The following is a 57671-nucleotide window of genomic DNA, read 5'->3' as shown; positions in this document are numbered from 1 at the left end:
GGGAAAAATGCGATTGAACAAGCCTATCAATATGGAGTGAAATGGACAGGAGTTACTGTTCATTTTGTGGATGATGGAATTGATACAGGGCCTATTTTGTTACAAGAAGTGGTTGAGATTCGCGATGATGATACTATTGAAACCTTGGAAGAACGAATTCATCAAGTGGAACATCAACTATTGGTAAAAGCTGTAAACCTTATTGTTGATCCATCGTTTCAGTGGGTTAAAAGAAAATAATGTAAAGGAAGGAGAAAAGAATGAGTAAGAAAAGAGCGTTAATCAGTGTTTCGGACAAAAGGGGAATTGTAGATTTTGCAAAGGAACTCGACACATTAGGCTTTGAGATTATCTCAACTGGCGGCACCAAGAGAACATTAGAAGAAGCTGGGATAGCTGTTCGCTCGATTTCGGAAATTACGGGATTTCCAGAAATTATGGATGGTCGGGTAAAAACATTACATCCCAATATATTTGCCGGCTTACTAGCAATCAGAGAAAATGAAAGTCATATGCAGCAAATCAAAGAGCAAAACATTCAACCTATTGATCTTGTTGTTGTCAATCTCTATCCATTTAAGGAAACCATTTCAAAACCGAATGTAACTTTTGCAGAAGCCATTGAAAATATTGATATTGGCGGTCCATCGATGTTACGTGCTGCAGCAAAAAATCATCAGGATGTGATCGTCATTGTCGACCCTAAAGACTATGAGCTTGTTATAAAAATGATCAGAGAAAATGGGAATGTAGATCTTAGCACGAGAAAACAACTCGCCTTAAAGGTATTTCAACATACTGCTGCTTATGATACGATTATTTCTCAGTACCTTGCCGAACAACTGGAAGTGGATGCACCTGAACAATTAACATTAACCTTTGAAAAAGTACAAGACCTTCGTTATGGTGAAAATCCTCATCAAAAGGCTAGCTTTTATCGCCAAAGTCTAGCTAAGGAAGGGCTCGCATTTGCCAAACAATTACATGGCAAAGAATTATCGTATAACAATATCCAAGACACCAATGCAGCATGGGAGATCGCTAAAGAATTCACAGAACCAGTGGTTGTTGCGGTGAAGCATATGAATCCCTGTGGAGTTGGAGTTGGCGATAATCTCCTTGAAGCCTTTACTAATGCTTATGAAGCAGATCCCGTATCCATTTTTGGTGGAATTATTGCTACCAATCAGATCATTGATGAAGAAACGGCAAAGAAATTAAAAGAGATTTTCCTAGAGGTAATTATTGCACCAGGTTTTGAAGAAAAAGCTTTAGAGATATTAACGACCAAGAAGAACCTTCGTCTGTTAGAGTTAAAAGAAGAAGAGCATAATCCGAAAGCGAAAAAGATGATATCTGTTTTGGGCGGTTTATTGGTTCAAGACCAAGATCAGCGGCCGTTATTGGATGAAGACTTGACTGTAGTCACGAAAAAGGCACCAACAAAAGAAGAAATGGAGCAATTACGTTTTGCTTGGAAAGTGGTCAAGCATGTCAAATCGAATGCGATTGTCTTGGTCAAAGGAAAACAAACGATTGGTGTTGGTGCTGGACAGATGAATCGTGTTGGAGCTGCAAAAATAGCAATTGAGCAAGCAGGTGAAAAGGCAAAAGGTTCAGTTATGGCTTCTGATGCATTCTTCCCGATGCCAGATACAGTACAAGAAGCAGCGAAAGCGGGAATTACCGCAATTATTCAACCAGGTGGATCGATTCGCGACCAAGATTCCATTGCTGAAGCAGATAAGCATGGGATTGCAATGGTGTTTACAGGAATTCGCCATTTTAAACATTAAAAGATTTCTACGGGGGAGTAGTGATTGCAACGTGACTTCGCTTTTCGTTCCTTTTTCCGCAACTCACAACTCCCTAAGATGAAGAATAATAAAACCCTTTATAGTGTAAGTAAAAGAGAGAAATGATGAAATGTTTATGTAGGATAAATAGTGGAATATGGAAGAAGAAAGAAGGTGGAGATGGAATGAAAGTATTAGTTGTTGGACAAGGCGGAAGGGAACACGCTTTAGTCAAGGCAATCAAACAGAGTAAAAAGGTAGAAAGGGTTTATTGTGCACCAGGGAATGGGGGTATTGAACAAGATGCCATTTGTTTACCCATTCAGGAAGATGATTTTCCAAGATTAGTTGAAGCTGTACAACAATATCAAATCGATCTCACGGTGGTAGGTCCAGAAAATCCCCTTTTTGCTGGAATTGTTGATTATTTTCGAGAACGAGGACTTGCAGTGATTGGGCCAACGAAAAAAGCGGCTCGAATTGAAGGAAGCAAGTCTTTTGCCAAAGAATTAATGGTGAAATATAACGTACCTACAGGAAATTATCAAGTGTTTGACGATGCAGAAACAGCTATACAATATGTAAAAGAAAAGGGTGCCCCCATAGTCGTAAAAGCGGATGGGTTAGCAGCAGGAAAAGGAGTCGTTGTAGCCCATTCTACGAATGAAGCTATAGCAGCGATTCAAAATATAATGGAACACAAAATCTTTGGTACAGCTGGGCAAAAAATTGTGATCGAAGAATATCTTGAAGGTGAAGAGTTAACGGTGATGGCTTTTGTCGACGGGGAAAATTTCCTAGTCATGGAGCCAGCTCAGGACCATAAACCTGTTTATGATGGTGATCAAGGTCCAAATACAGGAGGAATGGGAAGCTACTCACCTGTTCCACACATGAAAAAAGAGTGGTTAGAGCAAGTAAAAGGCAAAATTCTTGAACCAATGATTAAAGGAATGGCTCAAGAAGGATTTCCCTTTAAAGGAATCCTCTATGCTGGTTTAATGATGACGAAAAATGGACCCAAAGTAATTGAATTTAATGCCCGTTTTGGTGATCCAGAAACCCAAGTGATCCTTCCCCGATTAAAAACGGATATTCTTGATATTTTTAAAGCGATACAAAACGGTTCCTTGAATGAGATTCAATTAGAATGGGATACGCGTGCTGCCGTTTGTGTGATTATGGCTTCACATGGATATCCTAAAGATTATGAAAAAGGAAAACTAATCAAAATTAACGAACCCCTTCTTCCAAAGGAAACAGAAATCTATATGGCAGGTGTAAGAAGAGAGCAAGATCATTTACTTACTAACGGTGGCAGAGTTCTTGGGGTTACGGCACTAGGAGCAACAATACAAGAAGCTAAAGAGAGGGCATACCAAGGAGTTCATGCGATTTCTTTTGAAGGTGCCCATTACCGCACAGATATCGCACAAAAAGCGATAAAATAGCTCCCTTACAAAACCTGAAATGGCTTGTATGTTCTAATGCTACTCCTAACATTTCGGCTTTCCTTGAATAAACGGTTGGTAAGAAATCGCTTAACAAAGTCGTAGCTTATTGAATCATACAAGTCAGGGAGACGAAGATATGGGTTTGTATATTCCATAAGCAGCGACTTTTGAGAGTGCAGAAATACACGGACAACGGAGGGTTGGAATATACAAACCTATTTTTTATGCGGCTTCGATTCCTTATTTAAATTTATGTTTTCTAAACAAAATGTGAGGCTTATTGGCTAATTTGAGATGACGAATTTGCCGAATCTCACAGTTTATATCTGTATCAATTGAAGGAGTCTTTGGCAGAGTAAGAATTTGGCTAGGATAAACACTATGATGTCCAACAACTAAATAACTGATCACACTTGCGATCGAGGCATAGATGGCAACCTGAACTCCGAATAACTCCATTGCCATAATTATGGCCGCTAAAGGGGTATTTGCACTGGCAGCTAACAAAGCAACCATACCTATTGCCGAATACATTGCAAGATTCCCGTCAATCAATTGAGCCCATGCATTTCCTAAAGTAGAACCAACAAAGAAGATCGGTGTTAAGATTCCTCCGCTTCCGCCAGAGCTTAAGGTAACTGATGTCGTGAAAATTTTAACCAAGAAAGAAAGTTCTGTTACCTCTTTTCCTGCTAATGCACGATCGATTACATTCGTCCCTAAACCAATGAAGTCTGTGCTTTTGGTGACAATGACAATCAGAATTAAGAAAATCCCGCCGATGATTCCTTTTAAAGGTTTATAAATGGGGAGTTTTTCTTTAAACCATTTTTCAAAAAAGTCTAATGTCTTAATAAAAAGCAAAGCAACTAATCCAATGATAATTCCAAAGATGATCATATAAAAAAACATTTGAAAATCATTTTTATTGTCTATTTTAATCAAGTAATGGAAATGATTAGCTCCAAAGTATTTATTAATAAAAAAACTAATATATGAAGATATTAGGGCAGGTAAAAGGACGCGATAAGAAAAATTTCCAATATATAAAACTTCAGCTGCAAATATTGCTGCTGCAATCGGTGTGCCAAATACACCGGCAAATCCTGCGCTAATTCCACAAATGACAAAGCGACGGTAATCATCCTTATTCAGTTTCAATACATTTGCAAAAAAAGAAGCTGTTCCTGCTCCTATTTGAGCACTAGGACCTTCTTTACCTGCTGATCCCCCGAAGGTGAGAGTAATCAAAGTGGCTAAAGTTTTAATTGGCACCACTTTCAGATTAATTTTACCGTTTCTTTTATGCACCGCTTCAATAACCTTTTCTGTCCCATGACCTTCTGCTTCAGGAGCAAAGCGAGTCACAAACCAACTACTAAGAAAAAGTGCGAAAGGAATGAGGAGATAGTAATGATGCCAAGATGAAACTTCTTTCGTACTGTATGCAAGAAGATTCAAAAAAAGAGAAGTTGTTCCCCCTGCAGCCACACCCGCAAAAGTAGAAAAGATGATCCATTTTATTGTACTTGCCAGTAGGACCGATTCCTCTAATATACTTCTATTTAATTTTGACACTCCTACCGCCTCCATATTTTATGTTAACACTTTAACGTAACCCATTCAATGGAAATCCCCTTTTTTTGTTGTTCAGATCATTAGATCGATTTTATTTCTATTGTGACATTTTTCACAGAGTTTATATTGATAATTGAGTAAACTAAATGACGAAGTAAAGCAATCATAAAAATTTTGAGAAGGAGAGAAGAGCGGTATGAGTATGTTTTGTTATCAGTGTCAAGAAACAGCCAATAACCAAGGTTGTACAGTCGTTGGTGTTTGTGGAAAAACTGACGAAGTAGCAAACTTACAAGATTTACTGATCTATGTTTTAAAAGGGATCTCCATATATGGAGTAAAAGCAAAAGAACTTGGAATCTATGATGAAGAAACAGGAATCTTTATTGCCAAAAGTCTATTTTCAACAATTACGAACGTAAACTTCGATCCCGTTGTGTTTGAAAATAAAATTAAAGAAGCGTTAGAAGTTCGCGAAAAGATGAAGAATAAATTCATGGAAGCTTATAAAGCTAAATTTGGCAAGGATTTTGCCGAAGAACTTCCTGAAATGGCAACATGGTTTAGTGATGATGTGGCTGAATTCCGGAAAAAAGGAGAAAAAGTCGGAGTATTAGCGACAGAGGATGAAGATATTCGTTCCTTAAGAGAGCTTTTAACTTATGGTCTAAAAGGGATTGCAGCATATACTGAACATGCCAATATATTAAATGAGCGAGACCCAGAGATCTTTGCCTTCATTCAAGAAGGTTTAGCAGCGACTACCGATGATTCACTAAGTGCAGATGATTTAGTTTCGATTGTCTTGAAAGCAGGTTCTGTTGCCGTAAAAGCGATGGCTCTTCTAGATAAAGCCAATACAGAAACCTATGGTCATCCTGAACCAACGAAAGTCAATATCGGCGTTCGCAAACGTCCAGGAATTTTGGTTAGTGGTCATGATTTAAAAGATTTAGAGGAACTTCTTGAACAAACAAAAGGTACAGGTGTAGATGTATATACTCATGGTGAAATGTTACCTGCAAACTCCTATCCATTCTTTAAAAAGTATGATCATTTCGTAGGTAACTATGGTAACTCTTGGTGGGAGCAAACCCGTGAGTTTGAAGCCTTTAACGGCCCGATTCTTATGACCACAAACTGCTTAGTACCACCAAAGGGAAGTTATGCAGATCGAGTATATACAACAGGCGTTGTTGGCTTTCCAGGATTAAAACATATTCCCGATCGTAAACCTGGCGAACAAAAAGATTTCTCTGCAATCATCCAACATGCGTTGAAATGTGATCCACCTACCCCAATCGAACAAGGGAATATAATGGGTGGATTTGCAAGAAATGCGGTTCTAAGTATTGCAGATCAAGTGGTAGATGCGGTAAAATCAGGTGCCATAAAAAAATTTGTAGTTATGGCAGGTTGTGAAGGTAGACACAAAACAAGGGAATATTATCGTAATTTAGCAAAAGAACTACCTAATGATACAGTCATCTTAACAGCAGGTTGTGCGAAATATCGTTACAATAAGTTAAATCTTGGCGAAATCAAAGGAATTCCCCGTGTCCTAGACGCAGGACAATGTAATGACTCTTATTCATTAGTTGTTATTGCCCAAAAATTAGTAGAGGCTACTGGGGTAAAAGATATCAATGAACTTCCTCTTTCCTATGACATTGCATGGTATGAACAAAAAGCGGTTGCGGTATTGCTTGCACTTCTTTATCTTGGTGTTAAAGGAATTCGTTTAGGTCCAACACTCCCGGCATTTATTTCTCCAGGAGTATTAAAAGTATTAGTTGAAAAGTTTGATATCAAACCGATTAGTACAGTAGAAGAAGATCTAAAAGCGATTATGGCTGGTGTTTAATCGATCGATATGCCTCCCCTTTTATCTCCTCCTTATAGTCGAGTAGGCTTTCAAGCTTACTCGACTTTTTAACATATAGGATGTTGGCTTGTATGTTCTAACCCTACTCCAATCCCTTGCGGCTTAGAAGGAAATTTTTCCTTTAGGGCGAATTGTTTGATAGGGGATTGTTTAAAGAAAGGTGGAATTTTTAGTGAAGAAGAATATGATGATCATCCTTAGTTTTTTACTCATCATTTTTTTTGTCGGTTGTGCAAAATCATCACCACAAAAAACACCATTTTCTAAAAATAAGGAACCAATGGAACATCTCAATCCTGAACCAGAAAAACCCCTTTATTATGCTCCTTTAACTGGACTGCCTGTAGATCATGAAATCAATCAACGAATAATCGGCGTGATGATTAATAATCATTTTAAAGCAAGACCACAAAGCGGGCTGAATCAAGCGGATATGGTTTACGAAATCCTCGCAGAAGGAATGATTACCCGTTTTTTAGCGATTTATCACAGTCAAGAACCAGAAGTAATTGGGCCTGTTCGAAGCATTCGTCCATACTATCTTAAAATCATGAAGGAATTGGATTCTCTAGTTGTTCATGCGGGAGCAAGCACAGAAGCTTATGCTATGCTGAATAAAGGCGGTTACCCTGATGTTGATGGCCTCGTAGGGGAAGGGAGATATTTTTGGCGGGCAAAGTTTCGGGAAGCACCACACAATTTGTATACAAGTGCTGAGAAAATTAAACAGTATGCAAATGACCATCGATATCGTCTTGTTGGAGAGATTCCAACCGTTAAATTTTTAAAAGAAGAAGATACTGTTACAGGTCAAGTTGCAAAAAATATTACGATCCAATATTACTCCAAATATATCGTTGGCTATGAATATGATGAAACAACGAAATTATACAAACGGACGATCAATCAACAACCCCATATAGATCTTGAAACAAAAAAACAATTAACGGCTAGAAATGTGCTTGTGATCCGTGCAAAACATTGGTCCATCGGCAATACCAAAAGAGGAATTGACATTGATGGTCCTGGTAAAGGATATTTATTCCGAAACGGTGTTGGCCAAGCTATTGATTGGAAAATGGAAGATGGAATTATTCGCGCCTATGTCAATGGTATTGAACAAGGATTATATCCTGGGCAGACATGGATTATTGTGATAGAACCCCAGATGGTTGTCTCCTATCAGTAGACAATTTATTGTTTTAGTGTGCGAAAATATGATATAATAAAGCAAGGATGTAATCGTTTGCACTGTTGTAAGATCATTATAAAGCTGGCTTGTATGTTTCTATAAGCGCGACTTAAGCGAGCGAGCTTTCCAACCGACTGTTCATTCAGGGAAAGCCGTAAGGTTAGGAGCACGTTAGAACCATACAAAGCATTTAGCTCATACTATTCTTTTCCAAGGTAATGTGGTAATCTATTATCGTGAGGTGAGAGTACTTTGCCATATGAGAAATTGAAAGATAAAACGGTTGATCAATTATTTGCATCCATCTTGAAATTAGAAACACTAGAAGAGGCTTATCGTTTTTTTGATGATCTAATGACAGTGAATGAGATTCAATCGTTAGCCCAACGTCTTGAAGTGGCCCGAATGTTAATGAAAGGCTATACGTATAACCAAATTGAAACAGAGACAGGTGCAAGTACAGCAACAATATCCAGAGTGAAAAGATGCCTCAATTATGGAAATGATGGCTATAAAATGGTATTAGATCGGTTATACTTAGGTCAATCAGAAGCAAAACAAATAGACGAAGATGGGAGAGAGTAGTATATGTTTCTACTCTCTTTTTAATGTTATTGCCTTTGTAGGAGGAATCTATGAATCATCCATTTTTATCAGGTTTAAAACATATGTTTAAATTAGATCCCAATCGTTTCATTACAAAACAGCAAATTGAACAATTATGCCATACGGATACTGATGCTATTTTAGTGGGTGGTACTTTGGGGGTCACCTATGAAGATACCCATTTTCTTTTAAAACAGATTCGCAAGCATGGTAAAATCGCGATTCAAGAAATCTCCGATCTACAAGCCATCGTACCAGGATTTGATTATTATTTTATTCCCTTTGTAGTTAATGCTAAGGATCCGAAATGGATTTTAGATGTTCATCATGAAGCCTTAAAGCGTTATGGGGATTGGGTGAACTGGAATCAAGTTTTTGTCGAAGGGTATATCATTCTTAATGAAGATTCATCGGTTGCACAATTAACAAGAAGCAAAGTTCCAACGGATTTAGAAGATGTACTAGCTTATGCAAGGATCATTGATCAGCTCTTACATTTGCCCATTCTGTATGTGGAATATAGCGGGAGATATGGGAATCCTGAGTGGCTGAAAGAAATTCGGCAAATCGTAGGACATTCCCAAATCTTTTATGGTGGCGGGATTGATTCCTATGACAAAGCAATGGAGATGAGCCGATATGCGGACACCATTATTGTAGGCAATCTGATTTACGAAGATTTTTATACAGCTTTAAAGACTATCCCTACAAAAAATGTTTATCGTTCATAAATATAGTAATGAGGTGGAAAGATTGAAAAACTATACGAAAATATTTTTGCAGCGTAAACGAAAAAAACGATTAGAGCAAGGCCATCCATGGGTTTTTCAAAGTGAAGTGGAGCGAATTGAAGGAAAACTATCCCTAGGGGAACTGGTGCAGATTCTAAATCATCAGGGTGTATTTTTAGCGCTTGGTTATGCCAACCCAAAATCGCAAATTATCGCAAGGGTTTTAAGTTATGATCCCGCTGAAGAGATCGATGCTTCCTTCTTTATTAAACGAATTCAAAAAGCAAAAGAGTATCGGGAACGTTTTTTACCAGGAAGTCGCTCTTACAGGGCCGTATATGGCGAAGCAGACTTTTTGCCAGGTTTAATCGTCGATAAATATGAGGACTACCTTGTCGTTCAAATTCTTTCTTATGGTATGGAACGTTTAAAATCGCACATTTTAGAAGGTCTGTTAACGGTTTTCCAACCAAAAGGAATCTATCTTCGCAACGATGTTCCTGTTCGGGAATTAGAAGGATTGCAACAAGAGACAGGAGTTTGGTACGGAGAGGTTCCAAGATATATTGAGATCATGGAAAATGACTTACGCATCTTAGTTGACGTTTACGAGGGTCAAAAAACAGGTCATTTCTTTGATCAACGGGAAAACCGCGCTGCACTAAAGCTGTTAATGAATGGATGGAAAGAGAAAGGAAAAGAAGGAGCAGAAGTTCTTGATTGTTTTTCTCATACTGGGGGATTTGCGCTTCATGCGGCTTATTATGGGGCAAAAGAAATCACAGCTGTCGATATATCTGAATTAGCGATTGAAACCGCAAAACGAAATGCTCAGCTAAACGGTTTACAAGATCGGATCCGCTTTGAAGTGGCTAATGTCTTTGACTTTTTGCGGGAAAAGGAAAAAGAAGGAAGGAAATATGATGTGGTCATTCTTGATCCACCTGCCTTTGCCAAATCGAGATCCGCTGTGAAAGGAGCTTACCGAGGTTATAAAGAGATTAACCTACGGGGAATGAAACTTCTTCGCGAAGGAGGCTTTTTGGTCACAGCAAGCTGTTCCTATCACATGACCCCTGATTTATTTGTACAGATGATCCAAGATGCTGCTTTTGATGCTCATAAGATTCTGCGGCTCGTATACTTTGCAGGAGCAGGAAAAGATCATCCCGAAATCGCAGGTGTCGATGAAGGGCATTATCTTAAGTTTGCGATTTATGAAGTAAGAAGCAGAGGATAACTGATGTATAGGCTTGTATGTTCTAACGCTACTCCGATTCCTCGCGGTTTTCCATGAATAAACAGTTGGAGGGAAAACTCGCTCGCAAAAGTCGTAGCTTATAGAACATACAAGCCTGTGTTCGAAGATAGTATGTTTGTATATTCCATAAGCAGCGACTTTTGGTAGCCACTTTCTTACCTAAATCATCGTTAAAAGAAAGTGGCGGACAACTGAGATGCGTTGGAATATACAAAGATGATATAGGCTTGTATGTTCTAACGCTACTCCGATTTCTTGCGGTTTTTCTTGAATAAACGGACGGAGGGAAAACTCGCTCGCAAAAGTCGTAGCTTATAGAACATACAAGCCTTTTATTTAAGTATGCTTCGGCATTTATTCTACAAGAAAATAAACGGATTGATTGAACGAATAGGTGCGATTCGATATAATTTGAAAAGAGAAGGAAGAAACGAACAAATGTACTTATCGTTGATCTCTGATAGCGAAGATATGGAAGGTGAAACCATGACACAAGTTCAAGCGGCACAGATTTTTGCAGGCTTAAATCCCCAACAGAAAAAAGCGGTGGAAACGATCAATGGCCCGATTCTCGTATTAGCAGGAGCAGGTAGTGGGAAAACAAAAGTATTAACCCACCGAATCGCCAATCTCATCCATCAAGGAGTTCCCCCTTGGAATATATTAGCGATTACTTTTACCAATAAAGCAGCAAGAGAAATGAAAGAAAGAGTAGCCAAACTTGTTGGGCTTCAAGGAGAAGATATTTGGATTTCAACCTTTCACTCTATGTGTGTAAGAATCTTGCGTAAAGATATTCATCGCATCGATTATTCCAATAATTTCACGATTCTTGATTCTGATGACCAATTCACTGTCGTCAAACAGATCATGAAAGAACTCAATATGGATACGAAAAAACTTGAACCTAGAGCCGTTCTTGCAACCATCAGTCAAGCGAAGAATGAACTAAAAAACCCTGAACAATATGGCAAATCAGCGAGTGATTACTTTAGTCAACAAGTTTTCACCGTTTATCAAAAATATCAAGAACGTTTAAAAGCGAATCAATCTGTTGATTTCGATGATCTCATTATGTTAACCGTTCAATTGTTCCAAAAAAATCCAGATGTTCTAGAATACTATCAACGGAAGTTCCAATATATTCACATCGATGAATATCAAGATACCAACCGTGCTCAATATGTACTTGTTAGGATGCTGGCTGATTATTATCAAAATATCTTTGTCGTTGGTGATACCGATCAATCGATCTACAAATGGCGTGGTGCCGATATTCAAAACATCCTTAAGTTTGAAGAAGACTATCCTAAAGCTCAGCTTATCAAATTAGAACAAAACTATCGCTCCACCAAGAATATTCTAAAAGCGGCCAATGCTGTGATTGAGCATAATACAATGCGCAAACCAAAGAATCTTTGGACTGAAAACCCAGAAGGCAACAAATTAACACTTTATGAATCTATGAACGAGCATGATGAAGCTTACTTTATCGCCAAAGTTATCCAAAAAGGAATTGCCAAAGGGCGACATTATCAAGACTATGCCGTTTTATATCGAACCAATGCCCAGACTCGTGTGATTGAGGAAGTGTTTGTTAAGTCCAATATTCCCTATAAAATCGTTGGCGGAACTAAGTTCTACGATCGCAAAGAGATTAAGGATATCCTTGCTTATTTAAGACTGATCGTGAATCCTGATGACGATATCAGCTTACGAAGAATCATTAATGTACCAAAAAGAGGAATTGGTGCGGCGACAGTTGATAAAATTGCTGAATATGCTGCAAGTCAAGGGATTTCGATGTTTCGAGCGATTGAAGTGGTCGATTTCATTGGGATTGCAACAAAAACAGCGAATAAGATTAGCCAGTTTGCTGAAATGATTCGTGAGTTTAACCAAATGGCAGAATATCTTGGAGTGACAGAATTAACGGAAATGGTACTAGAACGTACCCAATATCGGGAAGAATTAAAGAAGGAGAATCCTTTAGAAGCACAAGCTCGGATTGAAAATATCGAAGAGTTTTTATCTGTTACGATGGAATTTGAGAAGCAAAACGAAGATCAATCACTCATCGCCTTTTTAACCGATCTTGCACTCATTTCTGATGTGGATCAGCTTGACGAGGAAGAAGAAAAGCAAACAGGAGTTACCTTAATGACCTTGCATAGCGCAAAAGGGTTAGAATTCCCTGTCGTTTTCTTAGCCGGATTAGAAGAAGGAATTTTTCCCCATAGTCGGGCGTTGTTTGATGAAGAGGAGATGGAAGAAGAACGACGTCTCGCCTATGTAGGAATCACAAGAGCCGAACAGGAATTATATCTCACTTATGCCCAGTCTCGGATTTTATTTGGAAAGACACAAGTAAATGCTCCATCTCGTTTTATCCAAGAGATTCCCGAAGAGCTGATTCATGACGTTCATAAAGAAGAAAAGAATCAGCTGAAACAAATGAGAAAGACAACCAGCTACGATCTACAAAAACGTCCCATAACGCGCGGTGATTGGCAAGTGGGTGATAAAGCGAAACATGGAAAATGGGGAATCGGTGTCGTTGTATCCATCAAAGGGAACGAGGATGACCTCGAATTACAAATCGCTTTCCCTAATCCGATCGGAATTAAAAAGCTTCTCGCTAGATTTGCTCCTATTGAAAAAGTGGAGTAAGAAAGGAAGATTTAAATGGATTTAAAAGAGATTGCGAAAAAAATTGAGGATTTGCGAAAGACGATTAATCAACATAATTACTCCTATTATGTATTGGATCAACCCACTATAACAGATCAAGAATATGACGAGTTAATGAGGGAATTGATTCAATTAGAAAAAGAATACCCCCAATTTCAAACACTCGATTCACCGACACAAAAAGTGGGCGGACAGCCTTTACCCTATTTTGAAAAAGTGGAGCACAAAGTCCCATTATTAAGTCTTGCCAATGCTTATAATGAACAGGACCTATATGAATTTGACCGTCGGGTAAGGCAAGTCGCAGGTAACCAAGAAGTTCGCTACATGGTGGAATTAAAAATTGATGGTCTAGCCGTATCCTTAACCTACGAAAATGGACTCTTTATCATGGGAGCTACTCGTGGAGATGGGACGACAGGAGAAGATATTACCCAAAATTTAAAAACGATTCGTTCTCTCCCATTACGATTAAACGAACCTGTTACAATTGAGGTAAGGGGAGAAGCATATCTCCCGAAAAAAGAGTTTGAACGAATCAATCAAAAACGAAAAGAGCAGGGAGAGCCGTTATTTGCCAATCCAAGGAATGCAGCGGCAGGGTCATTACGCCAATTAGATCCCAAAATCGCAGCAAAAAGAGGCCTAGATATTTTTCTTTATGGGATTGGATCCATCGAGGGGAAAGAATTGTCTTCCCATAGTGAAGGACTCAATTACCTTGAACAATTAGGATTTAAAGTGAATAAAGAACGGCGACTTTTCACCAATATGGATGATGTAATTGCTTTTGTAAAAGAATGGACGGTAAAACGACCCACGCTTCCTTATGAAATTGATGGTATGGTGATTAAAGTGGATTCCTATGCCTTGCAACGAGAACTAGGGACCACCGCCAAAAGTCCAAGATGGGCGATTGCCTATAAGTTTCCTGCTGAAGAGGCGGTTACGATTTTAGAAGATATTGAAGTGAATGTGGGAAGAACAGGAGTGGTTACTCCTACAGCAATATTAAAACCTGTTCACTTAGCGGGAACAACAGTCAAACGGGCATCGCTCCATAATGAAGATATGATTCGGGAAAAAGGATTAATGATCGGAGATCATGTCATTGTGAAAAAAGCAGGAGATATCATCCCAGAAGTTGTGGCTGTTTTACCAGAAAGACGGACAGGTGATGAGAAACCATATCATATGCCAACCCATTGTCCAGCGTGTCAAAGTGAGCTTGTTCGCTTGGATGGCGAAGTGGCCCTTCGTTGTATCAATCCTTCCTGCCCTGCACAAATCATAGAAGGGATGATTCATTTTGTATCCCGTGATGCGATGAATATAGAGGGGCTGGGTGAACGAGTTGTCATTCAGCTTTATGAAAATGGTCTTATTGAGAATGTGACCGATCTTTATACCTTAAAGCGGGAACAATTGCTGGCTCTGGAACGAATGGGAGAAAAATCGGTACAGAATCTACTTACTGCGATTGAAGCAAGTAAAGATAATTCCTTAGAACGACTCCTTTTTGGTTTAGGAATTCGCTTGGTGGGAGCTAAAGCAGCCAAAGTATTGGCCGCTCGGTTTCAAACGATGGATCAATTGATGAAAGCCACTAAAGAAGAGTTAATGGCGATTGATGAAATTGGCCCGAAAATGGCAGATAGCATCGTGACCTTTTTTGAACAAGAGAATGTCAAGGAAATGATCCAACGCTTAAAAGAACTTGGTGTCAATATGACTTATAAAGGTGCTGAATCAACCATTAAGCGGGAATCAAGGTTTACTGGTAAAACCGTCGTTCTCACAGGTACCCTTCAACATTTAACAAGAAAAGAGGCCACTGAGAAGTTAGAAGCATTAGGTGCAAAAGTCACAGGAAGTGTTACTAAAAAAACCGATTACGTCATTGCAGGAGAAAACGCTGGGTCAAAATTAACGAAAGCTAAAGAACTGGGAATTCCTATCTTAACAGAAGAAGATTTGCTGAAAGAATTAGAAGTCCCTAATCATCTCGATTAGGGCTTTTTTTTATACAAAAACTTTCTAAACAATTTTGTTTACTTACTTGAGAGCAAAAAGACCAAAAATAACAAAATGAACAAAATATTAAAAATTTACAAAAGATTAATATAATTAAAACGTAGATATTTTTAGTAGAGATGAGTGTTTTCGATGAAATCCCCTGTTTCCCAAAACAGAAAATATCAAAAGGTTTTTTGGCTATTGTCAATTCTTATATGGGTATTTTTGACGGTAGGATGTCAAAAATATGCGAAAGATTATGAACAATTCAGCCAGAATGAAAAAATTATTATTCGTTTTTCTCATGTAGTAGGGGAAGATACTCCGAAAGGGCAAGCGGCTCGAAAATTTGCTCAATTAATGAAAGAGAGAAGCAAAGGAAAAGTCGAAGTTCAAGTCTTCGCGAATGGGTCCTTATATCGTGATGGTGAAGAATGGGAAGCTTTACAAAGAAATGATGTCCAAATCATTGCTCCCGCTATGTCGAAGCTGATACAAAAAATCCCCGAATTACAAGTCTTTGATTTGCCTTTTTATTATGAAAATCTAGAACAAATTCATCAATTAGCTGATGGGAAAGTAGGAAAGATGGTATTTGAATCTGCAAAAAAGAATAAAGTACTTCCTTTAGCGATTTGGGACAATGGATTTAAACAGTTTACCAACCGTGATCATTCTTTACATACTCCTAAAGATTTTGCCAACCTTAAATTCAGAATTATGCCAAGTCCAATACTAGAAGACCAATTTTCTCTACTTGATGCAAAGGCAGAAGCAAGAAACTTTAATGATGTTTATCAAGCATTAAAAAATAAAGAAGTTGATGGTCAAGAAAATACAATCAGCAATATTTATACGAAACGTTTTTTTGATGTTCAAGATTACCTCATTCTAAGTAATCATGGGTATTTAGGATATTTGGTTATGATGAACAAGGATTTTTATAACACTCTTTCACCAGAGATACAAAAGATGATTCAAACAACGATGAACGAAGTTACCATCTGGGAGAGAAAAAAAGCTCAAGAAATTGAACAAAATCAACTCAAACAGATAAGAGAATGTCAATGTATCAAAATTGAGAACTTAACAAGAGAAGAAAAGGATGAATTTAAAAAACTTTATCAACCACTTTATCAAAAAGTTAAAAGAGATTTAGGAAAAGTAATGGATGAAACAGAAATCATTGTAAATCAGAAAAAGTAGATTCGAAAAAAGAAAGGATCATTATTTTGTCGTCATAATATGACGAGAAAATAATTGATAAAAACAAACAAAAAGAGGGGGAAAGATGAAAGATGAACAAGCGTTGGATAAAAGTTACATTTATTATACTGATGTCTATTTTACTCGTATTTAGTATGATTGGTTGTTCATCAAAACGTACTGAGCAAGCATCAAGTAATGAAGGAGGAAACAATCAAAAGATTGTGATTAAATTCTCGCACGTTGTTGCAGAGAACACGCCAAAAGGTCAAGCTGCAATCATGTTTGCAAACAAGGTAAAAGAAAAGACAAATGGGAGAGTTGAAGTTCAAGTTTTCCCGAACTCTCAACTTTATAAGGATGAAGATGTATTAAATGCGATTCAACAAGGAAATGTTCAAATGGCAGCGCCTGCAACTTCGGTCATAACAAAGTTATATCCCCAGTGGCAAGTTTTTGATTTACCATTTGCTTTTGCTGACCACGAACAAGTACAACAAGCTATGGAAGGAGAAATTGGTAAAAAGTTATTTTCCCTTCTTGAAGAGAAGAACATCAAGGGTTTAGCGATGTGGGATAACGGGTTTAAACAAATGGGTTCAAATAAAAAAGAATTAATTAAGCCGGAAGATTTTGCTGGTCAAAAATTCCGCGTTATGTCTAGTAAGGTATTAGAGGAACAGTTTAAAGCAGTAGGTGCGAATCCAGTACCAATGCCTTTTGGAGAAGTTTATAATGCTTTAGAGCAAGGAGTTATTGACGGTCAAGAGAATACGTTATCCAATATTTATTCACAAAAGATGCATGAGGTTCAAAAATACTTAACCCTTAGTTATCACGGGTATTTAGGGTATGCAGTGATTACAAATAAAAAATTCTGGGATAGCTTACCAGCTGATGTACGTTCACAAATTGAAGCAGCGTTAGATGAAACGACACAATGGGTACGTCAAAATGCGAAGGATATTAACGAACAAATGCTACAAAAAATCAAAGCAGAAAATCCTAAAATCAAGATTCATGAGTTAACACCAGAAGAAAAGAAACTATGGATTGCAAAGATGGATCCAATCTATGACAAGTTTAAAAATGAAATTGGCGAGGATCTTATCAACGCCGTACGTGCATTAAGAAAATGAAACCATTAAGGGGGCATTAAAATTATGCCCCCATTTTACAGCTAGAAAGGATGTGAGAATGATGAAATCAATTAATTTTGTTCTAAATAAACTAGAAGAAATATTTGTCATTTTAGCACTTGCGGTCGCAGTTACTGTAGCATTTATTGAAGTTATTTTGAGGCAATTTGGTACAAGTATGGGTTTTTCATTTGAACTGGTGAATTACTTATTAATTTGGGTAGGTCTTATTGGTGCCTCAATTGGTGTACGAGAGAATGTTCACCTTGGTGTTGATCTCTTAATTAAGAATTTTGAAGCCAAAACGCAAAAAGCAATTTTGATTCTTGGGAACTTAGTCAGTGTATTTTTTTCAGTCCTAATTGCCTATTTAGGATATTTGCATGTACAGGATGTTCTTCATTTAGGACAATTATCTCCTGAAATGGAAATACCATTATACATTCCAAGATCACTAATACCAATTGCCTTTGGTTTAATGGGAATTCGTTTTTTACAGCAAACTTATCGCATTTGGAAAACCTCCGCTGAGGAATTAGAGCAGAGAGAAGGTGTGATCCATGAATAATGAGGTATCGATTCAAACAACCAAGCAGATCATTCCGAAAAAAACAGTACCAAAAAAACTCATCTCTTTGTTCTTTATTTTTTTAACTGTGGTGGGTGTCATCTATGCGTTCATGATTGATAGCATGGGCTTAGCCGTTTTTTCCTTCTTATTCTTATTTTTAATGGTAGGTCTACCAATAGCTGTATCGATCGGGCTAGCTTCCTTTTTGTCCATTTATTATTTTACACTAGATCCGCTGCCGGATTTGGCACGGCAAATTTATTCGGGCTTAGACTCTTTTCCACTGATGGCGATCCCGTTATTTGTCTTAGCTGGGAATATTTTTACAACAGGAGGTGTCGCACAGCGGTTAATTAATCTAACCAATACTTTTGTTGGTCATATTCCTGGAGGACTTTCCATTGCAGGAGTCTTTGCGAGTGCACTCTTTGCCGCTATTTCTGGATCGAGTCCTGCAACCGTTGTGGCGATAGGGGGAGTCTTAATCCCAGCTATGGTGAAACAGGGCTATAGTAAGGATTTTGCAGTTGGATCGATGTCAGTGGCTGGAACTTTAGGGATTCTCATTCCACCTAGTATTCCGATGATCGTTTATGGTGTAACGGTTGATCAGTCTGTGGGGAAACTATTTTTAGCAGGAATTGTTCCTGGGATTATGTTAGCTTCCATGCTAGCTTTAGTTAGCTATTTAATTGCGAGAAAAGAGAAATTTCCTTTAATAAAAAAATCGACATCTGCGGAAAAATGGAAAGCATTCAAAGAGTCATTCTGGAGTTTGTCATTACCGATCATTATTATTGGCGGAATCTATTCGGGACTTTTTACACCTACTGAATCGGCAGCTGTTGCTGTTTTTGTTGGTTTATTTATCGGCTTTTTTATCCACCGAGATTTAAAAGTAAAGGATTTGCCTAAGATTTTAGTAGAATCAGCGAAAACGACAGCAATGTTATTTTTAATTATTTCTATGGCGATGCTTTTTGCCCATGTATTAACCTATGAGAGAATTCCCCATAAAATTGCAGAAATGATTGTCAATTATAATGTTAGTAAAGTTACTTATCTTTTGATTGTTAACTTAATTCTCTTTGTTGCCGGCCAATTTATGGAACCCACTGCGATTTTAACGATTTTTGCCCCGATTCTCTATCCAGTAGCAATGAACCTAGGAATTGATCCTATTCATTTAGGGATCATCATGGTTGTGAATATGGAGGTGGGAATGATTACACCCCCAGTTGGGTTGAATCTCTATGTAGCAAGCGGTATTTCGGGCATGTCAATCATGCAGGTAACAAAATCTTCGCTCCCATGGCTCATTACAACGATATTGGCTCTCTTTATCGTTACTTACGTTCCTGAAGTAAGTTTATGGTTACCCGATTTCTTATACGGCTTATTAAAATAAAAGATAACAAAACAATAGAGTAACTTACAGAAGAAAAAATCTAGTAGGATAATACTGCTAGATTTTTTCTTTAGCGTAATACACGTATAACTAATCGTGTTAAAATATACAAACCTATTTCATGATTCTAAATATTGGATTTAGCGAAAGAAAGGATTTTCGCAGATAAATATAGAATAAAAACTATTCAGAAATATTACATTTTTTAAAATAATGGAGATGGTAAGGAGTAGTAGAATCTTGAATAGAATTAAAAACTGGTTTTCGCTATTGCCCATTCGAACAAGAATTACACTAGTTACTTCTACGATTATCATTATTGCTATTTTAACAGGTAGTGCACTGTTGATTAAGAATGTATATCAAGCATTAGAAGAAGAACAAGGAAATCGAGTTTTGGCGATTGGACGAACCATTGCTCAACTTGAAACAATTAAAGATTATATAGGAAAACCAAACGGTTGGAAAAAAATCCAGCCAATTGCTGAGAGAGTCCGATTAGCGACTAATGTGGATTATGTTGTTATTTTTGACATGAAGAGAATCCGTTATTCCCATCCTATTGAAGCAAAAATCGGGACAGTATTTCAAGGAGGAGATGAAGGTCCAGCTCTTGGGCAACAAGAATATATGTCTTTAGCAAAAGGGGTAGGTGGGATTGCGATTCGTTCATTTGTTCCTATTATGGACCATGAAGGGGAAAAACAAATCGGGGTGGTAGTCGTTGGAACAATTCTCCCAACTGTTTATCAACTGATTTTTGAGCATAAATGGGATTTGATCCTTTCAATCACATTAGGGGTAGTGGTAGGGTTGTTTGGTGCTTGGTTACTCACAAACAGTATCAAAAGGCAGATTTTTAATTTAGAACCTGTTGAGATTGCTAGACTCCTTGAAGAAAGGGAATCTATTATCAATACGATTGATGAAGGGATTATTGCAATTGATCAGAACAAAAAAATTAAGGTGATGAACGAACGTGCGGCTCAAATTATAGGAACCAATCAAAATGTGATTGGTCATACGATTGAAGAAGTTATTCCTAATACAAAACTACCTATGGTAATGGAATCGAAAAAACCACAATTAAGACAAATGATGGTTTTGAATAAAACCATTGTAATGGTCAATCGACTCCCCATAATCGTAAAAAATAAGACGGTAGGGGCAGTAGCTACATTTCAAGATCGAACAGAGATCGTGAGTCTAGCTGAAGAACTAACTGGAATTCGTAAGTTCAGTGATGTTCTACGTGCACAAAACCATGAGTTTATGAACAAATTTCATACGATCGCTGGGCTTATTCAATTAAAAAGATATGATGATGCCCTTAATTTAATTATGAATTATACAGAAGAAAAAGAAGAGTTATCTCGCTTTTTAATGGAACGGATAAAGGATACCAGTATTAGTGGTCTTATATTGGGGAAAATCAGCCATGCAAAAGAATTAGGTGTAGATTTAATCGTTGATCGGCAAAGCTATTTGTCTCATTTGCCATCATTTCTTTCAACTCATGATATTATTCTGATCATTGGAAATTTATTAGAGAATGCAATTGATGCAACCATAGAAAAGAAAGAACAACCTAAATTGGTTCAATTACGTATAGAAACGACACCAACACAGCTGATTATTTCTGTAAAAGACAATGGTATTGGAGTTCCAGAGGAATTAAAAGAAAAAATATTTGAAATGGGTTATACCACAAAAAAAGGCAAAGGACAGGGAATAGGCTTAACATTAGTCTTACAACATGTAAAAGCATATCAAGGCGATATTGAAGTGATGACCAATATAGAAAAGGGAACGAATGTTATTGTTTCTATTCCATTAAAAGAAAATTAGACGATCATATAAGGAGCGTACTTATAGAATGGAACCAATTCGTCTTTTGATCGTTGAAGATGATGCGATGGTTTTGGAGGTTAATCGACAATTTATTGAGACATTAAGTGGATTTCAGATTATAGGGGCGGCAGCAAATGGAACAGAAGCGATCCAAATGATTATTGAACAAAATCCTCAATTGGTCATATTGGATTACTATTTACCTGATATGAATGGTTATCAAGTGATAGAAAGGATACGATTACGACAGAAAGATACTGATTTTATTATGGTTACAGCGGCCAAAGATGTAGAGACAATTAAAAAGACTTTTCGCTTTGGTGCGATAGACTATATTATTAAACCCTTTCGCTTTGAACGAATGAAAATAGCATTAGAAAGGTATCAACAAATGCTTTATCGATTTAGAAAAGAGGAAGTGTTGACACAAAAATATCTTGACGAATGGGTTTGTACAGAAAGAAAAAAGATAGAAAACAAAGCGTTGCCAAAAGGGTTAAATGAAGTAACCATGAAACAAATCTTGCAATATATGATAAAAGTAAAAGAGCCTCAATCTGCAGAGGAAGTGGCAAAAGGAATAGGTTTAGCTCGTGTAACGGTACGCCGATATCTTGAATATTTGGTTCAAACGAATCGACTCAAGCTCGACGTTCAGTATGGATCTGTTGGCAGACCGATTAAACGTTATTCCATCTAAAAAAGGTAATAGCATTGTATATTTCCATGGCATATACAATGTTATTTTATTTGTCTCAGATTTTGATTTGTCTAGGAATAATCTCCGCTTTCACGAATGCTTTATAGAGAATAATAAGAAGCGGTCCAAGAAAAACACCTAGAACACCTAATACCTTAAAACCAACCCAAAGACTAATTAATGTGGACAAAGCACTTAACCCAATTTGCTCCCCGAGAATCTTCGGTTCTACAATACGACGCACGATGGTCATGACCAGAAAGAGGACAATCAGACCAATGGCTAAATAGGTGTTTCCTTGAGTTAAAGCATAGATTGCCCATGGGACGAGTACTGAACCTGTACCGAGAATAGGAAGTACATCAACAATTACGATAAAAAAGGCGATGACTAACGCATAATTAACCCCTAAGATAATTAAACCGATCGAGCTAACGAGAAAAGTGATGGTACTTAAAATAAGTTGACCCTGAAGAAAACCAATGGTAGCATTGCGAACATCGTTTAACACTACTTGTACCTTTTGACGCGAAGAATCCTTAAAATATTGATAAAATTGATTTTTTAAACCTGGAAGATGTAAAGTGAAAAAATAAAGGGAAATAAGGATAATTAAAACGATAAAAAATAGATTGGGAATTGCTGTTGTGATTCCATAAATACCACTCCAAATCGTGGATAGCAAATTCAAATTGGTTAATTGATTTACAAAATTCATAAACGATTGGTTAATGCGTGCTGATGTTTCCGGTGGAAGCATTTGAATGATATTTTGAATTTTTAGATACAGCTCGTAAAACCATTTTTGGATGAAAGGAATATTTTTTTGTACGAATGTAGTAAAATTCACCAGTTCAATTATGATCTTGGTTACGATAAAATAAAAGATTAAGGCGATGGATCCAAGAAACAAAAAGTAGGTTAGATGGACGGCTAATTTTCGTTTTATCTTTGTATTACGGATGAGCCACTCGTTTAATGGTTCAAGCATGATGGCTAATAATAAAGCAATGATAAAAGGGATGAAATGGGGGAAAACGAAGTAAAACAAAATGGGAAGAAGGAGAATACCGATGACGATTCCGATGGTAATGAAAACTTTTTTAATATAACCTTCCATACTCATTTCCTTTCTACATCTTATATAATAGGAATTGTATTGAAAAATTTGTGGGAATGCAAATCGCATTTATGATAAAAAGCGGAAAAGGGGAGCAAGGATGAAAAAATATCGAACAAAATGGATACGATTCGCCGGAGTAGGGATTCTATCATTTTCACTCTTGTTTAGTGGATGTGATCTTTCCAAAAAAACAGAACAAAAGACAGAAGAATCTTCATCTTCGATTATCTCTCCGACTGTAAAAGTAAATGAAGAATATTATCGAGGAGTCCTTCCATATAAAAGAAGCTTAATTAACGGCCGTTTAAGCTCATTACCCACACGCTTAGATGCAAATCATTTTGAATTAGGATTAATTGAATTAGCAAAAACAGAATTTGATCCAGCAGATTATGTTTTTCAAGAAGGGCAAATCTTAAAAGATATTGAGTGGTTATCCCAAGAAGATATGTTATATGCGGTTGCAGAGCATGATTATCTGAAGGAAGATGGAAGTTATGGTGGAGTTGTTATCGGTCTATCTTTATCCCCAAAGTATTATTTAAGAGATGATAAAGGGAAGTTATTAAGGGATCCGAAAACGAATATGGCCATATCGAAAATGTATACAGATGATCAATTAAAAGAAAAAGCCAAAAAAATCGCCAATGAAATCGTAGCAACAATTAGAAAAACATTACCCAATCCGCCTATTCTCATTGGTGTCATGAAATTACAAACAGAAAAAGTAAATCTACCTGGGAATTTTATCTTATATGGAAAAGTGGCAAATGGCCAATCTTCAGCGGATTGGAAAGATATGAATGAGAGTTATCTCTTTTTGCCAGCTAGCGCCAATGGGTTAAAAGACAAATATGGGGATCTGATTTTAGGATTTAACCGTTTTAAAGATGAATTGGACCGCTTTCTTCCAGGTTATGCAGGAGTAACAGGATTGGCACGAATAGTTAATGACGAGGTTGTAGAGCTTACGATTCATGTGAATGCAGAATTTGATTCAACGGTAGAGACGATTCAATTCACTCAGTTTGCTATTTCGATGAGCAATGAATCTTTTCCTAAAGATGCTCAATTAAACATATATATTAATACGATTGATCAGCCAAAAGCCATTTATGTTAGACAATCGAATGGTGACGACTTTATGCATATCTATCGTGACTAAATTTCGCAGCTTATAGAATCATACAAGCCAGTTGAAGATATGGGTTTGAATATTCCAAAGGCAGTGTTGGAATATTCAAACCTATTTATATTATTCTAAGACTTAAACATACTCTTTAGAATGAAGAAAGCATTTGCTGGGCGTTCTGCGATTCGACGGGAAAAATACGGATACCAATGTTTCCCATATGGGGTATAGATGCGAACCTTATAACCTTCTTTGACAAGTTCTCTTTGTAGACCATTTCTTACTCCATAAAGCATTTGAAATTCAAATTTGTCATTTGAAATATGATTTTCTTTAACATAACGTTTAACCTCTTGGATAATCTTTTCATCATGTGTCGCAACAGCAATATAGTTTCCTTTTTGCATATGAAGTTTGACCATCTTAATATAGTTGTTATCTACGTCTTGCTTTTTCGGAAAAGCGACCTCTTTTGGTTCCTTATAAGCCCCTTTTACCATTCGAATATTTGCTCCTAATTTTCCCATTTCGATCATGTCTTTTTCCGTACGGTATAGATAGGATTGAAGAACTAAACCGATATGTTTTTTCCCATACTTTTCAAACAATTTTTTAAAGATATCAATCGTGATTTGGGTAACAGTAGAATCTTCGATATCAATACGAACAAAGTTATTCAGTTCTTTTGCGACTTTAACAAGTCGATCCATATTCTCATAACTAAACTCTGGATCCAGACCTAATCCAAGTTGAGTGAGTTTTACTGATAGGTTCGAATTTAATTTTTCTTTATCTATAATCTCTAAAATTTTAATCGCTTCATTTGTAGCATCAATGGCTTCTTGTTTTGTAGAAACGCTTTCCCCAACATGATCAAGGGTAACCAGTAACCCCTTCTTATTCAGCTCTTTAACAATCTCTGCTGCTTCTTGTAAGGTTTCCCCTGCAATAAACCGTTTTGCACCTAGCTTCATTCCATGTTTTGTAACAAAATTTGTAACTGCTTGATTACCAGCAATACCTAAAACGATACTACGCCCCAATCCCATTATGATCACCTCATTATTTTTCATCTTCAGTTCTTTTTGACCTTTATAAAAATAAAAGCAAGATTCATACCAATTTTCTCAATAAATAAAATTTAGATAAAAAATATAATATTATGAATAAATATCTTGGATGAAATAGACAAAATTGTTTATAATGATTGCAAAATATACAAATTTGTATAACGGAGATGGAATGTATGCCACAAAAAATCATCTATCTCAAAGATCTTGCTGAACCTTGGAGACAAGAGTTGACCAATCGGGAGATGATTGAGTATCCCTACTATGCCACTTTAGATGATGTAATTGAGCTAAAAGAAGGAAAAGACATCTTATTAAGAGATAATGAAGGGAATAAAGTTTCTTATGTACCTTGTCAACGCTTGATGGAAACGGTTTTTCAATCATGGAAGGAAATATCCGCTTATTATGATGCATTGCTTTGTTCGATTGATGATGCTGTTACCGGTGTTAACCAAAAAGGAGAGATTGTGACATGGAATCAAGCCTCTGAAAAATTTTACGGATATTCATGGAAGCAAGTAATGGGTAAACCGATCACGCAATTTTTTGAAGAAGAAGCGATCGTTCTGAAAAAGATTTTAAAAAGTGAAGAACCAATTCGACGAAAATACAATCAACCCATAACAGATGTCCATGTCCTCATTAATGCAAGACCTGTTTATTCAAATGGGAAATTGATCGGTGGGATTTCTGTTGAAAGGGATATTAGTGATATCGTACGACTTAATGAAGAGTTAACCAATACAAAGGCATATATCTCTGATTTAGAAAATAAGTATGAAAAGAATCGAATCTATGACCCTTTTGAAAAAATTAAAGGGAAAAGCCGGCAAATCCGGGAAATCGTCTCCTTAGCAAAAAAAGTCGCCAAAACCGATGCAACAATCCTCATTACGGGTGAAAGCGGGGTCGGAAAAGAACTTTTTGCAGAGGCGATTCATAATGCTAGCCCGCGGGCAGACAAACCGTTTATCGCGATCAACTGCGGAGCGATCCCTGCTTCTTTATTTGAAAGTGAGTTATTTGGTTACGAAAAAGGGACCTTTACCGGTGCAAGTAAAGAAGGGAAAAAAGGGAAAATCGATTTGGCAGAAGGAGGAACTTTGTTTTTAGATGAAATCGGCGAATTACCGCTGGATCTACAGGTAAAGCTTTTGCGGGTTCTTCAAGAAAAAAGGTTTTATCGATTGGGGGGCAATACGCCCATTCCAATTGACGTGAGGATCATTACTGCCACGAATCGAGATTTGGAAGAAATGATCGAACAAGGTAAATTCAGAGAAGATTTATATTATCGTTTAAATGTTATCTCTTTGCAAATCCCACCTCTTCGACAGCGGCGTGAAGATATACCTGAATTACTTTCCCTCTTTTTGGAAGAGTTCTCTATTAAATATGGGACAACGATACCAAAGATTTCTTCTAGTGTAATGTCGGTGTTTCTACAACATGAATGGCGGGGAAATGTTCGACAACTTCGAAATTTGGCTGAACGTTTAATTATTCTATCTGGAGAAGAAAAGGAGATTGAACTGCGCCATTTACCTTCATCTTTTCAAAAAGGGTTAGAGGAAATGAAAAAAGAAGTACCACTGCCAGTTCTTTCAGTTACAAACGATGAAGAAACAAAAATACGTCTCGCATTGAAGAAGACTTATAACAATAAGAGTGCTGCCGCCAAATTACTTGGAATTTCCCGCGCAACATTATATAACAAAATGCAAAAGTATGGAATTCAAGGAGGATCGAAATCATCTGAATCAGTCAATGACTAGACAGTTTTGTCAAATGCTATACATTTTTATCTATTTTAAAGTATAAATACACGGACAATGAAGCGCATTGGAGAATATAAAATAAAACTTTTTATGATATTTTTATTAAATGGAAACGATCTTATCGAATTTTATGAATTGAATTTAAAATTGGCATTATTCTTGCATTTAAATGAGAGTATCGATCTGGTTAATTAAAGAAATTGGCGAACAAAGGAGATGATTTTTGATGATTAAAGAGTATGCACCAGAGCCATTGACAGATTTTTCAAAAGAAGAAAATAAACATGCGTTTAGGCAGGCGTTAGAGCAGGTAAAATCTCAATTTGGTAAAGAGTATCCTCTCATTATTAACGGAGAAAGAATTTATACAGAGAAAAAGATTGTATCATATAATCCTGCCAAAAAAGATGAGGTAATCGGGATTGTATCCAAAGCGACTCAAGAATTGGCCGATCGGGCGATTAAAGAGGCTGCTGAAGTATTTGAAGAGTGGAAAAACTGGGCCCCTGATGCTCGTGCGCGTTTACTCTTTAAAGCAGCTGCGATTATGCGCCGACGTAAACATGAAATGTCGGCAACGATGGTTTATGAAGCAGGAAAAAGCTGGATAGAAGCCGATGCCGATACCGCTGAAGCGATTGATTTCATGGAATATTATGGTCGCCAAATGATCCGTTTAGGCGGATCGACACCTCTTACTCCACTTCCTGGTGAGACCAATGACAATTACTATATTCCGTTAGGGGTAGGGATCATCATTCCGCCATGGAACTTCCCCCTGGCTATTTTAACAGGAATGACAACAGGAGCTGTTGTTGCAGGGAATACGGTCATTTTGAAACCAGCTAGCGCTACACCTGTAATTGCTGCAAAATTCATGGAAATCATGGAGGAAGCAGGTATGCCAAAAGGAGTGATTAATTTCTTACCAGGCAGTGGCGGGGAAGTTGGAGATTTTCTTGTTGAACATCCATTAACCCGTTTTATTAGTTTCACAGGTTCAAAAGAAGTAGGGCTCCGCATTTATCAAAAAGCATCACAAATTTCCCCTGGACAAAAATGGTTGAAACGCGTTGTTGCCGAAATGGGTGGAAAAGATGCCATTCTTGTTCATAAAGATGCGGACTTAGAAGCTGCAGCAAATGCCATTGTCGTTTCCGCATTTGGTTATCAAGGACAGAAATGCTCAGCAGGCTCCCGGGCAATTATCCATAAAGATGTCTATGATGAACTTTTAGAAAAAGTGATCGAGAAAACCAAAGGATTGAAAATGGGGAATCCAGAAGATGGAAGTGTGTTCTTAGGTCCTGTGATCGATAAGAATGCATTTGATAATATTAATCGTTATATTGAAATCGGTAAAAATGAAGGACGACTCGTTCTTGGCGGCAATAGTGATGATTCTGTAGGATATTTTATCGAACCAACCATTTTTGCTGATGTTGATTCGAAAGCCGTTATTGGCCAAGAAGAAATCTTTGGACCGGTACTCTCTGTGATTAAAGCAGAAGATATTGATGATGGAATTCGCATCTTTAATGATACAGAGTATGGTCTAACTGGTTCTTTATTTGCAAAGGATCGTGCGATTATTGAAAGATGTAGAAAAGAATTGCATTGCGGAAATCTTTACTTTAACCGTAAATCCACAGGTGCGATCGTGGGAGCACATCCATTTGGTGGATTTAATATGTCAGGTACTGATTCCAAAACAGGTAGTGAAGATTACCTATTATTATTCATGCAAGCGAAATCAATCTCTGAAGTATTATAATCGATTGGGAATTTATGATGCCAAGGCATTTGCCTTGGCGTTTTTTTGAAAAAAGCTTGTTCTTTTCTGTTAAATTTCGGGTATAATGATGCTTATTAAAAGTTTTCATAAATTACTTGTCAGTTTGGAGGAAATTATGAAAAAAGGAATACAGTTAAGCCCGCCCCAAATCCTCGTCTTCGGTTTCTTATCTGTTATCTTCTTTGGAGCCATTTTATTATATATGCCTATTTCTCTAGAAAAAGGGGTAAATCTTCACTTTCTTGATGCCTTATTTACCGCTACTTCTGCGGTTACAGTTACAGGGTTAAATGTGGTTGACCCAGGAACAACCTTTAATCGATTAGGTGAAATCATTATCATGTTATTGATTCAAGTTGGCGGTATTGGCTTTATGACTTTTGCGATCACGATTTTCGTTTTATTAGGGAAAAAAATCGGCTTAAAACAACGTCTTTTAATGCAAGAAGGAAGCAACCAATTGCAAATGGCAGGAGTTGTAAGATTAGCCTTATATATTCTCCAAATTACCGTCGGATTTGAACTCATTGGAGCAATCTTATTAGCCATCTCTTGGCATCAAACATATGGTTGGGGAGAAGCATTTTATCTTGGAATTTTTCACTCTATTGCTGCTTTTAATAACGCTGGATTTAGTTTGTTTAAAACAAGTTTAATGAATGATGTGGGTAACCTACTGGTTAATTTCGTCATTACTTCTCTGATTATCATCGGTGGATTAGGATTTGTCGTTTTAATGGAATTATGGAACAAAAAGTTTCAGTTTAGAAGGTTAAGTTTACATAGTAAAGTAACGATAGGTGCTACTCTATTTCTAATCTCTTCCGGTACGCTCATCACCTTTTTATTAGAATATGGAAACGCCAAGACACTTGGCCCTTTAAGTATCGGCAATAAATTGCTGGCCTCTTATTTTCAATCAGTGACAACAAGAACGGCGGGATTTAACACCATCGATATTGGTTCACTTACTCAGGCTACGCTTTTTATCTATATCTTGTATATGTTTATCGGAGCAGCGTCAGGGTCGACTGGTGGTGGAATTAAAGTAACGACCATGACGGTATTGCTTGGTACAGTGAAATCTCTACTTAGGGGAAAACAGAATACAGAATTGTTTAAAAGAACGATTCCAACAGAACAAATTCTTCGCTCTCTTACCATTATCATTTTATCTTTAGGGATTGTGTTTTTATCGATATTGATTTTGGATATCACAGAACGGGGAATTCCCTTTTTAAATATTGTTTTTGAAGTGGTTTCTGCGTTTGGTACAGTTGGGCTGAGTATGGGAATTACTCCTTCTCTTTCCGTGATTGGTCGAATTGTGATCATCATCACCATGTTTGTTGGGAAACTAGGCCCTTTAACAATCGGTTATGCCATCGCTAGAAAAGTAGAAAAAGAATATTTCCATTATCCTCAAGAAAAAATGATGATTGGTTAAAAAGTTTCATGCTTTTGAGTGATGAAGTAATTTATGTTATGATGGAAATTGTTATGGAGTTGATTAGGATTCAAGGAGGGATGAGAAATGAGACTATCAAAAAAAGAGGTCGAACATGTGGCCAATTTAGCACGTCTTACATTAACAGAAGAAGAAGTAGATCTTTTTACCGTACAATTAAGTTCGATTTTGGATTTCGCCCAAAAGTTAAACGAATTATATACAGATCATGTGAAACCAACCAGTCACGCATTAAACATTACCAATGTCTTTCGCGATGATGTGGTGCGTGAATCGATCCCAAGAGAAATAGCGCTAAAAAATGCAACTGAGCAAAAGGATGGACAATTTAAGGTACCACCTGTATTGGAAGGTTAGAAAGGAGGGTTTCTTTTGTCTTTATTTGATCTATCCATTTCTGAAATACATAAACGTTTAGCCAATAAAGAATTAACTGCTAATGATTTGGTTGAAGAATCATTCAAACGCATTGCTGAAGTGGAAAAGGATGTACAAGCCTTTTTACTAATTGATGAAGAAGGAGCAAGGAAAAGAGCCAAAGTCATCGATCAGGATATTACCGTTTCTGAAGATTTAGGAATCCTTGCAGGATTGCCCATGGGTGTTAAGGATAACATTGTGACAGAAGGAATTCGGACGACCTGTGCCAGTCGAATTCTAGCAAACTATGAACCTATTTATAGTGCAACAGCATATAAAAGAATGTTTGCTGGACAAGCGATCATGATTGGGAAGACGAATATGGATGAATTCGCCATGGGATCTTCCACGGAACATTCTGCTTTTCATCCTACGTATAATCCTTGGAATTTAGACTATGTACCAGGGGGATCAAGTGGGGGTTCTGCTGCCGCTGTTGCAGCAAGAGAGGTCTATTTTGCCCTAGGTTCGGATACAGGAGGATCTATTCGTCAACCTGCTGCTTTTACTGGTGTTGTTGGCTTAAAACCAACCTATGGATTAGTCTCCCGTTTTGGCTTAGTCGCTTTTGCTTCATCCCTTGATCAAATAGGCCCAATTACCAAAAATGTAGAAGATGCCGCTTATGTCTTACAAACCTTAGCTGGATATGATGAATATGATTCTACATCTGCTAATGTCCCAATCCCTGATTATATTTCACCGCTAACTGGGGAGATCAAAGGCCTTCGGATCGCTGTACCCAAAGAGTATATGGGTGAAGGCGTCGACAAAGCAGTGAAGGAAAAAATTGATGAAGCGATAAAAGTATTTGAGAGTTTAGGCGCGGTCTTCGAAGAAGTTTCTTTGCCCCATACGGAATACGCTGTCGCCACCTATTATATTCTAGCACCATCAGAGGCTTCTTCAAATCTTGCTCGCTATGATGGGCTTCGTTATGGCGTCCGTAGTGATTCCGCGGAGAATCTAATTGAAATGTATAAGAAAACAAGAAGTGAAGGATTTGGTCCAGAAGTAAAACGGCGGATCATGTTAGGAACGTATGCTTTAAGTTCAGGCTATTATGATGCGTACTATCTGAAAGCACAAAAAGTAAGGACCCTAATCAAACAAGATTTTGAACAGATTTTTGCCAAATATGATCTGATCTTAGGGCCGACAACTCCAACGACTGCCTTTCGCATTGGTGAGAAAATCAGCGATCCTTTGCAAATGTATATGAATGACATCCTAACGGTCCCCGTGAATCTAGCAGGATTACCCGCGATCAGTATACCAGCAGGGCTGGTCAATGGCTTACCTGTTGGCTTGCAATTGATTGGCAAACACTTTGATGAGGTGACCATTTTACGAGCCGCTTATGCGTTTGAACAACATACCGATCATCATAAACTTCGACCAATGGTAAAAAGGGGGTAGGGAAGAATGGAATATGAAACAGTGATTGGCTTAGAAGTTCATGCAGAACTTTCAACAAAGACCAAAATCTTTTGCAATTGTTCAACGGAATTTGGCGCACCACCTAATACCCATACCTGTCCTATTTGTCTTGGCCATCCAGGGGTTTTACCTGTAGTAAATAAACAAGCTGTTGAATTTGCAATCAAAGCTGCTTTGGCTTTAAATTGTGAAATTTCTCCCATAACGAAATTTGATCGAAAAAATTACTTCTACCCTGACTTGCCAAAAGCGTATCAGATTTCCCAATATGATCAACCCATTGGCAGAAATGGTTGGATCGAGATTGAAGTTAATGGCCAGAAAAAGAAAATTCGCATCAATCGTCTTCATTTAGAAGAAGATGCCGGGAAATTAACCCATATGGGAAATGGGGAAGGTTCACTTGTAGATTTTAACCGTACGGGTGTTCCTTTAATTGAGATCGTATCGGAAGCCGATCTTCGTTCACCAGAGGAAGCAAGAGCTTACTTAGAAAAATTAAAAAGTATTATTCAATATACAGGTGTTTCTGATGTAAAAATGGAAGAAGGATCGCTTCGCTGTGATGCCAATATTAGTTTGCGTCCTGTTGGACAAAAGGAATTTGGAACAAAAACGGAATTAAAAAACATGAATTCATTCCGTGGTGTCGAGCGGGCATTAGAATACGAACAAAAAAGACAAGCGGAGATTTTAGAAGCGGGTGGGAAGATCGTCCAAGAAACATTACGTTGGGATGAAGAAAAGGGAATCACCGTTTCCATGCGAGGAAAAGAAGAAGCCCATGATTATCGCTACTTTCCCGATCCCGATCTCGTTGAAATCATCATTGATGAAGAATGGATCAATCGGATGAAGGAAGAACTTCCAGAACTACCTGATGTTCGGAAGGAACGGTATATTCATCAATATGGTCTTCCAGTGTATGATGCAGAGATCTTGACTTCATCAAAGGACTTAGCAGATTTCTTTGAGGCTACTTTAGAGTATACCCAAGATGCTAAAGCCGTTTCTAATTGGATCATGGGGGAACTATTAAAATATCTCAATGCGGAAAATCTAACCATTAATGAGAGCAAAGTGACGCCAAAAGGTTTAGGCGAATTGATTCAACTCATCGAAAAAGGAACCATTAGTATTAAAATTGGAAAAACGGTATTCCGCGAAATGCTCGAATCTGGAAAAGCACCCAAGACAATCGTTGAAGAAAAAGGATTGGTACAAATTACTGATGAAAGTGCGATTGCAGCCATCGTCGATCAAGTGATTGCGAACCATCCACAAGTGGTTGAAGATTATCGTAATGGAAAAGAAAAAGCCATGGGATTCTTAGTTGGGCAAGTCATGAAGGAGACAAAAGGAAAGGCAAATCCAGCAATTGTCAATAAGCTGATATTGGAACGGTTGAAACAGGAATAAAGAGTCAATTTATGAAAGCAGTAGGTCAAAGTTGATCTACTGCTTTTTCAATTGACATTGTTAGGGGCTTCCATTAATATGAATGTACAAACCAGATAAAGGAAAGATTTAACATGGGTAAAAAAGGGATTTGGATCATTGGCCATGGTTCCAGTAATCCGAGATGGATAGAATATGTTGATCAGATGATCACAAAGTTAAAGTCTCCTAGTCCAATCGTTCTTTCATTTTTAGAAAAGGTAGAAGGGAGACTGATTGAAGATGGGATCCGACAATTACGGGGATTTGGAATCAAAGAAGTCTTTGTCATCCCATTATTTGTTTCTTCTGGTAGTACTCATATTGGCGAGATTCAAAAAATATTATTTCATTATAAACAAGAATTTACTTTTATTTTTGGATCTTGTATGAATGATCACCCTCTCGTTGTTCAACATATTATCGACCAAGCAAAGGAACTTTCTGATAATTGCAACCAAGAATCGCTACTGATGATTGCACATGGCAGTGATGAAGATGATTTTCAACAGAAGTGGAAGGAAATTCTAGAGAGTTTAACGAAACAAATAAAAGAGAAGACAAATTTTCAACAAATCGATTATGCTACCTTTTTACCCAATACCATTTTAAAGCGATTAGAAGAATTAAAAAGAACTTCAAAAAAGATTCTGGTCGTTCCACTTTTTCTAAGTAGAGGGATTTTTACTGAGGAAAGGATACCTGCAATGATTCAATGGTATCCTGTAAAGTATAACGGAAAGGCTTACTTGCCCAATCATTGGATAACAGAGTGGATTCAGGAACAGATTGATCAATATTATACTAAGGAATAGGTGATTCCAATGAAACGTGCTCGTTTCATTTATAATCCCACATCAGGGAGAGAGGATTTAAAAAAACAACTAGCGGACATTTTAGATATTCTCGAGAGTCACGGGTTAGAAACTTCATGTTATGCAACAAAAGGAGAATTTGATGCCACAAAAGCAGCAAAAGATGCAGTAGAACGAGACTTTGATATCGTCATTGCAGCAGGTGGGGATGGAACCCTTTATGAAGTGGTCAATGGCTTAAGTCCCTATGAAAAACGCCCAAAACTAGGCATTATCCCAGCAGGAACAACGAACGATTTTGCAAGGGCTCTAGGCATTCCCAAAGACTATAAAAAAGCGGCGATGATTATTGGCGAACAATTTAGTATACCAATTGACATTGGGAAATATAACGATAAATATTTTATTAATATTGCCGGCGGGGGAACATTAACGGAACTCACCTATGAAGTTCCAAGCAAACTAAAAACGATCTTAGGACAATTAGCTTACTATGTTCGCGGAATTGAAAAACTTCCCTTTTTGAAACCTATTCCAATTACAATCGAAACAGAAGATATGGTTTATCGGGAAGAAGTCATGCTGTTTCTCATTGCGAATAGTAACTCTGTCGGTGGCTTTGAGAAGCTAGCACCTTATGCAGATTTAAGAGACGGGTTATTTGATGTCATTGTCTTAAAGAAAACCAATTTACCAGACTTTGTTCGTCTTGCTTCCTTAGCATTGAAAGGGGAACATCTTAATGATCCCAAGATTCTTCATTTTAAATCCCGATCTCTAAAAGTTACTTCTTATGGTCCTGACCCCGTTCTTGTCAATTTAGATGGTGAACTAGGAGGGCAATTACCGGGGAAATATGAAATTCTTCCAAAGCATTTAGATGTGTTTGTTGATAGAAATAGCCATAAATGAAATCCAGTCTGAGTAACCCGACTGGAATCCATGTAAAAGAAGTAGAGCGTTGTTAACGTTCTGCTTTTTTCTTTTGGTGGATCAATATGCTAAAATAAACAATAATCGCAAAAAAAGGAGATTTATCATGGCAAAGAAGAAAGCAAAAGAAAAAGCACCGGTAAAAGTAAATCAAATCATTGAGATGGAATTCACCGATCTTAGTCATAACGGTGAAGGAATTGGTAAATATGAAGGATATACTTTGTTCGTTTCCGGAGTACTTCCTAGAGAAAGAGCAAAAGTAAAGGTAACAAAGGTGAACAAAAATTACGGATTTGGCCGTTTAATAGAAATCTTACGAAAAAGTCCTGATCGGATAGAACCTAGGTGTTCGATTTACAAACAATGCGGCGGTTGCCAACTTCAACACCTTTCTTACCAAGGGCAACTAGAACAAAAACGAAAAATTGTGAAAGATAACTTAGAACGGATCGGAAAACTAACCAATGTCATCATCCACCCAACATTAGGAATGAAAAATCCATGGCGCTATCGGAATAAATCGCAAGTGCCATTTGCAGAGCGGGAAAGGGGATTAATCGCAGGGTTTTATGCCAAAGGAACCCATGACGTTATCGACATGAAGGAATGTATCATCCAGCAAGAAAAAAGTGATGTCATGGTACAAACGGTTCGGAGAATTGCCAGTGAATTAGGAATTCCTGCATACAATGAAATCGAACATCGAGGGATTTTACGTCACGTGGTTTCTAGAGTGGCTGTGAATACTGGGGAACTCATGTTGATTCTCGTTACTAATGGTAAAGACTTTCTAAATAAGGATAAGCTTGTTGAACGAATTGTGAAAGAAATCCCAAACCTAACCAGCTTAGTTCAAAATATCAACGAAGAGCGGACGAATGTCATCTTAGGATTCAAATCCATTACATTATGGGGAAGAGATGTCATTTACGATACCATCGGCAATGTGAAATTTGCGATTTCGCCAAGGTCTTTTTATCAAGTTAATCCAGAACAGACTAAAGTCCTTTATGAAAAAGCTTTAGAATATGCAGAGCTTACTGGGAATGAAAACGTGATTGATGCTTATTGCGGAATTGGCACCATTTCACTCTTTCTCGCCCAAAAAGCCAAACATGTCTATGGTGTTGAAATCGTCCCAGAGGCGATAAAAGATGCATGGAATAATGCTAGGATAAATGGGATTAAGAATGTGACATTTGAAGTAGGGGCGGCAGAAAAAGTGATACCTGAATGGGTGGAACAGGGGATAAAAGCTGATGTTGTTGTGGTAGATCCACCCCGAAAAGGCTGTGATGAAGAATTATTGCAAACGATTATCAAGCTTAGGCCTAAACGGATGATCTATGTATCTTGTAATCCAAGCACTCTGGCGAGGGATTTGAGGGTGCTAGAGGATGGAGGGTTTAAGACAGTAGAGGTTCAGCCAGTGGATATGTTCCCACAGACAATGCATGTAGAAACTGTTTGCTTACTTACCAGTAAAATCAAGGGTTTTGAGTAATAAAAATATCAATCATATTTTCAAATATTTCAACTGATTGTTCTCTTTTAATTTGAAAGTTGGCTTTCAAAAGTAATAGTAATCAATTATCTAATAAACTTTTCAATATTAATTTTTGTTTTATATTTGGCTTTGCCTACTATTTGCCAACGGTGATGACATTTTCATATGATATTGTGAGTAACAAAAAGTAATGATAAATAAAACAATTTCCTTTAAAATCCTTGATTTACCTGTATAGTGGTGATGAGAAATAATAATAAAGTATTAAAAATAAGATTGGTTTAATTACGTTGCTTGTGGAGGGAGTTTGTTTCACGGCTAGTGGTAAAAAATGATTGAGCGTGTTTTTCAAATAATATTCTTATATGAAAGGGAGAGGGTTATGAAGCTATATAATTATATGGAAGAATTAGTTTATCGGTATATTGATGAAGTATTGAAAAAGTATAAAAATGTGTGTAAATGTGAAAAATGCAGGCTAGATATGACTGCATACGCATTAAATAATTTACCACCGCAATATACTGTAACGGAAAAAGGTAAATTATTTACTAAGGTTAAGGAAATGGAATCGCAATATGGAGTAGACATTATTAGAGAAGTAACGAAAGCAATAGAAGTAGTGTCTAAAGAACCACGGCATCAAACTCACTAGCGCTGCATATTACATCATGAACTGGATTATATGCAGGGCCACAATTGGAACAAACAAATTTTGCTCCTCTTTTTCTCTTCTCTTAAAAAGATAATTCCGTTAACTAGAAATGAAAAATATCATGAAAAACAAAGAAATTTGTTGAAATATGTTGACAAAAATATAGTAAAAATTTAGATTAATATTAACATAGAGCACATAATTCTATGGCAGCCGGTTGTATGAAAGCCTCTATGCAATTCGTGTACAGGGGCTTTTAGTGTATACAGCTGATTTGAGTAAAGATTAAAGTAAAATTTAGCCTAGACGGTGAAACATAAGATATTGACAGTGGATTATGCGGAGTATAAGACCCAAAGGAAGGACTGATTCGGCAATGAAAACGATTGAATACATAAATAGAACATACAGAACACTCGTTCCCTTGCGGGGGGGGGGGGGTAATACCTGTATTAATTTCAAAAAATCGGAAATCAGTTCTTTGTTGCGCAAACGTAAAAAATAAACTCAATAAAAAGAAAGGCCTATTTTCTCTAGCTGGAAAAATATGTAAATTTCAGCGGTGTAAAATAGGCCTTTTGATTTTTATTTAAAAATCTGAACAATATATGCAAGGCATAATTAATCTGCGGGGAAACATCATCCCTGTAATCAACCTCGAAAATAGATTTAACCTAGTGATCGTAAATAAAAAGATTCGGACGCTAACCTTCTGAAAAGAAAGGGGTGGACAGGATGAATGAAAAAAAGATGCAGATAAAAACCATGGAGGAAAAGGAAAAAGAATTGCATAAAACCATCCTTCTTTCCATTGGCGACGGGGTGATCACCACCGACCAGACAGGTAGGATAACGGCCCTTAACCGGGTAGCGGAGGAAATAACTGGCTGGAGTGAGGAGAAAGTAAAAGGCAGGTACTTTGTTAAGGTTTTTAAATTTGTTGACGAAACTACAGGAGAAGAAGCAAAAAACCCGATAGAGAAAGTGCTAGAGACAGGGCAAATCATCGGCTTGACTAACCATACTGCCCTGATCGCTAAAGATAGGCGTAAGATATCAATAGCTAGCAGTGCTGCACCTATCAAAGACGAAAAAGGAGAAATCTTCGGAGTGGTCATGGTTTTTCGGGATGTCATGCAAGAGAAGGCTTGGCAGGAAAAAATCCTCAACTTAAGCTATCATGATTCACTGACCGGCCTTTATAACCGGCAGTTCATGGAAGAACAGATCAATCGACTGGAAATGTCTCAAGAGATGCCTTTAGTGGCAATCATGGCTGATGTCAACGGGTTGAAACTGGTTAACGATGCCTTTGGTCACGAGGAAGGGGACAAGCTTTTAAAAAAAGTAGCAGAGATATTAAAGGAAAGCTGTCGGAAAGAAGACATCATCGCCCGCTGGGGCGGGGATGAATTTCTCATTCTTCTGCCACATGCTACAACTGAAATCGCAGAACAAATCATTGAGAGAATCGAAAACATGTGTTTGCAAGCAAACGATGGAAAAGCACAACTGAACATAGCCATGGGGTATGCAGTGAAGGCACAAGCCTCGGAAAACCTTGAGCAAGTCATTAAAGAAGCCGAGGAATGGATGTACAGGCGGAAATTAATGGAGGAAAAAAGCTACCACAAGTCTTTGATCAACACCCTGCTTGCCACCCTATATGCCAAAAGCACGGAAACGGAGGAGCATTCTCAACGTCTGAAAAATGATTGCCTGATGATAGGAAGAAGAATGAACCTTTCCGCAAAAGAACTGGATGAACTGGCTCTTCTGACAGTGCTACATGACATCGGTAAAATAGGAATCAGGGAAAGTGTCTTGCATAAACCCGGGCCTTTGACTGCGGAAGAATGGGAAGAAATAAAAAAACATTCCGAAATTGGTTACCGCATCGCTCAAAATACCCCGGAACTGGCGGTTATTGCCGAATACATTTTGTACCACCATGAACGCTGGGACGGCGAAGGCTATCCCCGGGGCTTAAAAGGGGAAGAGATACCTTTATTCTGCCGTATTCTGGCTGTGGCAGACGCCTATGACGCCATGACCAATGACAGGATATACCGAAAAGCGCTGAGCAAGGAGGAAGCAATGGCTGAAATAAGAAGGAATGCAGGGACGCAGTTTGATCCGCAAGTAGTAGATATCTTTTTAGATATCAAGACAAAGGAAAATATTAAGGTGAAACCACTATGACGGCTGGGTTGCCAATTGCAAGGCTACTCATTGCTTTATACCTTGCTAAAAGTGAACTGCAAGTGGGCAACTTATGTTTGTAAGAAGAATCTTGTGTTGTTTACGGCATGCCGAGAGCAGTTTATGAGGCAGGTTTAGCTGATATCCATGATTAAAAATAGGATCCGCAAAATTGATATCCTGGTTCGCTGGGGTGGAGAGGAATTTATTATACTTCTGCCGGATACAACAGCTGATAAAGGTGTGATTTTAGCGGAAGAACTTCGGGTAAATTTAAGCCGTATGGACATACCGGGCGTGGGCAGAGTTACTGCCAGCTTCGGAGTGGTTGGTTACTGCTTGGGAAATAAAGTTAAATATATGCAAATAGCACCGTTATAACGGTGCTATTATGCTATTTACCAAAGACAGCATTAGCCTCCAATAAAATTTGTTCATGCAATCAATTATTTTTCGCCATTGCATAACTTTTCCGGTTTAAGGAAATTATTGCACCGACAAAGGCAATCGTCATTGCAACTAACATCACAGAATGATAGGCTGACAAGAATGTTGATATTTGGTCAGGATTCGGTTTGGTAACACCACCTAAGGCCTCAAATAACGATACTGAAAAAGCAATACCTATAATCATGCCCAAGTTTCTAACCAAACTGTTAATTCCTCCTGCAATACCAAGTTTTTGGGGCGGAACTGAACTCATTACACTGCTATTATTAGGAGATTGAAACATCCCAGATCCCAATCCTATGAGAATTGAACCAGGAATGATCTGATAAAATTGAGCCGTAGCCGAAAGGGTAGAAAAATAGAATAAACCTAGACCGGTAATAGCCAAGCCGCTAGTTGTGAGTACGATGGGGCCGAATTTATCTGAAGCGTGACCACTAATTGGAGCTACAATAGCCATCGTTATCGGAAAAACCGTCATCAATAATCCTACCTGAGAAGGAGTGTAATTAAGAATATGTTGCAAGTAAAATGGAAGAAGCATGTTATTAGCAAACATAGCTACAAAAGATAACCAACCTGAAAGATTGCCTATCATGAAAGGACGGTTACTGAATAGTGATAAATCAATCAAAGGGTGTTGCGTCTTACGTTCATTGATGAAGAATACGAACAGTAGAGCCAATCCTATAATCAAGCTAAATAATACCGATAAGCTAGTCCAACCCCAATCTTCACCATTATTAATTCCTAAGAGTAAACTAATCATCCCGGCTGTAAAGGTAATGGCTCCGATAAAATCAAAGCTCTCTTGCGCTTTTCGAGATTCATCATTAGGGAGAATCAAACGAGCTGCCAGATAACCAATGATTCCTAAAGGAATGTTAATGAAGAAAATAGAACGCCAGCTCGTCAAACCTATGAGCAAACCGCCAAGAGCTGGACCTGTCAGACTGCCAAGTGCAACAACGGTTCCGGTTAGCCCAAGTGCTTTACCTCGTTCATTGGATGGGAAAATAGCAGTGATAATAGCAGCACTGTTAGACATTAACATGGAAGCACCCACTGCTTGCAAAACTCGAGATCCTACCAAAAACCAAATATTATCTGCAAAACCGCATAGTAATGAACCTAAAATAAAGATTAGAAAACCAAGGGAATAGACCTTTTTTCGTCCAAACATATCAGCAGTGCGGCCGAAAACTGGTAATAAACTAGAAATGGTGAGTAGATAGGCTGTAACCACCCATTGTAGGATGGAAATATCTGAATGAAGTTGACTTGAAATGGTTGGCAATGCAACGTTAACGATACTGCTATCTAAGGTGGACATAAAGGTACCAACGGAAACTGTAGCTAATACATACCAGCGGTAATGAGCGGTATTTTTAATGGTTTCAAACATTGTTGTCCTCCTCTAATCTAAATTACCTAAAATTCTGTTTAATCAATTCCTCAGTTGGTTCTGCTCTTGCTCTGATAATTTATAATGAGACAGGTATTGGTTTAACCAATCTCTTAAGAGAAATAAGTGAAAAGGAATGTTATTGCGAAGTAAGAATTGGAGACCGATATGCAGATGTGCCTAAGGAGTTATTAGAAAAAGCATTTCAGCTTCTTGATAAGAAACTGTGGGAGATTCAATAATTAATTGGTTAATTTCTTTCTGCGCTTATTCCTCATTATAAATTTATCAATATAGTAAATTATGGTAATAAATACAGACATAATCCCAAAATACGTAACGATAACGCCTAAAGCGTTTGGACTTTCAAAATGTTTATCTCTCCCTTTGATGCTACTGTCTGGAGAGTAACGTCTTTCAAATTTACCATCTCTTCTTTCAAATCCACCTTCTGAAGGGGAGGGTCTTTCAAAATGCCCATCTCTTTTTTCGAATCCACCTTCTGGAGGATACGCTCTTTCAAATAGCCCATCTACCCCTTTAATGCCGCTTTCTGGTATTTGTGTAGAAGAAAGATTAAACACGTTTGCAACTCCTTGCAACTTTATTATGAAATTTGTTGAGTACATTTGATAAATTCCAAACGCTAATAAAGCAACTGTTGCTACTTTTGCTAAAATCCCTAAACTTGGTTTCGGTGTTTTGAATTTAACGATATTTTTAAAAACGTCTATTACCCATTTCCAATGCAATCCAATATGAACTGCCACTAATATAAGTGATAAATACGAAATTGACATATGAGAAATTTTAAACCATTGTTCATTTCCAACGTTGATATTTGGGAATACAACTCTTGAAATTAAAATACCACTGATTATAATAAAGGCCATTGTAATTAACAGCATTAAGTTTAAAAAGTAACCAAATCTTGTTTTACGAGGCAACTTGTGATCAAACAATTTAACCGTGACTTTTTTTACCCATTTCCAATTGAGCAAGACATGGGTGAAAAATACTACTGCGATTAATAACCCTGCAACTTCGTGAAACGTTAATCCTCCTAATACTTGTATATTATATAATAATACGAAGGTAACAGCCATTATTATATCTAGTCCAAACTTAATCATATTTTTCTTTTTCAAATTTTAGGACCTCCTTCTGTTAATCTAGTAATTTTTTTGCATTTTCTGAAGCTACAATCTCATATATACCTACAATATGTGTCAGGGGAATGTCAAAAAAGAATAAAACTATGATTCTTGTGTTATTAAACATGACTTTATCAACGATGATGAAAAACTTGATTCTCAAACAATAAAAAAATCTATCAAAATTAATTTTTAACCTCAATCCAAGAATGAAAATGTTGCTGCTGTCAATACTGGTAGTGTACCTCAGACAACTGGGCACACATATAAGAGCCTTTCCAAGACTGGAAGGGCTCTAATTTTGCTTTTGTCTTGATCTCCTATTAGCTTTGGAAAACAATGTATTTTTTCCTTTTAAAATAGATCAATCTGCGTTAGAATGAATTTATACTATGTTACTTTAAAGCTGTTTAGTTTAAAAGCTAAAAATCGCAAAAGCAACTAAAAATAAAGAAATGGGAGTGGAAGCAAATGTTGAATATTAAGTTTTATAATGAAGAAAAGATTCCATTAGAGATGCATAAGGTTCGAATTGTACAAAAGTTAAATTTACCCCCAATCGAGCAACGAGTAAAAGCAATAGAAGAAGCAGGATATAATACATTTCTTTTAAAAAACCGCGATGTTTATCTAGATATGCTTACAGATAGCGGTGTTAATGCCATGAGTGATAAGCAACAAGCGGCTATGATGGAAGCGGATGATAGTTATGCCGGTTCTGAAACTTTTACGAGGTTAGAGAATAAAATTAAAGAAATATTTGGGAAAGAGTATTTCTTACCTGCTCATCAGGGGAGGGCTTGTGAGAATATTATTGCTCAAACCTTTGTTGAAAAAGGTTCAATCATTCCAATGAATTATCATTTTACCACAACTCTGGCACATATTGTGTTAAATGGTGGTTCTGTCAAAGAACTATTTACAAATGAGGCGTTAAAGGTTCGAAGTGATTATCCTTTTAAAGGAAATATGGATATTGCTAAACTAAGAGATTTGATAGAAACATATGGTGCTGAAAAAATTCCATTTGTTCGTTTAGAAGCGGGTACGAATTTAATTGGTGGCCAGCCTTTTTCGCTTGAAAATATGCATGAAGTTCGTAAAGTCTGTGATGAGTATGGCATTTTGCTCGTATTAGATGCGAGCTTGTTAGCAGATAATCTTTATTTTATTAAGGAAAGAGAAGAAAAATACAAAACAAAAAGCATTCGGGAAATTACACGGGAAATAGCAGATCTCTCAGATATCATCTACTTCTCTGGAAGAAAACTCGGATCTGCACGAGGTGGGGGGATCTGCACCAATAGTAAAGAGATCTATATGAAAATGCGTGAGTACGTCACCCTTTACGAAGGGTTCCTCACTTATGGTGGAATGTCTGTTCGTGAGATGGAGGCTATTGCGGTAGGTCTTGAAGAAACGATGGATGAAAATATGATCAATCAAGGTCCACAATTTATTGCGTATATGGTGGAAGAGCTTCAGAAAAAAGGGGTGCCTGTTGTCACACCGGCAGGAGGATTGGGCTGTCATATTGACGCAATGGAGTTTGTCGATCATCTTCCGCAAACCGAATATCCAGCTGGTGCGCTTGCTGCTGCACTATATATTGTTAGCGGTATTCGTGGAATGGAAAGAGGAACTCTATCGGAACAAAGAGACGAAAACGGAAATGAAACATTGGCCAATATGGAACTCTTACGTCTTGCCATGCCTAGACGGGTTTTTACATTATCCCAAGTGAAATATGCCATCGACCGTATTTCATGGCTTTATGAAAATCGGAATCTAATTGGGGGCTTAAAGTTTGTCGATGAGCCAAAGGTTTTACGTTTCTTCTTTGGAAGATTGACTGTGACTTCTGATTGGCCATCTAAATTAGTAAATAAATTTAAAGCGGATTTTGGAGATAGTTTGTAAGTTAAATGACAATCCCTAGACAGTTTCTCTTAAAGAAGAGAAGCTGTTTTAATGTGCGCATAACCTACTAAGCATCATCGTTTTCTTACCTATAGCATTGATTCATGAATTAATTTCGGACTTGCTTAAAGTTCCTATTATTCATTTTGATGGAAAAAAATTGATATAGATTAAGATAATAAAAATAGTAATTAAAAGAGCCGCCTTCCCGCTAATAGTAAAGGCAGCTCTTTTTTTATACCAATCCCTTTTGTAACAAGCAAATTATATGTTGAGCTCCATCATATGCTTTTTTATCTCTTGTATTAACCGAAGCTTGTCTGCTTGCAAAGCCTTGATTGATAAGGCTTTGAAAACAGGTTGCAGGATGTTGAAGCTTTCCGTACCCTCCACCCAGACTTCTTGTGGAATCTGCCCGAGCTGTTGGATCATCTTAAGAAACGTATGCTGATACTGTTCTTCAAAGCGTTCTTGCCCGATCATTTTATAATATAAGATGAGTCCACTCTTTTGATCGGCTCCGATCACCACATTTGGGTAATAGGGACGTAGGCCTTTTTCATCCTGAACCGGTTCATGGAAATAAAACGTTCCGAATTCAATTACCGCATTGAGGCGTTTGCTCACATTCTTCCGCAGTTGCTTTAATTCGAACTCTGACACATACAGTTCAGAAGGTGTAGAGTTTTCAATGACTTCAGGTGTTATTGTAGCGTCTCGCCATTCCAGTTGGCCGCCTGTTGCAACAGGAATCCTAGCAAACCACTGTTCACTCCTTGAATCAGGAACCAATTGATCATCCTTACCCGTGCGAACGGCAACATCCAAAACCTGCTCCAATGCAATACTGGCAATCTTCACTTCTTGCTCATCAATGTACCATGGATAATAACCTGGTTTGAAGCTTCGGAATAACGGCCATTGCTTCTTGCCTCGGAATGTCAGGCCCAACCGCTTGATCAGGTCATAATCCCACTGTTCAAGCTCATCCCTATCTGTAAATGAAACGAGGATCGAACGTTGCCGGGTAACAATGTTATGGAAGTTTTCTGAACCGCTCATGATTTTTTGCAACGAAATCAAACCGTCATTACCCAGATAGATGGCAAGCCCGAATTCTTCTCCCATCTCACCGAGGACACAGCAATAGGTGAATTCTCCCGTGTCAGGAAGCTTTACAGCAATGATTTGATTGTCTGACAACCATTCCCATGGCTTCAACTTCTTGAATTGAATCGCGTAGTCGAAGAGCCGCTGCCAATCGGTTAAATCTGATCCAGCATTCGATTCGGCTACCGCTTCCTTTTGGAACGATTGAAACACTTTGTTGATCTCTTCAGCAAGCTGTTTATTGTCCACTTTTTCTGATGTTTCATCCTCGACCCAGAAACCACTACTGTCTTCCTCAGGTGCAAGGCGCATTGCTTTGATGCATCTTGGATAGGTGGCACCTTGTTCGGGTTCCACTATCTTTTCAAGGACAATCTCGTGCCTCCAGTCATCACCGAAATCATAGATATAGATACACTTGTCCTTTTCTTTTTTTAGAAACTTTTCAAGAATGACCTCCTTTTCATCCAGTTTCACTTTATTGTAAAAAAATCCAAAAGCATCCTCTTCTACTTCAACGGGTTCGATATAGATGATCTGATTATGAGGGTCCTTCACTTCAAAAGTGTGCATGTGGTAACCCAGCCAATCAAATGCAATCTGGAGTAACTCGTGAAGTGTCGCGAACGTTGTTTTACTGTCTAGCTGAATTCTCCTCCAGACAGGAGGTGACGTGTGCTGCAAGGTGATTTTTAACTGGTAAATCATCCTATCGTTCTCCTTTTTTACGTTTTCCCTTAAAATATTCAACTTGTTCCTGTTACCATTATACACATTCTTTTGAAGTTTAAGAAACTACCGAACGGATGATATCGTATTTTTTAGATACGAAAGATTGTTGTAAATACTTGTCAACAAATCGGATTTGAACCGAATGTATCTCACTTTGGATTCGATTAAATGAGACATTAGCAAAACTGATAGGCGTCAGTAAATGGACAGCATACGATATGATGATGGAACTTGATCTATGAATTTTTGAATAATAAGCACTATTATAGTTTCCGTACTGAAGCTCTTGCTTAATGGTCAAGGTATAAAACGAAAGGAAAGAATCAGCATGAAAGTGGGAATCGCATTAGGGGGTGGAGCGGTACGCGGCTTATCTCATATAGGCGTGTTAAAAGTGTTTAAACAGTATCAAATTCCCCTTGATTTTATTGTTGGTACCAGTATGGGTAGTGCCATAGGTGGATTGGTTGCCGCGGGAATCGATATTGAAGAAATTGAGGAATTTGTTCTTTCAACTCCATCCTATCGGTTAATCGATATTGGCATTTTAAAGCGTGGAATTTTTGCCGGAAACAAAATTTACTCAACACTCATTCAATTATTGGAACAAAAAGGACTTGGAGATCTTAAAATCGAAGACCTTTCATAATAACAATAGATTCATCTATTTAGGAGGGATAGCATGGTCAAAGTCTTATTCGTTTGTTTAGGGAATATCTGTCGTTCACCTATGGCTGAAGCTGTTTTTCTTGATATGGTTAAGAAAGAAGGTTTAGAAGATAAAATATCTGTTGATTCAGCAGGTATTGGCCATTGGCATGAGGGCGAACAACCTCACCATGGTACAAGAAGCATTCTTGACCAGTATCAGATTAGTTACAAAGGAATTTTTGCAAGGCAAATTCGTCCAAACGACTTAAAAGAGTTCGATTATATCATAGCAATGGATGAGGGGAACTTGGACTCATTACGGCAATTAGCAGGTGGAAAAGAAACAGGGTATATTGCAAGATTACTTGACTTCGTTCCTCATTTCAATGAAAAAGATATTGAAGATCCCTACTATACTGGCCGGTTTGACTATGTGTATCAGTTGGTGACAGAAGGGTGTAAACATTTGCTGGATTTTATCAGGGAACGCCAAGAAATATAACCTTTTTTTTAAAAAAAAAGCAGGAAAATGTAGAACTATGTCGAATTTATGTTTAATTAGAATAAAGATAGATACAGATGCAGATATACTACTTAATTATGGAAGGATTATATTGAATGGCGAAGACATTGTATTCTCGTTTATTGCTTTTTGCTCTGTTTATTAGTATGGTCCCGATGATCTTTGTCGGATATATCTCCTACCAAGCGCATAAAGAATCATTAACAAAAGAAATGGATCAGAATTTATTTCTATTATCTAATAATCTAGCTGTTGAAATTGAGAATTTTATCTCAGAACGATTAATGGATGTAAACCTATTACAAGAAAATGAGTTATTGAATAAAAACAATGCTTCTATAGAGGATATTAAGAGAGAATTAAAGAAATTCGTTCAGGTTCATACCATTTATGAGGGTGCAATCTTAACCGATGATCAAGGGATCGTTATTTATGATACCAATGAAGGAGTCATCGGCAAAGATTTAAGTAAACGAAGTTGGTTTCAACCTGCAATTCATGGAAATATATATATATCAGATATTTACTTATCTCCTGCTTTAAATAAACCCCTTTTAACATTAGCTGGTCCGATCACCAATCAAAAGGGAGAGATCATTGGGGTTGTCTCCCCGGCAATCAATCTTAATGAATTATATAAAACGATGGATCAATTTGCGAATGAAAGCAAAAATGTGAATTTATCTGCTTATGCGTTCTTAATTAATAGGAATGGTGACTATATCGCACACCCTAACCGAGCAAAAATTTTAAAAGAAAATTTCTTTAAGAAGAACCATCTTGATCTAAATCAATTAGAGGAGCTTAGTAAAAACAAACAAATATTCTATTCGACTACGGAAAATACGGTGAATGCTTTTACCCGTATTAAACCGACAAAGGGATTCCAACACGATTGGTATATTGGTGTTTCCGTAACCAAAGATGAATTTTATACGCCATTAAAACAACTATTAATAAAATATCTTATTTTATTTGGTGTCATGTTGACATTGATCATATTAGCTGTAATTCCTTTGGCTCGATCAATTGTTTTACCAATTAATCAGTTGGTAGCAGCAACTTCTGATTTTGCGAAAGGGAAAAAGGTGAAACCATTAAATATTGATACATATCAAGAATTAAACCAATTAAACCATACATTTAACCTTATGACAGAACAACTAAAAGAGCGGGAAAAACAACTGATTCGATCGGAAAAGCTGAAAGCAGCTGGGGAGTTGGCAGCTGGTTTTGTTCATGAAATTCGCAATCCCATTACCACGATTCGCGGTTTTCTCCAAATCATGAATGAAGAAAAAATAATGCAGGATAAACCTTATTTCCCCATTATCTTTCAAGAAATCGATCGCGTAAATCGAATCATTACTGATTTTCTAACCTTTGCAAAACCTAACACTTCGTTTCATAATGTACCGACGGATCTTAATCAAGTGATTGATGAAGTATTATTACTGTTTGAATCACAAATGCCAATGAAGAATATTCTGATTGATAAAGATTTAATGCCCGTTCCAAAAACTGTGCTTGATCCAACTTTTATTAAACAGGTTTTTATTAATCTCATACAAAATGCAATCGATGCAATGCCACAGGGGGGCTCCCTAACTATCTCAACACGATATGAGATGGCAGATCAGCAAATTATGATCTTCTTTCAGGACACAGGAATCGGGATGGATCAGAAAACAATAGAAAAGTTGGGCACTCCATTTTTCACGACGAAAGAAAAAGGGACAGGGTTAGGTTTAATGATCAGCTATCAAATCATTCAAGAGTTAAATGGGAAGATCACGGTAGATAGTCAATCAGGCTTAGGGACAACATTTACGATTCATCTACCAGTAACAAATTCAAAATAGAAAGGTATGGAAATCAACCTTAAAATTTTAGATAAGGAGCTTGTCGGCATACGCTTGGCATGCTCCTTTTTAATGCACCAACTGTTGTGATTCCTCGCTCTTCTAATTGATCCAAAAAACATAGAAAAAGTTTAGCAGTCATCTTTGCATCGCCAAGTGCAGTATGGCGGTCAATAATTGGGATTTGATAATATGCTAATAACCGATCCAACTCATGAGACTCCCATCTTGGATAGAGATGAAAGGAAATATTCATAGTATCGATAATCGGTTGTCGTACTTTTAGTCCTAAATGTTTTTTAAGTGCAATATTTAAAAAGTGGAGGTCAAAATCGGCACTATGGGCAACTAAGTAGGATTGATGAGCGAATTTGAGAAATTGGTATATTGCTTCTAAGATGAAAGGTTGATCTTTTAATTGTAGGTTCGTAATTCCTGTTAAGATTTCAATTTCTTTGGGGACTTCTCTTAAAGGATTTACATAAGTATGAAATGTTTCTGTGATTTGCCCTCTGACAAGCTTGACTGCCCCTATTGCAATAATCTGATCCCCTGCATAAGGATGAAAACCTGTTGTCTCCGTATCAAAGACGACATATTCGATTTCTTTTAAGCGATGATCAGGGTCGACCATTTCTTTTTTAGGAATGAGTAATGGTTGAATCTCATGAAAAAGTTGATGATTTTTCTTTAACAATGCCATACATTAAAACCCCCTCAAATGTGAACCAGGCATTGCCAAATGGCGAATGGACCATTGTTGAAACCAACGGGCTGTCATTAGTGCTTTTTTTAATTGAATCCGCTCTTTTTTTGTTAAATGGTGAGGATTGATAAAGGAATCAACATGTTTTATTCGCAAAATGATGAAATCATCAAAGGCTTGAGTAATTTCATCTGCTTCATCGAAAGTGAGTATTCCTTTTTCTTTTAATGCCTCGATCCTTTCCCAAGAACTCGTTTCCATAATTCCATATTTAAAAGCTAACATTCGCAAGCCATTGACAATATGCAAGATCCCACCATGTTTCATATCGATTTTCCCTTGTTGTTCTCCTTTTCTGGTTATAAATCGACCAAAACGATTGATTGGAACTTCAATTCTCGATTCATCTTCAGCAAGTAAGTGAAGGAAAATAGGTGGCTGTGATTGATCGAGGAAAACATTTCGAAGTTGTTCAGCAAGATAATAATCTCCATAAATCGGGCGGAAATCAAAGAAAATAGTAAATTGGCGAATCATATCTGGACTGCGTTTTTGATACCATAAATGAATCGAGTTGATCCATTGACTAAGGCTCTTTCTCCACTTTGGATTGGTTGCCATGACTCCACCTGTACATTTGGGGAAACCATATTGGTCCAAGTAGGTGACAATCTTTTCAGCTAATTTTGTAAAATATTGATCAACCTTTTTTTCCTCTTCTTCTGGAACATCGGCATAAACAATGGCATTATCTTGATCCGTTTGTAAGGTTTGTTCTTTGCGCCCTTCACTTCCTAGACTTAACCAACAATACGGGACCGGTGGAGTACCATACCCATCCCTTATCATCTCTTTTTCAGCAATCGAAATGATTTTCTTCGTCACTCGTTCATTCATCTCTGTAATAATGGCAGCTAATTCTTTAGGAGTAGCATGTTGTTGGATCATTTCTTGTAGCATTTGATTGACTTGAGATTTTATCGGCATAAGTTCTGCTAACGTAGTCGCCGATTCAATTTCTTTGATCAAGCGAAAACTATGATTCGAAAAGGAATGGATTAAATTTTTGGTGGAGACAATCCCAACTACATTTTCTTGATCAACAACAGGTAGATGTTTGATGTTATGTTTTAACATAAGATGTAGCGCATCGAAATAGAAAGCATCAGGAGATATGGTAACAAGCGGGGAGGTCATGATTTCTTTTGCTTTAATCGTAGTTTTATCACTCGAATGATGATTATATAGCATAGTAAAAGCTTGAATCAGATCTTTTTCTGTAATAATACCAATTGGGGATTGGCGTTCATTAAGAACAATGATTGACCCAACCCTCTGGCGAAGAATGGTTTCTGCTATTTCTAATAGATGATCATCTTTTTGGCAAGTAAGAACAGGCTGACTCATGAATTCAATGACTTTCTTTCGGTAAGGTGAACCTTTTTGATTTTTAAAAGAGATAGATGTTTCTTTTTCCAAATGTTTATATAACTCTTGAAGACGCTTTGTAATTAATCGAGCAACTTCTTCGGTAAAAAAGGGGTATTTTGCCATTAAAGATTCAAAAATCGTAATCGGTACGAGTAAAAATTCCACCTCATTGACAGCCTGAATGGTATATGAGAATCCTTCACCAGACATTGCATGAATCAGCCCAAAAACTTCTCCTTTGCTATAGGTTTTGATGGTGATTTCTTCTTGGGAATCATTTACGATCATATTTTTGGCTAATCCATTTAGAACCACAAAAAGGTGATCTACCTGTTTCTCGTTTTGATGAACGACAATTTGCTGCTCTTCAAAACGGACTTGTTGAGAGACTGAGATGATTTTTTTAATTTCCTCATCAGGTAAATGGGAAAATGGAGGTATTCCTTTTAAAAATGAAAGCAGAGTAGTTGTCATAACAACATCTCCTATTCAGGATACCGATCCTTCTTGCTACAAGGTAAACCGGTTTACAATTTTTTCTAATGATAGTGTTTGATTTTTCAAATTTTCCGCATCCTTTGTTAGTTGAATGACATCATGGCTATGCTGTTCCATGGCCGAACTTACTTCTTTGGCCGCATGGGTAAAAGAATAGGAAATATGCATGATTTCTTTGATCGAACGTTCGATATTTCGATAGTGTTCCATTAACTGATAGGATTGGAATTCATTTTGTACCACATTTTCTTTCGTATGAACGACGACATCATTAAGATGCTCAATCGCAGTTCCTGCTTGTTTGACAAGTTCCATTCCTTTTTCCATCTCTTCTACTCCATGTAAAACAGATTGAACTGATGATCTACTTTCTGCATTTACCTGTTCTAATAGGTGAAGAACTTCTTTGGCAAAGCTTGTTGTTTCTTCAGCTAGGTTTCGTATTTCTTCAGCAACAATGGCAAATCCACGACCCTCTTCCCCTGCATGAGCAGCTTCAATGGATGCGTTAAGTGCTAAAAGATTGGTTTGTTTTGCAATTTTCGTGATCGCAGAAACTTTTTGCGAGATCTCAGTCATTCGTTGATTCATTCGTTGACTTGCAAGAGAAGACGCATGAATTAATTCCCTTATTTTTTCCATCTGTTTTGAAGTTTGTTGCACAGCTTCTGTACCATTTTTTGCAGTATTTGAAGCGTTTTGCGAGAGTTCAACACTAGTTTGAATGGATGATTGAATGGATTTCGTGATCTGAAGTGCATCTTGAATATTTTGTTCCATATGGGCGAGAGCTTGTAATTGGGTTTCGGTACCAGCGCTGAATTCTTCCATTGTAGATGTTAGTTCTTGAAAAGTTTCAGATAACTGTTCTATATAATTGGCCTGTTTGACCGTGAAGCTTTTCGTATGAAACGTAGCATTTTTTAATTCAGTTAAGATGGTATGCATACCAATTGCGATTTTATTTAATTCATATCCCATTTGGTGAAACTGATCTTTCCAAAATGTTTTCTTTACTCTTTTCGTAAGATCACCTGCTGAAATAGCTCTCGTCATTTGATGCCATTGTTCAATTGCTTTAACCATGAATAATTGAAACCATGTAGAAACAATGAGAGAACTAATCAGACCAATAAGGAGGGAGAGCAAACTTCTTTCAAAATGAAAAAATGATAAACTAATGAAGGTAACGAGCAAAGGAAGGAGTCCCAACGCGTAAATTGATGGACGTAAGTATGGTTTGTTGACAATTCGACCTAATCGTAAGTTATACGAATGGTTTTGATCTCGATAAACAGGACAAGAGGCATCGATAAGGAGTTCCCCTGTATTGCGATGATAAATCTGAAGTAAAGGTTTTTTGGTTTTGGCTGATTTTTGCCCCACTTCATCATCAAAATGGGTTCCTTCCCGTAAGCGGTTAGTATGGATAATTCCCCAACCATTTTCATCGACGAGCACAAAATATTCATCTTTTCCTAAAAATTGTTCCAAAAGCTCGCGTATTACTTTTTCATTTGTTACAAGGTCTGGATCTTTTTCAATGATGGGAGTAAGTTTTTCGCCGACGTGAATAACTTTTTTTAGTGCTTGTTTGGCTTGTTTACCTTGAAGAGATTTTTTACGATTCAACATTGTCCCTCCTTTTGTGAAGCAAGTTTTGTTTCATTATATGATTAGATTCGGCATAAAAGCATGGATTCCTCTGAAATTTTTTTAAATTTTCCGATATTTATATTTATAATAAAAAAGAGATGACATTTCGTCACCTCTTTTATTTACCTTTCATGTATTTAAGCTTGGCTTAATTCATTTTTCACTTGTTGAATCTCTTGTGGAGTTGCAGGTTGTGCGGGTTTGTAATACCCTTTTTGTGTTGCAACATTAGCTAAATCAAACTGAAATTGTTCGTCAGAATTGCGAATCTGTTGCAAGGTTTGTCTTAGTTGAGGATTTGAAGTTTCTGCTATTACACGTGCGTAATTTCCAAGGCTTCCTTTTAATTGGTTTAATACATCATTTACGATTTGTTTTTCTTGCATGATAATCCCCCTATTGTAAGAATGACATTAATTTTTGTTTGGTGTTTTGTGCGGATTGTGAAGATTGTTGTAACATTTGTTTGATTTGTGGGTCAGTAACTTGGTTCGCATATTCTTGTAATTTTTGATAACCTAAATCATGGGCACTGATTAATTCCCTTAGGTTCTGTAATTCCATTAGTGTAAGTTGTTGATGCATTACGACTTCTCCTTTCTGATTAAGAATACAATTGTAATTTGTGAAAAATCCATTTAATTTATTCTTCAAAATTGAATCATTTTTGGAGGAAAATGAAATTAGGCTCAATTTTGGCAGAAAAGTTGATGAAGAACATATTGGAGATATGGTAGAATGAATACGTTTAACAGTGAAATCTTAACAAATGGTATCTTAAAGAGATTTAAAAGGGGAGGGACAAATGATTACAATTAGAGGACATCATCTTCTCTGTATCCATGGATTTCAGGGAATGGGTTATAGTGAAACCTTTGTGAAGGAAATGGAAAAAATTTCATTAATATTACGGGATAATTTAAACAATACCGATATACTCATCCGTGTTGTGAATCAGCTAGACGATGTCTGTCAAAGTTGTCCACATCGTGGAAATAACAAGTGTGTTCAAGATGAGAACTCCAATCAACATGTTACTGAAATGGATCAAAAGGTGATAAAAAAGTTAGAACTTGAAGCAGGTAGGATCTATAGCAAAAGAGAACTATTACAAAGGACAAAAGAAAAAATAGAACCAAACGATCTAGATGTAATTTGTGAAGGATGCTCATGGTTAGGCTATGGCGTTTGTAAAGAGGGTATTGAACGGTTAAAAAGGCAAGAGTTTTGATTTCTGATGCAAGGAGGAGTGATATCGATGTCAAAACCAATATATGATAAGAAAAAACAACTCCAATATATTAAAGATAAATTGCAATTAATTACATATATGGTTGATCAATTAAATCCTGATTCAATTCAGTTGGAGGATTTTCAGTATATTGCTGAAGAATTAAAAGATTTAATTGTCAAAACCAATATGTTTCATTTCCGTCATGAAACGGCAAAAAAAGAAGGAGTAACCGTAAAATAGGCTATCCTTTCTAAAAATAATTAGATTATTTCTATAAATGGTTAGTCAGCTTGTTTCTTTCTTACATTTCCCCACCATGTGCGAAGATAAGGAATGACCCAACGGTCCAAGCCAATACGTCCTGCATTAAAACCTGCTACAATGATAAAAATACTGAGTAGTACCATTTGGGGATTAGAGCTAACCGTACCGCTAAAAAGGAAAGAGAAGTTCATCATCATGCCAAAGAAGATTGCTGCTGTTGTTAAACAACCAAGAATAAGTCCTAAACCTACTAAAAATTCACCCCAAGGAATTGCAAAGTTAAAGAATCCAATATTTGGTAAGGCAAAATTCTCAATAAAGCTACCCCACCATTGAGATACAGATGGATGTTCTCCACCCATTTTCTTTAAAGCTCCTTTTAAAAATCCTGATGCGTCAAATGGACCTTCACCAGTTAGTTTTTCCCATCCTGCTGTCATCCATTGCCACCCAAGGTACAGCCTTAAGATCAAGAGAATGATTGAGGCGTAAAAATTTTCTCGAAGCCAACGTACCACCATAAAGTCCCTCCCATCAGATTTAATTTTGCAAGGAATAATTTTTTTATCCCCTTGCATTATATATATAAGAATGACTTTTCAAACCTAGCACAATCTTACCCATTAAGCCATAATTTGTTCACAAACTTTTGAACAAATCATTACAATTTGAATTTGTTATGAAAAAACACATCTTTTTTATGTAAAGTGATAAATGTAGGAAAGAAAAAGGAGGAATCTTTGATCATGAATAATCACAGCAAAATTGTCGTTATAGGGAGCGGTGCAGTTGGTTCTACTTTTGCTTATACAGTTCTTTTAAAAGGGTTAGCCAATGAATTAGTGATCATTGACAAAAACAGAGATAAGGCTGAAGGGGATGCCCTAGATTTAAACCATGGTTTACTTTTGGCACAACCTATGAAAATATATGCTGGAGATTATCCCGATTGTAAAAATGCAGATATTATTGTCATTACTGCAGGGGCAGCTCAAAGACCTGGCGAGACTCGTCTTGACTTATTACAAAGAAATGTTTCCATCTTCCAAGAGATCTTTTCAGAAGTGATGAAATATAACCAAGAAGCGATCTTCTTAATCGCAGCAAATCCTGTGGATATACTCACATATGTCAGCATAAAACTATCAAATTTACCAAAAGAACGAATCATCGGTTCAGGTACATTATTAGATAGTGCTCGTTTTCGCTATTTGATATCGGAAAAGATGAATATCGACCCAAGAAGTGTTCATGGTATGATCATCGGAGAACATGGGGATAGTGAGGTACCGGTTTGGAGCTTATTAAATATTGCAGGAATCAATCAAGAAAAAGCAGATGCTGCCTCTCGATGCTATTTGTCAACAGAAGATAAGGAAAAAATCTATCAACAAACCAAAAATGCTGCATATCAAATTATTGAAAAGAAAGGGGCTACTTACTATGCCATCGCCCTTTCGTTAGCTAGAATTTGTGAGGCAGTCTTGGGTGACCAAAAATCGATCCTTCCTGTTTCCGCTTATTTAAGCAACTATAAAGGAATTGATGATGTCGTTTTAGGAATTCCAAGTGTAGTAGGAAGAAATGGGATTGAAGAAGTGCTTGATATCCCCCTTTCTGAAAAAGAAGAGAAATTATTAAAACAATCAGCAGACCAATTAAAACGTTTTATCGCCCAAATTACTTTACCTTCGGAGAAATAAAATTTTATACATAATCATATGAATTTCGATCTTCTTTTTTTCGACAAGAAAGAGTTTTTTTCTTTTGACTACTCTCTTCAAAAAAATGAAATGGCTTGTATGTTCTAACGCTGCTCCTAACCTTACGGCTTTCTTTGAATAAACAGTCGAAAAGAAAGCTCGCTAGCGAAAGTCACAACTTATAGAACATACAAGCCTCTTTTTATCTAGTAAAACGAATGAAACAAAATTTATACTTCTAATGAAAAAAGAAAACAATAAAAAGAAGATCAATAAATGGGGTGAGTTGATGAATTTTCATATACCGCTAGATCATGGAATTGATTTCGTTGGCGATGTTCATGGCTGTTATGATGAGTTAATAGAAGGAATGGATCGTTTAGGTTATGAAAGACAACCAGATGGGTCGTACCGCCATCCAAATGGGCGCAAGTTGTTATTTCTAGGCGATATGATGAGTCGCGGTCCTAATTCTCTAAAAGTAATGCGGCTTGTGATGGAAATGG

49 protein-coding genes and 1 pseudogene (2 of these 50 cut by a window edge) are annotated in these 57671 nt (G+C 37.2%); 38 read left to right on the top strand and 12 right to left on the bottom strand.

Features of this window, described 5'->3' with window-relative positions; all coding sequences use genetic code 11:
• From purN to purD, 3 genes are all read left to right on the top strand, one after another.
• On the top strand, positions 1–240 hold the final stretch of the coding sequence (purN, locus tag ACMW72_RS09300; RefSeq protein WP_418368557.1) for a phosphoribosylglycinamide formyltransferase. It extends 351 nt beyond the left edge of the window; 240 of the gene's 591 nt are visible here — the last part of the coding sequence; its start codon lies beyond the left edge, outside the window; its stop codon occupies positions 238–240.
• Positions 241–260: 20 nt separating this feature from the next.
• A complete protein-coding gene (gene purH, locus ACMW72_RS09295) occupies positions 261–1796 on the top strand; it encodes a bifunctional phosphoribosylaminoimidazolecarboxamide formyltransferase/IMP cyclohydrolase (RefSeq protein WP_418368556.1) in 1536 nt (511 codons plus the stop codon).
• 185 nt (positions 1797–1981) lie between these two features.
• A complete protein-coding gene (gene purD, locus ACMW72_RS09290; protein WP_418368555.1) occupies positions 1982–3247 on the top strand; it encodes a phosphoribosylamine--glycine ligase in 1266 nt (421 codons plus the stop codon).
• A gap of 243 nt (positions 3248–3490) precedes the next feature.
• Here the strand turns inward: purD and ACMW72_RS09285 are convergent, their stop codons facing one another.
• Positions 3491–4828: a chloride channel protein gene (locus ACMW72_RS09285; protein ID WP_418368554.1), complete on the bottom strand. Its 1338-nt coding sequence runs from the start codon at positions 4826–4828 to the stop codon at positions 3491–3493.
• Positions 4829–5030: 202 nt separating this feature from the next.
• Between ACMW72_RS09285 and hcp the strand changes: the two genes are divergently transcribed.
• The 13 genes from hcp (at position 5031) to ACMW72_RS09220 (ending at position 22085) form a co-directional block, all read left to right on the top strand.
• Positions 5031–6692, top strand: a complete 1662-nt coding sequence (gene hcp, locus ACMW72_RS09280; RefSeq protein WP_418368572.1) for a hydroxylamine reductase — start codon at positions 5031–5033, stop codon at positions 6690–6692.
• Positions 6693–6885: 193 nt separating this feature from the next.
• Complete coding sequence (locus ACMW72_RS09275; RefSeq protein ID WP_418368553.1) at positions 6886–7902, top strand: DUF3048 domain-containing protein; 1017 nt, start codon at positions 6886–6888, stop codon at positions 7900–7902.
• Between the two features lie 255 nt (positions 7903–8157).
• Entirely contained in the window at positions 8158–8490 is a 333-nt protein-coding gene (locus tag ACMW72_RS09270; protein WP_418368552.1) for a YerC/YecD family TrpR-related protein, read from the top strand.
• Between the two features lie 50 nt (positions 8491–8540).
• The gene (locus ACMW72_RS09265; RefSeq protein WP_418368551.1) at positions 8541–9242 is read left to right on the top strand and encodes a heptaprenylglyceryl phosphate synthase; all 702 of its coding nucleotides are present in this window, start codon (positions 8541–8543) and stop codon (positions 9240–9242) included.
• Positions 9243–9264: 22 nt separating this feature from the next.
• The gene (locus ACMW72_RS09260) at positions 9265–10482 is read left to right on the top strand and encodes a class I SAM-dependent rRNA methyltransferase (protein ID WP_418368550.1); all 1218 of its coding nucleotides are present in this window, start codon (positions 9265–9267) and stop codon (positions 10480–10482) included.
• A gap of 507 nt (positions 10483–10989) precedes the next feature.
• The gene (gene pcrA / locus ACMW72_RS09255; protein WP_418368571.1) at positions 10990–13173 is read left to right on the top strand and encodes a DNA helicase PcrA; all 2184 of its coding nucleotides are present in this window, start codon (positions 10990–10992) and stop codon (positions 13171–13173) included.
• A 15-nt stretch (positions 13174–13188) separates the two neighbouring features.
• Entirely contained in the window at positions 13189–15207 is a 2019-nt protein-coding gene (ligA, locus tag ACMW72_RS09250; protein WP_418368549.1) for an NAD-dependent DNA ligase LigA, read from the top strand.
• Positions 15208–15411: 204 nt separating this feature from the next.
• Entirely contained in the window at positions 15412–16416 is a 1005-nt protein-coding gene (locus ACMW72_RS09245; protein WP_418368548.1) for a DctP family TRAP transporter solute-binding subunit, read from the top strand.
• Between the two features lie 92 nt (positions 16417–16508).
• A complete protein-coding gene (locus ACMW72_RS09240) occupies positions 16509–17555 on the top strand; it encodes a TRAP transporter substrate-binding protein (RefSeq protein WP_418368547.1) in 1047 nt (348 codons plus the stop codon).
• A gap of 61 nt (positions 17556–17616) precedes the next feature.
• The gene (locus ACMW72_RS09235; protein WP_418368546.1) at positions 17617–18123 is read left to right on the top strand and encodes a TRAP transporter small permease; all 507 of its coding nucleotides are present in this window, start codon (positions 17617–17619) and stop codon (positions 18121–18123) included.
• Entirely contained in the window at positions 18116–19534 is a 1419-nt protein-coding gene (locus ACMW72_RS09230) for a TRAP transporter large permease (protein ID WP_418368545.1), read from the top strand. Before ACMW72_RS09235 ends, ACMW72_RS09230 begins: the two co-directional genes overlap by 8 nt.
• A 240-nt stretch (positions 19535–19774) precedes the next feature.
• Positions 19775–21382 carry an ATP-binding protein gene (locus tag ACMW72_RS09225; protein WP_418368544.1) on the top strand — a complete coding sequence of 536 codons (1608 nt, stop codon included), beginning with the start codon at positions 19775–19777 and terminating at the stop codon, positions 21380–21382.
• A gap of 28 nt (positions 21383–21410) precedes the next feature.
• Positions 21411–22085 carry a response regulator gene (locus ACMW72_RS09220; protein WP_418368543.1) on the top strand — a complete coding sequence of 225 codons (675 nt, stop codon included), beginning with the start codon at positions 21411–21413 and terminating at the stop codon, positions 22083–22085.
• Positions 22086–22140: 55 nt separating this feature from the next.
• Here ACMW72_RS09220 and ytvI read toward each other — a convergent pair whose 3' ends face one another.
• The gene (gene ytvI, locus ACMW72_RS09215) at positions 22141–23205 is read right to left on the bottom strand and encodes a sporulation integral membrane protein YtvI (protein WP_418368542.1); all 1065 of its coding nucleotides are present in this window, start codon (positions 23203–23205) and stop codon (positions 22141–22143) included.
• A gap of 100 nt (positions 23206–23305) precedes the next feature.
• On the opposite strand from ytvI, the gene ACMW72_RS09210 reads away from it, so the two are divergent.
• Positions 23306–24373: a CamS family sex pheromone protein gene (locus ACMW72_RS09210; RefSeq protein WP_418368541.1), complete on the top strand. Its 1068-nt coding sequence runs from the start codon at positions 23306–23308 to the stop codon at positions 24371–24373.
• Positions 24374–24468: 95 nt separating this feature from the next.
• Here ACMW72_RS09210 and ACMW72_RS09205 read toward each other — a convergent pair whose 3' ends face one another.
• A complete protein-coding gene (locus ACMW72_RS09205) occupies positions 24469–25389 on the bottom strand; it encodes a proline dehydrogenase family protein (protein ID WP_418368540.1) in 921 nt (306 codons plus the stop codon).
• A 197-nt stretch (positions 25390–25586) separates the two neighbouring features.
• Here ACMW72_RS09205 and ACMW72_RS09200 point away from each other — a divergent pair, with 197 nt between their 5' ends.
• The 13 genes from ACMW72_RS09200 to ACMW72_RS09140 all read left to right on the top strand — a co-directional run bounded on the left by ACMW72_RS09200 (position 25587) and on the right by ACMW72_RS09140 (position 40247).
• Positions 25587–27188 (top strand): sigma-54 interaction domain-containing protein, encoded by a 1602-nt coding sequence (locus ACMW72_RS09200; RefSeq protein ID WP_418368539.1) that lies wholly within the window; start codon positions 25587–25589, stop codon positions 27186–27188.
• A 229-nt stretch (positions 27189–27417) separates the two neighbouring features.
• Positions 27418–28965 (top strand): L-glutamate gamma-semialdehyde dehydrogenase, encoded by a 1548-nt coding sequence (pruA, locus tag ACMW72_RS09195; RefSeq protein ID WP_418368538.1) that lies wholly within the window; start codon positions 27418–27420, stop codon positions 28963–28965.
• Between the two features lie 136 nt (positions 28966–29101).
• Positions 29102–30433, top strand: a complete 1332-nt coding sequence (locus tag ACMW72_RS09190) for a TrkH family potassium uptake protein (RefSeq protein WP_418368537.1) — start codon at positions 29102–29104, stop codon at positions 30431–30433.
• 87 nt (positions 30434–30520) lie between these two features.
• Positions 30521–30811, top strand: a complete 291-nt coding sequence (gene gatC, locus ACMW72_RS09185) for an Asp-tRNA(Asn)/Glu-tRNA(Gln) amidotransferase subunit GatC (RefSeq protein WP_418368536.1) — start codon at positions 30521–30523, stop codon at positions 30809–30811.
• Between the two features lie 15 nt (positions 30812–30826).
• A complete protein-coding gene (gatA, locus tag ACMW72_RS09180; protein WP_418368535.1) occupies positions 30827–32293 on the top strand; it encodes an Asp-tRNA(Asn)/Glu-tRNA(Gln) amidotransferase subunit GatA in 1467 nt (488 codons plus the stop codon).
• Positions 32294–32299: 6 nt separating this feature from the next.
• Complete coding sequence (gene gatB, locus ACMW72_RS09175) at positions 32300–33733, top strand: Asp-tRNA(Asn)/Glu-tRNA(Gln) amidotransferase subunit GatB (RefSeq protein ID WP_418368534.1); 1434 nt, start codon at positions 32300–32302, stop codon at positions 33731–33733.
• A 113-nt stretch (positions 33734–33846) separates the two neighbouring features.
• Positions 33847–34566 carry a sirohydrochlorin chelatase gene (locus ACMW72_RS09170; RefSeq protein WP_418368533.1) on the top strand — a complete coding sequence of 240 codons (720 nt, stop codon included), beginning with the start codon at positions 33847–33849 and terminating at the stop codon, positions 34564–34566.
• 9 nt (positions 34567–34575) lie between these two features.
• On the top strand, positions 34576–35478 hold the full coding sequence (locus ACMW72_RS09165) for a diacylglycerol kinase (protein WP_418368532.1): 903 nt from the start codon (positions 34576–34578) through the stop codon (positions 35476–35478).
• 127 nt (positions 35479–35605) lie between these two features.
• Positions 35606–37006 carry a 23S rRNA (uracil(1939)-C(5))-methyltransferase RlmD gene (gene rlmD / locus ACMW72_RS09160; protein ID WP_418368531.1) on the top strand — a complete coding sequence of 467 codons (1401 nt, stop codon included), beginning with the start codon at positions 35606–35608 and terminating at the stop codon, positions 37004–37006.
• 385 nt (positions 37007–37391) lie between these two features.
• A complete protein-coding gene (locus tag ACMW72_RS09155) occupies positions 37392–37664 on the top strand; it encodes a late competence development ComFB family protein (protein WP_418368530.1) in 273 nt (90 codons plus the stop codon).
• A 608-nt stretch (positions 37665–38272) separates the two neighbouring features.
• Positions 38273–38380: a chemotaxis protein CheW gene (locus tag ACMW72_RS09150; RefSeq protein WP_418368529.1), complete on the top strand. Its 108-nt coding sequence runs from the start codon at positions 38273–38275 to the stop codon at positions 38378–38380.
• 19 nt (positions 38381–38399) lie between these two features.
• Positions 38400–39866 carry an HD domain-containing phosphohydrolase gene (locus ACMW72_RS09145; RefSeq protein WP_418368528.1) on the top strand — a complete coding sequence of 489 codons (1467 nt, stop codon included), beginning with the start codon at positions 38400–38402 and terminating at the stop codon, positions 39864–39866.
• Positions 39867–40013: 147 nt separating this feature from the next.
• A complete protein-coding gene (locus ACMW72_RS09140) occupies positions 40014–40247 on the top strand; it encodes a diguanylate cyclase (RefSeq protein WP_418368527.1) in 234 nt (77 codons plus the stop codon).
• 61 nt (positions 40248–40308) lie between these two features.
• On the opposite strand, the gene ACMW72_RS09135 is transcribed toward ACMW72_RS09140, so the two are convergent.
• On the bottom strand, positions 40309–41721 hold the full coding sequence (locus ACMW72_RS09135; protein ID WP_418368526.1) for an MFS transporter: 1413 nt from the start codon (positions 41719–41721) through the stop codon (positions 40309–40311).
• A gap of 242 nt (positions 41722–41963) precedes the next feature.
• Entirely contained in the window at positions 41964–42869 is a 906-nt protein-coding gene (locus tag ACMW72_RS09130; RefSeq protein ID WP_418368525.1) for a DUF4405 domain-containing protein, read from the bottom strand.
• Between the two features lie 477 nt (positions 42870–43346).
• Here ACMW72_RS09130 and ACMW72_RS09125 point away from each other — a divergent pair, with 477 nt between their 5' ends.
• Positions 43347–44795, top strand: a complete 1449-nt coding sequence (locus tag ACMW72_RS09125; protein WP_418368524.1) for a tryptophanase — start codon at positions 43347–43349, stop codon at positions 44793–44795.
• A 264-nt stretch (positions 44796–45059) separates the two neighbouring features.
• Here ACMW72_RS09125 and ACMW72_RS09120 read toward each other — a convergent pair whose 3' ends face one another.
• Positions 45060–46613 (bottom strand): plasmid pRiA4b ORF-3 family protein, encoded by a 1554-nt coding sequence (locus ACMW72_RS09120; protein WP_418368523.1) that lies wholly within the window; start codon positions 46611–46613, stop codon positions 45060–45062.
• A 352-nt stretch (positions 46614–46965) separates the two neighbouring features.
• Between ACMW72_RS09120 and ACMW72_RS09115 the strand changes: the two are divergent.
• From ACMW72_RS09115 to ACMW72_RS09105, 3 genes and pseudogenes are all read left to right on the top strand, one after another.
• A pseudogene (locus ACMW72_RS09115) lies at positions 46966–47280 on the top strand (patatin-like phospholipase family protein); the annotation flags it as partial.
• 39 nt (positions 47281–47319) lie between these two features.
• Positions 47320–47790: a low molecular weight protein-tyrosine-phosphatase gene (locus ACMW72_RS09110; RefSeq protein ID WP_418368522.1), complete on the top strand. Its 471-nt coding sequence runs from the start codon at positions 47320–47322 to the stop codon at positions 47788–47790.
• A 116-nt stretch (positions 47791–47906) separates the two neighbouring features.
• Positions 47907–49673 (top strand): ATP-binding protein, encoded by a 1767-nt coding sequence (locus ACMW72_RS09105; RefSeq protein WP_418368521.1) that lies wholly within the window; start codon positions 47907–47909, stop codon positions 49671–49673.
• Between the two features lie 19 nt (positions 49674–49692).
• Here the strand turns inward: ACMW72_RS09105 and ACMW72_RS09100 are convergent, their stop codons facing one another.
• The 5 genes from ACMW72_RS09100 to ACMW72_RS09080 form a co-directional block, all read right to left on the bottom strand.
• The gene (locus tag ACMW72_RS09100) at positions 49693–50376 is read right to left on the bottom strand and encodes a PolC-type DNA polymerase III (RefSeq protein WP_418368520.1); all 684 of its coding nucleotides are present in this window, start codon (positions 50374–50376) and stop codon (positions 49693–49695) included.
• Between the two features lie 3 nt (positions 50377–50379).
• Positions 50380–52284, bottom strand: a complete 1905-nt coding sequence (locus ACMW72_RS09095; RefSeq protein ID WP_418368519.1) for a DUF294 nucleotidyltransferase-like domain-containing protein — start codon at positions 52282–52284, stop codon at positions 50380–50382.
• A 36-nt stretch (positions 52285–52320) separates the two neighbouring features.
• Complete coding sequence (locus ACMW72_RS09090) at positions 52321–53940, bottom strand: methyl-accepting chemotaxis protein (protein ID WP_418368518.1); 1620 nt, start codon at positions 53938–53940, stop codon at positions 52321–52323.
• Positions 53941–54101: 161 nt separating this feature from the next.
• Positions 54102–54350: a spore coat protein gene (locus ACMW72_RS09085; protein WP_418368517.1), complete on the bottom strand. Its 249-nt coding sequence runs from the start codon at positions 54348–54350 to the stop codon at positions 54102–54104.
• 10 nt (positions 54351–54360) lie between these two features.
• Positions 54361–54549 carry a hypothetical protein gene (locus ACMW72_RS09080; protein ID WP_418368516.1) on the bottom strand — a complete coding sequence of 63 codons (189 nt, stop codon included), beginning with the start codon at positions 54547–54549 and terminating at the stop codon, positions 54361–54363.
• Positions 54550–54769: 220 nt separating this feature from the next.
• Between ACMW72_RS09080 and ACMW72_RS09075 the strand changes: the two genes are divergently transcribed.
• Positions 54770–55195, top strand: coding sequence for a DUF1284 domain-containing protein (locus tag ACMW72_RS09075; RefSeq protein WP_418368515.1), 426 nt, complete (start codon positions 54770–54772; stop codon positions 55193–55195).
• A 27-nt stretch (positions 55196–55222) separates the two neighbouring features.
• Positions 55223–55438 (top strand): SE1561 family protein, encoded by a 216-nt coding sequence (locus tag ACMW72_RS09070; RefSeq protein WP_418368514.1) that lies wholly within the window; start codon positions 55223–55225, stop codon positions 55436–55438.
• A gap of 41 nt (positions 55439–55479) precedes the next feature.
• Here the strand turns inward: ACMW72_RS09070 and ACMW72_RS09065 are convergent, their stop codons facing one another.
• On the bottom strand, positions 55480–55983 hold the full coding sequence (locus ACMW72_RS09065) for a DoxX family membrane protein (protein ID WP_418368513.1): 504 nt from the start codon (positions 55981–55983) through the stop codon (positions 55480–55482).
• Between the two features lie 225 nt (positions 55984–56208).
• Here ACMW72_RS09065 and ACMW72_RS09060 point away from each other — a divergent pair, with 225 nt between their 5' ends.
• Together ACMW72_RS09060 and ACMW72_RS09055 are read left to right on the top strand one after the other, a co-directional pair.
• A complete protein-coding gene (locus ACMW72_RS09060; RefSeq protein ID WP_418368512.1) occupies positions 56209–57165 on the top strand; it encodes an L-lactate dehydrogenase in 957 nt (318 codons plus the stop codon).
• A 289-nt stretch (positions 57166–57454) separates the two neighbouring features.
• Positions 57455–57671, top strand: partial view of a metallophosphoesterase gene (locus tag ACMW72_RS09055; protein WP_418368511.1) — the start only. The gene runs 584 nt beyond the window's last position; the window shows 217 of its 801 coding nt (coding positions 1–217); the start codon lies at positions 57455–57457; its stop codon lies beyond the right edge, outside the window.

It is taken from the genome of Tepidibacillus sp. LV47, assembly GCF_048381575.1.
Taxonomy (GTDB): domain Bacteria; phylum Bacillota; class Bacilli; order Tepidibacillales; family Tepidibacillaceae; genus Tepidibacillus.
The sequence above is the reverse complement of the archived record's forward strand: the minus strand, read 5'-3'. Positions and strand labels throughout refer to the sequence as shown.

What these genes read in the sequence shown, in the direction of transcription:
- ACMW72_RS09060 (WP_418368512.1), top strand. Translation starts at nt 56,209, where the DNA reads ATGAATAATCACAGCAAAATTGTCGTTATAGGGAGCGGTGCAGTTGGT.
- ACMW72_RS09230 (WP_418368545.1), top strand. Translation starts at nt 18,116, where the DNA reads ATGAATAATGAGGTATCGATTCAAACAACCAAGCAGATCATTCCGAAA.
- purH (WP_418368556.1), top strand. Translation starts at nt 261, where the DNA reads ATGAGTAAGAAAAGAGCGTTAATCAGTGTTTCGGACAAAAGGGGAATT.
- purD (WP_418368555.1), top strand. Translation starts at nt 1,982, where the DNA reads ATGAAAGTATTAGTTGTTGGACAAGGCGGAAGGGAACACGCTTTAGTC.
- gatB (WP_418368534.1), top strand. Translation starts at nt 32,300, where the DNA reads ATGGAATATGAAACAGTGATTGGCTTAGAAGTTCATGCAGAACTTTCA.
- ACMW72_RS09150 (WP_418368529.1), top strand. Translation starts at nt 38,273, where the DNA reads ATGCAAGGCATAATTAATCTGCGGGGAAACATCATCCCTGTAATCAAC.
- ACMW72_RS09070 (WP_418368514.1), top strand. Translation starts at nt 55,223, where the DNA reads ATGTCAAAACCAATATATGATAAGAAAAAACAACTCCAATATATTAAA.
- ACMW72_RS09145 (WP_418368528.1), top strand. Translation starts at nt 38,400, where the DNA reads ATGAATGAAAAAAAGATGCAGATAAAAACCATGGAGGAAAAGGAAAAA.
- ACMW72_RS09120 (WP_418368523.1), bottom strand. Translation starts at nt 46,613, where the DNA reads ATGATTTACCAGTTAAAAATCACCTTGCAGCACACGTCACCTCCTGTC.
- ACMW72_RS09170 (WP_418368533.1), top strand. Translation starts at nt 33,847, where the DNA reads ATGGGTAAAAAAGGGATTTGGATCATTGGCCATGGTTCCAGTAATCCG.
- ACMW72_RS09140 (WP_418368527.1), top strand. Translation starts at nt 40,014, where the DNA reads ATGATTAAAAATAGGATCCGCAAAATTGATATCCTGGTTCGCTGGGGT.
- rlmD (WP_418368531.1), top strand. Translation starts at nt 35,606, where the DNA reads ATGGCAAAGAAGAAAGCAAAAGAAAAAGCACCGGTAAAAGTAAATCAA.
- ACMW72_RS09205 (WP_418368540.1), bottom strand. Translation starts at nt 25,389, where the DNA reads ATGGGATTGGGGCGTAGTATCGTTTTAGGTATTGCTGGTAATCAAGCA.
- ACMW72_RS09265 (WP_418368551.1), top strand. Translation starts at nt 8,541, where the DNA reads ATGAATCATCCATTTTTATCAGGTTTAAAACATATGTTTAAATTAGAT.
- ACMW72_RS09110 (WP_418368522.1), top strand. Translation starts at nt 47,320, where the DNA reads ATGGTCAAAGTCTTATTCGTTTGTTTAGGGAATATCTGTCGTTCACCT.
- ACMW72_RS09095 (WP_418368519.1), bottom strand. Translation starts at nt 52,284, where the DNA reads ATGACAACTACTCTGCTTTCATTTTTAAAAGGAATACCTCCATTTTCC.
- hcp (WP_418368572.1), top strand. Translation starts at nt 5,031, where the DNA reads ATGTTTTGTTATCAGTGTCAAGAAACAGCCAATAACCAAGGTTGTACA.
- ACMW72_RS09075 (WP_418368515.1), top strand. Translation starts at nt 54,770, where the DNA reads ATGATTACAATTAGAGGACATCATCTTCTCTGTATCCATGGATTTCAG.
- ACMW72_RS09135 (WP_418368526.1), bottom strand. Translation starts at nt 41,721, where the DNA reads ATGTTTGAAACCATTAAAAATACCGCTCATTACCGCTGGTATGTATTA.
- ACMW72_RS09235 (WP_418368546.1), top strand. Translation starts at nt 17,617, where the DNA reads ATGAAATCAATTAATTTTGTTCTAAATAAACTAGAAGAAATATTTGTC.
- pruA (WP_418368538.1), top strand. Translation starts at nt 27,418, where the DNA reads ATGATTAAAGAGTATGCACCAGAGCCATTGACAGATTTTTCAAAAGAA.
- ACMW72_RS09200 (WP_418368539.1), top strand. Translation starts at nt 25,587, where the DNA reads ATGCCACAAAAAATCATCTATCTCAAAGATCTTGCTGAACCTTGGAGA.
- ACMW72_RS09065 (WP_418368513.1), bottom strand. Translation starts at nt 55,983, where the DNA reads ATGGTGGTACGTTGGCTTCGAGAAAATTTTTACGCCTCAATCATTCTC.
- ACMW72_RS09190 (WP_418368537.1), top strand. Translation starts at nt 29,102, where the DNA reads ATGAAAAAAGGAATACAGTTAAGCCCGCCCCAAATCCTCGTCTTCGGT.
- ACMW72_RS09105 (WP_418368521.1), top strand. Translation starts at nt 47,907, where the DNA reads ATGGCGAAGACATTGTATTCTCGTTTATTGCTTTTTGCTCTGTTTATT.
- ACMW72_RS09240 (WP_418368547.1), top strand. Translation starts at nt 16,509, where the DNA reads ATGAACAAGCGTTGGATAAAAGTTACATTTATTATACTGATGTCTATT.
- ACMW72_RS09155 (WP_418368530.1), top strand. Translation starts at nt 37,392, where the DNA reads ATGAAGCTATATAATTATATGGAAGAATTAGTTTATCGGTATATTGAT.
- ACMW72_RS09085 (WP_418368517.1), bottom strand. Translation starts at nt 54,350, where the DNA reads ATGCAAGAAAAACAAATCGTAAATGATGTATTAAACCAATTAAAAGGA.
- ytvI (WP_418368542.1), bottom strand. Translation starts at nt 23,205, where the DNA reads ATGGAAGGTTATATTAAAAAAGTTTTCATTACCATCGGAATCGTCATC.
- gatC (WP_418368536.1), top strand. Translation starts at nt 30,521, where the DNA reads ATGAGACTATCAAAAAAAGAGGTCGAACATGTGGCCAATTTAGCACGT.
- ACMW72_RS09220 (WP_418368543.1), top strand. Translation starts at nt 21,411, where the DNA reads ATGGAACCAATTCGTCTTTTGATCGTTGAAGATGATGCGATGGTTTTG.
- ACMW72_RS09100 (WP_418368520.1), bottom strand. Translation starts at nt 50,376, where the DNA reads ATGGCATTGTTAAAGAAAAATCATCAACTTTTTCATGAGATTCAACCA.
- ligA (WP_418368549.1), top strand. Translation starts at nt 13,189, where the DNA reads ATGGATTTAAAAGAGATTGCGAAAAAAATTGAGGATTTGCGAAAGACG.
- ACMW72_RS09210 (WP_418368541.1), top strand. Translation starts at nt 23,306, where the DNA reads ATGAAAAAATATCGAACAAAATGGATACGATTCGCCGGAGTAGGGATT.
- ACMW72_RS09080 (WP_418368516.1), bottom strand. Translation starts at nt 54,549, where the DNA reads ATGCATCAACAACTTACACTAATGGAATTACAGAACCTAAGGGAATTA.
- ACMW72_RS09125 (WP_418368524.1), top strand. Translation starts at nt 43,347, where the DNA reads ATGTTGAATATTAAGTTTTATAATGAAGAAAAGATTCCATTAGAGATG.
- ACMW72_RS09165 (WP_418368532.1), top strand. Translation starts at nt 34,576, where the DNA reads ATGAAACGTGCTCGTTTCATTTATAATCCCACATCAGGGAGAGAGGAT.
- pcrA (WP_418368571.1), top strand. Translation starts at nt 10,990, where the DNA reads ATGACACAAGTTCAAGCGGCACAGATTTTTGCAGGCTTAAATCCCCAA.